The organism is Klebsiella sp. MBT K-1 (assembly GCF_002556465.1).
GTDB classification, from domain to species: Bacteria; Pseudomonadota; Gammaproteobacteria; order Enterobacterales; family Enterobacteriaceae; genus Klebsiella; species Klebsiella grimontii.
On the sequence record NZ_PDEL01000016.1, the window covers coordinates 113,802 to 156,829 of the forward strand.

The following is a 43,028-nucleotide window of genomic DNA, read 5'->3' on the forward strand; positions in this document are numbered from 1 at the left end:
GTTCGACGTGTATAACGCCACCGACTACGTGATCCCGGCGCTGGAGCTGATTGACGCCCGCTGCCACAACATCGATCCGGAAACCCAGCGTCCGCGTAAAGTTTTCGACACTATTTCCGATAACGCCGCCAACGCCGGGGTGATCCTTGGCGGTCGACCGATTAAACCCGACGAGCTGGACCTACGCTGGATCTCCGCTCTGCTCTATCGCAACGGCGTGATTGAAGAGACCGGCGTCGCTGCGGGGGTGCTGAATCACCCGGCCAACGGCGTGGCCTGGCTGGCGAACAAGCTGGCGCCGTACGACGTCCAGCTGGAAGCCGGACAGATTATTCTCGGCGGCTCCTTTACGCGTCCGGTACCGGCGCGCAAGGGCGACACCTTCCACGTCGACTACGGCAATATGGGCGCGATCAGCTGCCGGTTTGTCTAGGAGAAACATGATGAATAACGCCTTTAAAGACGCCTTAAAAGCGGGTAGACCGCAGATTGGCCTGTGGCTGGGGCTGACCAGCAGCTACAGCGCCGAGCTGCTGGCCGGGGCCGGATTCGACTGGCTGCTGATCGACGGCGAGCATGCGCCAAACAGCGTGCAGACAATACTGGCCCAGCTGCAGGCGATCGCTCCTTACCCCAGCCAGCCGGTGGTCCGTCCGTCGTGGAACGATCCGGTGCAGATCAAACAGCTGCTGGATATCGGCGCCCAAACCCTGCTGGTGCCGATGGTGCAAAACGCCGATGAAGCGCGGCTGGCGGTGAAAGCCACCCGCTATCCGCCCGCCGGCATTCGCGGCGTCGGCAGCGCGCTGGCCCGCGCCTCGCGCTGGAACCGCGTCCCGGATTATCTCCATCAGGCCAACGACGCGATGTGCGTGCTGGTGCAGATCGAAACTCGCGAAGCGCTCAGCAATCTGCCGCAGATCCTCGATGTCGAGGGCGTCGACGGCGTGTTTATCGGCCCGGCGGATCTGAGCGCCGATATGGGCTTCAGCGGCAACCCGCAGCATCCGGAAGTGCAGGCCGCCATTGAGCGCGCCATCGCGCAAATTCGCGCGGCGGGCAAAGCGCCGGGGATCCTGATGGCCAGCGAGCCGCTGGCGAAGCGCTACCTGGAGCTCGGCGCGCTGTTTGTCGCCGTCGGCGTCGATACCACCCTGCTGGCCCGCGGCGCGGAAGTGCTGGCGGCGCGATTTGGCGCGGAAAAAACCGCCCAGGGTTCGTCAGGCGTCTATTAACGCCGGGTGGCGCTGCGCTTACCCGGCAACCCGCAGTACCCTACAAAATTCCCATTAGAGGAAAATGATAATGAGCGATACATCATCTGCCATCCCGGAAAAGTTCGATCCGGCTAATCAGCACAAGCAGCTGACGGCGCAGCAGCAGTCGGTTATCAACAAGCTCTTTCGCCGCCTGATCGTGTTTTTGTTCGTGCTGTTTATCTTTTCGTTTTTAGATCGCATCAATATCGGCTTTGCCGGGCTGACCATGGGGCAGGATCTGGGCCTTAACGCCACCATGTTCGGCCTTGCCACCACCCTGTTTTACGCTACCTACGTCATTTTCGGCATTCCGAGCAACGTGATGCTCAGCATCGTCGGCGCTCGCCGCTGGATCGCCACCATCATGGTGCTGTGGGGCATCGCTTCCACCGCCACCATGTTCGCGACCGGGCCGAACAGCCTCTATATCCTGCGCATGCTGGTAGGGATCACCGAGGCCGGTTTTCTGCCCGGCATTCTGCTCTATCTAACCTACTGGTTCCCGGCCTTTTTCCGCGCCCGCGCCAACGCGCTGTTTATGATCGCGATGCCGGTCACCACCGCGCTGGGGTCAATCGTCTCCGGCTATATCTTGTCGATGGACGGCCTGCTCAACCTGCACGGCTGGCAGTGGCTGTTCCTGCTGGAAGGCTTCCCGTCGGTGCTGCTCGGCATTATGGTCTGGTTCTGGCTTGATGATTCGCCGTCGAAGGCCAAGTGGCTGACCGCGGAAGACAAAAAATGCCTGCAGGAGATGATGGATAACGACCGCCTGACGCTGGTCCAGCCGGAAGGGGCAATCAGCCATCACGCCATGCAGCAGCGCAGCCTGTGGCGGGAAGTGTTCACGCCGATCGTGCTGATGTACACCCTGGCCTATTTCTGCCTGACCAATACGCTCAGCGCGATCAGCATCTGGACGCCGCAGATCCTCAAAAGCTTTAACGAAAGCAGCAGCAATATCACCATCGGCCTGCTGGCGGCGATCCCGCAGATTTGTACCATTCTCGGGATGATCTACTGGAGCCGCCACTCCGATAAATACCAGGAGCGTAAGCACCACACCGCCCTGCCGTTCCTGTTCGCCGCCGCGGGCTGGCTGCTGGCGTCGGCCACCGATCACAGTCTGATCCAACTGCTCGGGATCGTGATGGCCTCCACCGGATCGTTTAGCGCGATGGCCATTTTCTGGACCACGCCGGATCAGTCGATCAGCCTGCGCGCCAGAGCGATCGGCATCGCGGTGATCAACGCGACCGGCAATATCGGATCGGCGCTCAGCCCCTTTATGATCGGCTGGCTGAAGGATATTACCGGCAGCTTTAGCAGCGGCCTGTGGTTCGTCGCCGCCCTGCTGGTCATCGGCGCGGTGATTATCTGGGCGATTCCGATGAAAGGATCGCGTCCGCGCGCGACGCCGTGAGGAGCCGCTATGTGCCAGAGCCCTGTTACCAATATCGATATGAATAAAGAGTACGATGAGAGTCTGGGGACGGAAGAGGTGCATTATCAATCGTTTGCCCGGATGGCGGAGTTCTTTGGCCGCGATATGCAGGCGCACCGCCACGACCAGTATTTTCAGATGCACTTTCTCGATACCGGGCAGATTGAGCTACAGCTCGACGATCATCGCTATTCGGTGCAGGCGCCGCTGTTTGTCCTGACCCCGCCCTCGGTGCCACACGCTTTTATCACCGAGTCCGATAGCGATGGTCACGTGCTGACGGTGCGCGAGGATCTGGTCTGGCCGCTGCTGGAGGTGCTGTACCCCGGCACCCGGGAGGCCTTCGGCCTGCCGGGCATCTGCCTGTCGCTGGCCGATAAGCCCGAGGAGCTGGCGGCGCTGGCGCACTACTGGCGGCTGATTGAACGAGAATCGACCTCGCAGCTGCCGGGGCGGGAACACACCCTGACGCTGCTGGCGCAGGCGGTGTTCACCCTGCTGCTGCGCAACGCGAAGCTTGACGACCATGCGGCCAGCGGGATACGCGGCGAGCTCAAGCTGTTCCAGCGGTTTAACCAGCTGATCGACAGCCACTACCACCAGCACTGGACGGTACCGGATTACGCCTGCGAGCTGCATCTGACCGAATCCCGGTTAACCGATATTTGCCGCCGCTTCGCCAACCGACCGCCCAAGCGGCTGATTTTCGACCGGCAGCTGCGCGAGGCCAGGCGATTACTGCTCTTCTCCGACAGTACGATCGGTGAGATAGCCTGGCAGTTGGGATTTAAGGATCCGGCCTATTTCGCCCGCTTTTTTAACCGCCTGACGGGCTGTTCGCCGAGCGCGTTCAGAACGCAAAAAGTACCGGTGTCTTAGGATCGTCCCGCAGGCGATGCCGCGCATCTGTTCGGCTACAAATTCAAAACCCGCGCTGACTTATCGCCCGGTTCACCGGGGAGCCAGGCCGGAAAATAGAAAAACCGACCCCGATCACATAACCCAATCCCGCCTGAAAAGTACCGACCGTTGACCTAAAAGTCTCTTCACGAAAGCCGCGTTAACCGCTTCAATTTAACAACAAAAACAAAACATAAATTTAACATCGCATTCCGATTAATACTGAAGAGGTCACCTATGAAACCTGAAAACTTCCGTGCAGATACCAAGCGCCCGTTAACCGGTGAAGAGTACCTGAAGAGCCTGCAGGACGGCCGCGAAATCTATATTTACGGTGAACGCGTTAAAGACGTGACCACCCATCCGGCGTTCCGCAACGCCGCCGCCTCCGTCGCCCAAATGTACGACGCGCTGCATAAACCCGAGCTGCAGGATACCCTGTGCTGGGGCACCGACACTGGCAGCGGCGGCTACACCCACAAGTTCTTCCGCGTGGCGAAAAGCGCCGATGACCTGCGCCAGCAGCGCGACGCTATCGCCGAATGGTCGCGCCTGAGCTACGGCTGGATGGGCCGCACCCCGGACTACAAGGCCGCGTTCGGCTGCGCGCTCGGCGCGAACCCGGGATTTTACGGCCAGTTCGAGCAGAACGCCCGCGACTGGTACACCCGCATCCAGGAAACCGGCCTGTACTTTAACCACGCCATCGTCAACCCGCCGATCGATCGCCATAAGCCCGCCGATGAAGTGAAAGATGTTTATATCAAGCTGGAGAAAGAGACCGACGCTGGGATCATCGTCAGCGGCGCGAAGGTGGTGGCCACCAACTCGGCGCTGACCCACTACAACATGATCGGCTTCGGCTCGGCGCAGGTGATGGGCGAAAACCCCGACTTCGCGCTGATGTTCGTCGCGCCGATGGATGCCGAAGGCGTTAAGCTTATCTCCCGCGCCTCCTATGAGCTGGTCGCCGGCGCCACCGGATCGCCGTACGACTATCCGCTCTCCAGCCGCTTCGACGAAAATGATGCGATCCTGGTGATGGATAACGTGCTGATCCCATGGGAAAACGTCCTGATCTATCGCGACTTCGACCGCTGCCGCCGCTGGACGATGGAAGGCGGCTTTGCCCGCATGTATCCGCTGCAGGCCTGCGTGCGCCTGGCGGTGAAGCTCGATTTCATCACCGCCCTGCTGAAACGCTCGCTGGAGTGTACCGGCACCCTTGAGTTCCGCGGCGTGCAGGCCGAGCTCGGCGAAGTGGTGGCCTGGCGCAATATGTTCTGGGCGCTGAGCGATTCAATGTGCGCCGAAGCGACGCCGTGGGTCAACGGCGCGTATCTGCCGGATCACGCCGCGCTGCAAACCTACCGCGTGATGGCGCCGATGGCCTACGCCAAAATCAAAAACATTATCGAGCGCAGCGTCACCAGCGGCCTGATCTACCTGCCGTCCAGCGCCCGCGATCTCAACAACCCGCAGATCAACGAATACCTGGCGAAATACGTGCGCGGATCGAACGGTATGGATCACGTCGAGCGTATCAAGATCCTCAAACTGATGTGGGACGCGATCGGCAGCGAATTCGGCGGCCGCCATGAGCTGTATGAAATCAACTATTCCGGTAGCCAGGATGAGATTCGCCTGCAGTGCCTGCGTCAGGCGCAAAGCTCCGGCAACATGGACAAAATGATGGCGATGGTGGATCGCTGCCTGTCCGAGTACGACCAGAACGGCTGGACGGTGCCGCATCTGCACAACAATACCGATATCAACATGCTGGATAAGCTGCTGAAGTAACCGGCAGCGGGAGGTCACAATGCAATTAGATGAACAACGTCTGCGTTTTCGCGATGCCATGGCCAGTCTGTCGGCCGCCGTTAACGTCATCACCACCGAAGGCGAGGCGGGCCGCTGCGGTATCACCGCCACCGCGGTCTGTTCGGTGACCGATACGCCGCCGTCGGTGATGGTCTGCATCAACGCCAATAGTGCGATGAATCCGGTGTTTCAGGGCAACGGCAAGCTGTGCATCAACGTGCTGAACCACGAGCAAGAGGAGATGGCCCGCCACTTCGCTGGCATGACCGGGATGACGATGGACGACCGCTTCGGCCTCAGCGGCTGGCAAAAAGGCGCGCTGGGCCAGCCGGTGCTGAAAGGCGCGCTGGCGAGCCTCGAAGGCGAAATTAGCCAGGTGCAGACCATCGGTAGCCATCTGGTCTATCTGGTGGAAATCAGGAATATTACCCTGAGCCAGCAAGGTCACGGGCTGATTTACTTTAAGCGCCGCTTCCATCCGGTGATGATGGAGATGGACGTCGTGGCGTAGTTTTGCTTCCCCTCTCTCGCGGGAGAGGGGATTGTCTGTTTTCTCCGCTCGTCACAGTGAGAATATCCCTGTGATCTCAATCACATATTTAAGCCCGCCGGGATTCCTGCCCAACCGCTTACCCCCGCAAGTGACCGCTTAACCCTACATATAACCACTCACAGATTTACCCAACTTTACGCGCGCGACGTTCTGGCAAGATGGTCCCCAGCATAGCTAATCAATGCCTCCTCAAACCCTAACTAAACCCAGACGGCTTCGGCCCATTATTCATCTTATTAAGCCAGGTTTTACTATGGATACTAAAAAGTTATTCAAGCACATACCCTGGGTGATTCTTGGAATCATCGGGGCATTTTGCCTCTCGGTCGTCGCTCTGCGCCGCGGTGAGCACGTCAGTGCGCTGTGGATCGTGGTGGCGTCGGTTTCCGTCTACCTCGTCGCCTACCGTTATTACAGCCTGTATATCGCGCAAAAGGTAATGAAGCTCGACCCTACGCGCTCCACGCCTGCGGTGATTAACAACGATGGCCTGAACTACGTTCCGACCAACCGCTACGTGCTGTTTGGCCACCACTTTGCCGCTATCGCCGGCGCCGGTCCGCTGGTGGGCCCGGTGCTCGCCGCGCAGATGGGCTACCTGCCGGGTACCCTGTGGCTACTGGCGGGCGTGGTGCTGGCCGGGGCGGTGCAGGACTTTATGGTGCTGTTTATCTCCTCGCGCCGTAACGGCGCCTCGCTGGGGGAAATGATCAAGCAGGAGATGGGGCCGGTACCGGGATCCATCGCCCTGTTCGGCTGCTTCCTGATAATGATCATCATCCTCGCGGTGCTGGCGTTGATCGTGGTGAAAGCGCTGGCGGAAAGCCCGTGGGGCGTGTTTACCGTCTGCTCGACCGTGCCGATTGCCCTGTTTATGGGGATCTATATGCGCTTCCTGCGCCCAGGCCGCGTAGGCGAAGTGTCGGTGATTGGTATCGTCCTGCTGGTGGCGTCCATTTACTTCGGCGGCATCATTGCCCACGACCCGTACTGGGGCCCGGCGCTGACCTTTAAAGACACCACTATTACCTTTACCCTGATCGGCTACGCGTTTATCTCCGCGCTGCTGCCGGTGTGGCTGATTCTGGCGCCGCGTGACTACCTGGCGACCTTCCTGAAAATCGGCGTTATCGTCGGCCTGGCGCTGGGGATCGTTATCCTCAACCCGGACCTGAAAATGCCGGCGGTGACCCAGTACATTGACGGTACCGGCCCGCTGTGGAAAGGCGCCCTGTTCCCGTTCCTGTTTATCACCATCGCCTGCGGCGCGGTCTCCGGCTTCCACGCCCTGATCGCTTCCGGCACCACGCCGAAGCTGCTGGCTAACGAAACCGACGCCCGCTTTATCGGCTACGGCGCGATGCTGATGGAGTCCTTCGTGGCGGTGATGGCGCTGGTAGCGGCCTCAATCATCGAACCGGGCCTCTACTTCGCGATGAACACCCCGCCGGCGGGCCTCGGCATCACCATGCCGAACCTGCACGAAATGGGCGGTGAAAACGCCGCGCTGATTGCCGCGCAGCTAAGGGATGTCACCGCGCACGCGGCGGCGACCGTCAGCTCCTGGGGCTTTGTGATTTCACCTGAGCAAATCCTGCAAACCGCGAAAGATATCGGCGAACCGTCGGTACTCAACCGCGCGGGCGGTGCGCCGACGCTGGCTGTGGGTATCGCTCACGTGTTCCACAAAATCATCCCGATGGCGGATATGGGCTTCTGGTACCACTTCGGTATTCTGTTTGAAGCGCTATTTATCCTCACCGCGCTGGATGCCGGTACCCGCGCAGGCCGCTTTATGCTGCAGGATCTGCTGGGCAACTTCGTACCGTTCCTCAAGAAAACCGACTCGCTGGTGGCGGGTATTATCGGCACCGCGGGCTGCGTCGGCCTATGGGGCTACCTGCTGTATCAGGGCGTGGTCGACCCGCTGGGCGGCGTGAAGAGCCTGTGGCCGCTGTTCGGTATCTCTAACCAGATGCTGGCCGCCGTGGCGCTGGTGCTCGGCACCGTGGTGCTGGTCAAAATGCAGCGCACCAAATACATCTGGGTCACCGTGATCCCGGCCGCGTGGCTGCTGCTGTGCACCACCTGGGCGCTGGGCCTGAAACTGTTCAGCACCAACCCGCAGATGGAAGGTTTCTTCTTCATGGCGCAGCAGTATAAAGAGAAGATCGCCGCCGGCGGCGAACTGACCGCGCAGCAGATTGCCAACATGAACCATATCGTGGTGAACAACTACACCAACGCGGGTCTGAGCATTCTGTTCCTGGTGGTGGTCTACAGCATCATCTTCTACGGCATCAAAACCTGGCTCAACGTGCGCAACAATAAAGTGCGTACTGACAAAGAGACGCCGTACGTGCCGGTACCGGAAGGCGGCGTGAAGACCTCTTCGCATCACTAAACCTTAATGCCGGATGGCGCTACGCTTATCCGGTCTACACAAGCGAATGTTTGTAGGCCGGATGAGGCGCTAGCCGCCATCCGGCTTTATTCGTTCTCTGGGACTCACAATGTTTGGTAACTTAGGTCAGGCAAAAAAATACCTCGGTCAGGCGGCAAAAATGCTGATCGGCATTCCGGATTACGACAACTACGTCGAGCATATGCAGACCAACCATCCGGACAAGCCGTACATGACCTATGATGAATTCTTTCGCGAACGCCAGCAGGCCCGCTACGGCGGCGATGGCAAAGGCGGCGTGCGCTGCTGTTAATGGAGGCAAACATGGCACCGATTGCAGTCACCCTGCTGACCGGTTTTCTTGGCGCGGGTAAAACCACCCTGCTGCGTCATATTCTGAACGAACGGCACGGCTTTAAAATTGCCGTTATCGAAAATGAATTTGGCGAAGTCGCCATCGATAACCAGCTTATCGGCGATCGCGCCACGCAGATTAAAACCCTGACCAACGGCTGTATCTGCTGTACCCGCTCCAACGAGCTGGAAGACGCCCTGCTCGATCTGCTCGACAGCCGCGATCGCGGAGACATCGCTTTTGACCGGCTGGTGATCGAATGCACCGGCATGGCCGACCCCGGCCCGATCATCCAGACCTTTTTCTCTCACGATGTGCTGTGTGAACGCTATCTGCTGGATGGCGTGATTGCGCTGGTTGACGCGGTGCACGCCGACCAGCAGATGAATCAGTTCACCATCGCCCAGTCGCAGGTGGGCTACGCCGATCGCATTCTGCTCACCAAAACTGACGTGGCGGGCGACAGCGACAAGCTCCGCGAACGGCTGACGCGTATTAACGCCCGCGCGCCTATTTACAACGTTACCCACGGCGATATCGATCTGAACCTGCTGTTTAACACCAGCGGCTTTATGCTGGAGGAGAACGTGGTTAGCAGCAAACCGCGCTTCCACTTTATGGCCGATAAGCAGAACGACGTGTCGTCTATCGTGGTGGAGCTGGATTATCCGGTGGATATCAGCGAGGTGTCGCGGGTGATGGAAAACCTGCTGCTCACCTTCGCAGAACAGCTAATGCGCTATAAAGGGATGCTGTGGATCGACGGCGAGCCCAACCGCCTGCTGTTCCAGGGGGTTCAGCGGCTATACAGCGCCGACTGGGATCGGCCGTGGGGCGATGAACGGCCGCACAGTACCCTGGTGTTTATTGGGATACAGCTTCCGGAAGATGAGATTCGCACCGCCTTTGAAAGCCTGCGCAGGTAGCCACGCAGCTCATCCCCCTCTTCAGGAGGGGGAATACGCGCATGAAAATGTAAAACTTTACTTTTATATGTAACAACAGAAACGTTTTTGGAAATAATTAGAAAGGCAATTATTGCGTTTATAACCGCTTTTTCTCGCCTGTTCAGCGAATATTTAGCCAAAAGATTCAACTCACGCTCAACGGCCAAAGATTACCCATTGACAGCGCCGTAAAAACAACTAACAAACAACACAAATAAATATATCTAATAACAAAATTAGCATAAAACAGTAATCGCTAGCTGATTTGCAGTCATAAAAATCGATTGTTAAGGTGCCCTCCGCGTAATGTAATGATGAGGCACAAACCATGAAAAAGCTGAATATCCTTCTCCTCACGGCCTTGACCGCCGTCTCGGGATCCGCACTGGCGATGGGCGGTACCGTTGAGCAGGGCAAGAACTTCACCAACCTGAATCTGGAAATGGGGAAATCCTCCTCTGGCCTGTATGTGGAAAGCAACTGGCTCAAAAATACCGATGACGGTACCCAGACAGGCGGCGTCGGCGCGGGTTATAACCTGGAACTCGGCCCGGTGATGCTCAATGCCGGCGCGAAAGCTATCTACCTGGGTCCCAAAAAAGGCGATAACGGCGTGGCCTTCCCTATCGGTGGCGGCGTCAACGTGGCCCTGACCGACAGCATCCATCTCTATGGTGAGGGCTATGCCGCGCCAGAGGGCCTGAACAACAGCGTCAAAAACTACGTTGAAGCCAACGGCGGCGTAAGCTGGACGCCCATCACCCCGGTCACGCTGAAAGTGGGCTATCGCCACGTCAGCGTCGACGGCAAAGATGGCCGCCCGGGCCACACGCTGATTGACGGCGCTTATGTCGGCGGTGGGGTTACCTTCTGATGAACGGCCGCTTCGCCGCGCTTTGCGCGCTGAGCCTCGCCGTGCTGCTGTCAGGCTGCGTCCAGTACAAATGGGTGAAACCGGGCGTCAGCGATACGGAGATGAATAAAAAGCTCACCGAGTGCGAAGCGCAGGCGCTGATCGATCTCCCCCCGGATAACGTCGTCACCGGTTCAAGCTCGGAAAAAACGGACAAAGAGAACAAGAAAAAGGATATTTCCACCAGCTATACGGTGGAGGACGCCAATGCTGGGCGCAGAGATACGCTTGTAGACAGCTGCATGTTTAAAAGCGGCTGGGATAAGATTGAAGTTCAGTGATCGCCAAAAAAACCTGCCGGATGGCAGGTTTTTGTCTTCACGCCGTTATTTATGCACGACGACCAGTTTCTGATTCACAAACTCTTTAATGCCAAGATCGGAAAGCTCGCGGCCAAACCCGGAGCGCTTAACGCCGCCAAACGGCAGCTCCGGCGCGGTATCGGTTAGCCAGTTGATATAGACCATCCCGGTTTCAATCCGCGAGGCCATACGTTTCGCCCTTTCAATATCCTGGCTGAATACGGCTCCGCCAAGGCCATAGTGCGAATCGTTGGCCAGCTTCACCGCCTCATCGTCATCTTTCACCACGTAGATTTGCGCGACCGGACCGAAGAACTCTTCGAAGTAGGCCGGGTTATCGCGGGTAATGCCGGTCAAAATGGTCGGTTCGAAAAAGCTGCCCTCCCGCTGCGCGGGTTTGCCGCCCAGGTGCAGCTTCGCGCCGTTTTTCAGCGCGTCATTCACCTGCCTGGTCAGCGTTTCCAGCGCATCTTTTGAGGAGAGCGGACCCAGCGTCGTACTCTCATCCAGCGGATCGCCGATTTTCACCTGACGGAAGGCCTCGGTAAACTGGCTCAGGAACGCGTCGGCAATTTTTTCATGCAGGATAAAGCGCTTCGCCGCGGTGCACACCTGGCCCGCGTTGTTGAGCCGCGCCTGTACACCGATCTTCACCGCCTTCGCCAGATCGGCATCGTCCAGGACCACAAAGACATCGTTACCGCCCAGTTCAAGCGTCGCTTTCTTAATGTGTTTAGCCGCCTGCGCCGCCACCACGCTACCGGCTTTTTCCGAGCCGGTCAGGGCCGCGCCCTGTACGCGATCGTCGGCGATAATCTTCGCCACCTGATCCTGAGAAATAAACAGGTTAGTCCACGCGCCTTCCGGCGCGCCGGCTTCGCGTACCAGGTGGGCGAAGGTTTCCGCACAATGCGGGACGATGCTGGCATGCTTGGCGATAACCGGGTTCCCCGCCGCCAGGTTCGGCGCCAGCACGCGCATAAGCTGGTAATAAGGGAAGTTCCACGGTTCTACCGCCATCAGCACGCCGATGGGATGGTGTTCGACCCAGGCTTCACCCAGCTCGGACGGATACTTTACCGGCGCCAAAAACTGTTTGGCGTTGTCGGCGTAGTAGCGGGCAATTTGCGCGCACAGTTTAACCTCACCGCGGCTCTGCGCAATAAGCTTGCCCATCTCCTGGCTGGCGATTTCGGCCAGTTCGTCAACCCGGTCATCGATCAGATCCGCCAGCTTGTGCAGCACCGATAGCCGCTGCGCTATATCGCCTTTCGACCACGACGAATGATATAGCGCATCCGCCTTCTGCAGCGCCGCCTCTACGTCCGCATCGCTGTGTGACGGGTACGCTTTGATGAGCTGATTGTTTGCAGGATTCACCGTCTGATAAGCCATATCGTATGTCTCCTTGTTATCGCTGTTAACGCAGTCATAAATACCGCACAGGATATTAAGGGTAGTCGAGATAGCTGTGGATGCGGCCAAACTCAGAGAGATACGGAATTTTCCCGAAATGGAACGGGGAACGCTATCAGCATAAACCCCTCATAAATAACGTCAATATATCAATATCTTAGTGAATAACAGCCCGGATATCTGCCTCCGACAAACCGGTAATTCTCAGCACCGTTTCCAGCGCCATCCCTTCGGCGAGCATCGTTTGAGCAATACGCAGCGCTTCGGCGCGCTGCCCCTCCTCAACGCCCTCAAGTCGACCTTCCCGCTTCCCCTGCCTGCGCCCCACTTCACGTCATCTTTCGGCGATAGTCATTAGCTTCTCCTTGTGATGCGGTACCCGCCGGGCCACTTCGCGGATAAATTTCCCCAACCGAAGCGCTTTGCCCGAGTGAACCAGATAATTAAACAGCGTTTTTAGCTGCCTATCATTAGCTTATCCGCTAAGCAAAATGGCCGTCAGATGTTCCACAATGCCCAGCAGATCGCGCTGACGAATATGTTTTTGCAGCAGTTCAAGTAAGGCTACTCGGCGATGCTGGACAATTTCATTCCTCATTTGCAAGCGAGACATTTTTGTGGAAGGCGACTCGCGGTTCTTCCGCAGGCTGAAGGCATGTTATAAACAACTATCCCTCTCAGCTAAGGAGCCCACCGTGAGCCATACGCGCAATATTCAGCAAACCTTCTGGCACGACGAACAGCTGCCCTGGCTGGAGCTGCGCAGTACCTGGAACAGCCGCCAGGCCTATAAACGTCATCGCCATCCGCAGCTCTCCATTGGGGCGATTATCGAGGGGGAAACGCGCTGTCTCTGCAATGGTCAGGAGTATCTGCTGCGGCCCGGCGATCTGATTATTATTCCCGCCCAGGCGCCCCACAGCTGTAATCCGCGCGACGGCCAGCCGCGCAGCTACCATATGCTCTATCTCGAGCTAAGCTGGTGCTGGCGACAGCTGGCAGGCGATGGGCATCATGAGCGATTGATAGCCTCCCAGCCGGTGATACGCGATGCCGAACTGTTTGCCCGGTATTTGCAGATCGTGGAATTGATGAGCCAGCAGAACACCGCCGCGTTACCCGAAAGCGTCGCCCGCTTGCTGCGCGGCCTGCCGCTGCGCCCGCTCGCGCCTGCGGCGCTAAGTCAAACCAGCGCGCGTTTGTTCAGTCGTCTGGCAACCAATCTGCAGGCGCCGCCGACGCTGGATAGCCTCGCCGAGGAGTTTGCGCTGCGTAAAGAGACGCTGATCCGCGCCTTCAAGCACGATACCGGCCTGACGCCCGCCAGTTTTATCAATATCGCGCGGATTGAGTTCGCCAAATCGCGCCTGCGCGCCGGGGATACTATCGCCGATGTAGGCTACCAGGCCGGGTTTGCCGACCAGAGCCACTTTCATAAAACCTTTGTCAGCTATACCGCCGCCACGCCGCGCCAGTATGCGCAGCGCCGATCAATAACAGACAATAATTAGCGTTCGCGCTGGCGTAGGGTGACCTCAGGTTATTACTGAGGTTGCTATGGACATACTCGCTACGCTCTTTCCCTCCGCCTTCCCCGCGCTGGCGCTCTCCCATTTTGTCGCCCTGCTGAGCCCCGGGCCGGATTTTTTTCTGCTGGTGGGCTACGCCATCCGCTATCGCCTGCGCGGCAGCGTCGGCCTGTGTCTCGGTATTGCCGCCGGAAACGGTTTATATATTATTCTGGCGATTATCGGCTGGGGGATCCTGCGCCAGGCGCCGCTGCTGTTTACGGTGATTGAGCTGCTGGGCGCGGCGTATTTGCTGTGGATTGGCAGCCTGCTGCTCAGAAGCCGCCCGGCCACGCTGGCGCTGCACGGCGCCTCGGCTTCGCGCCCGTCGCTGGTGAGACAGCTTTTTCTCGGGCTGGGTTCTTCGCTGCTGAATCCGAAAAACGCGCTCTTCTACCTCGCGCTGATGACCTCCCTATTGGGACCGAACGTCACGCTGGTGCAGCAGGCCGTCAGCGGGGCATGGATGACCAGCGTGGTGCTGCTGTGGGATCTGTTGCTGGTCACGCTGATTGCGCTACCCTCGGTGCAGCGCCGCCTTTCCGCCGTCGTCTGGCGAGTCGAGCGAGTAGCCGGCGGCGTATTGGTGGCTTTTGGTTGTTGGATTGTGTGGCAGTTTATTTTTAATTAGTATTGTCGACGACCCAATAAGGACAAAGCCTCATCATTCTCTGTACAAGAATAAACGAGGCTCTATTCTCTCTCTCTTTTAAACAATATTTATTCCGGGCTATTTGCCGTCAACATATCCATCGGCACAAATACCCACTGCTGCGCTTCCGAGCCGTTAAATTCGAAAAGAATAATCGGATTCCCCGGGTTTGTGCCGCGGTTGTAACTGTCCATAACAAAGGTCGGATTTTGTTTGCTTTTAATAAAGCGACGTGAGCTGACTAAATCCCACCGCTGCGTCGCTTTATTCCCGCGAACCTGGAGCTCAATCGCTGCGCCTGAACCCATACGATCCTCGCGGATACCCAGCAGCAGCTCCTCACTGGCGGCCAGGACGATCTCGCCGGTCCTGTCATCAACCGACCACAGAATTTTATTTAACGGTGAGGACGCTGGTAAGATAACAGCCTTAGCCCCGGTTTGCTGATCGCTAATACCTAATACCATGTCTTTTTTTGCTGTATATTTAAATATACCAATCATGATCAACTCCTTTTATAAAAGACCAGTAGCAAGAGAAATTTATTAACGTTCTCCCTGAAATAAACAATGCCTTATTTAACCTTGAGTATAATGTGATTAAGATCACTTATTAATAATTAATTTAAGAAAGAACTCATGTACAATATATATTATAAATGTATTTAACTTTAATTATTTAAAAATAGAATTTAAGCTACGTAAATTAAATTAACCCTCATCGTCTCTCTCGTCGGGAAAAGAGGAATCCGAATGACCAGGGCGTCAAATGGCGAAGATTTTACGCATTAGCCGTCAGGCTATATGCTTAAGACTATGGAAAAACTCGCTGAACTGAAACGCGCCAAGCTGCTGGCGCTCTCGCTGCTGCTGATTGCAGCCGCTATTTTTATCACTACCCTCGTGCTGCCGCCGACGCCATGGGTCGGTGCGCTAAAGGCTATTTCCGAAGCGGCGATGGTCGGTGCGCTGGCGGACTGGTTCGCGGTAGTGGCGCTGTTTCGCCGCATTCCGCTGCCGTTCGTTGCGCAGCATACGGCGATTATCCCGCGCAATAAGGACCGGATAGCCGATAATCTCGGCTATTTCGTGCAGGAAAAATTTCTTGATACACCGTCGCTGGTGGCGCTGATCCGCCGCTACGAACCGGCGCTGATGCTCGGTAACTGGTTCAGCCAGCCGGAAAACGCGCGGCGGGTCGGCCAGCATCTGCTGCAAGTGATGAGCGGGTTTCTCGAGCTCACCGACGATGCGCGCATTCAGCGCCTGCTGCGCCGGGCGGTGCATAAAGCAATTGATAAGGTCGATTTAACCCAAACCAGCGCCATGATGCTGGAGGGGCTGACGCGCGATAACCGCCACCAGAAGCTGCTCGATTCGCTGATTAGCCAGCTGATCGCCCTGCTCCAGCGCGACAGCTCGCGGGCGTTTATTGCCCGCGGCATCGTGCACTGGCTGGAGACCGAGCATCCGCTAAAGGCCAAACTGCTGCCTACCGAATGGCTCGGCGAGCACAGCGCTGAAATGGTTACCGACGCGGTTAACACGCTGCTCGACGAAGTGAGTCAGGATCGCGCCCATCAGATCCGCCAGGCCTTCGATCGCGCGGCGCTGAAGCTGATCGACAACCTGAAGTCCGATCCGCTGATGGCGGAAAAAGCAGACAATATCAAAGCGTATCTGAAAAACGATGAGACCTTTAACCGCTATCTGGGCGAAGTGTGGGCCGACCTGCGCGGCTGGGTTAAAAACGACGTTAATAGCGACGATTCACGCATCAAGCAGCGCATTGCCGAAGCCGGTCAGTGGTTTGGCGAAACGCTGCTCCACGATGAGGCGCTGCGCGAATCGCTGAACGAACACCTTGAACAGGCGGCGCACCGGGTGGCCCCGGAGTTTGCCGCCTTCCTGACGCGCCATATCAGCGATACGGTCAAAAGCTGGGACTCCCGCGATATGTCGCGACAAATCGAGCTGAACATTGGTAAGGACCTGCAGTTTATCCGCATCAACGGCACGCTGGTCGGCGGCACTATCGGCCTGCTGCTGTGGCTGTTTTCACAAATTCCGGCGCTGCTGCATTTACATATTTAATTCAACTATTTGTTTTTAATGTATTTATTACACGAATACATATTAACCCCTGAAAATATATGGATATTTAGGTTGACCCTAAATTTATTGCAGTGTGAAGTGCTGAAATAGTGCGCGCATAAACGGCTATTTATGGCGTAGAGACTCAACAAGGAGCCCACCGATGTTGCAATGGATGACCCGCTTTTTTGCCCGCCATTCCGCCACCCTGTTCTTCCCGGCAGCGCTGATCCTCTATGACTTTGCCGCCTATCTGACCACCGATCTTATCCAGCCGGGTATTATCCACGTGGTGCGCGACTTTGACGCCGACGTGGCGCTGGCGCCCGCGTCGGTCAGCCTGTATATGGCCGGCGGCATGGCGCTACAGTGGCTGCTCGGGCCGCTCTCCGATCGTATCGGCCGCCGTCCGGTACTGCTCACCGGCGCGCTGATCTTTACCCTGGCCTGCTTCGCGACCCTGTTCACCACCTCAATGGAGCAGTTCCTTGCCGCGCGCTTTGTTCAGGGCACCAGTATCTGTTTTATCGCCACCGTCGGCTACGTCACCGTGCAGGAGGCGTTCGGCCAGACAAAAGCCATTAAGCTGATGGCGATTATTACCTCGATCGTGCTGATTGCGCCGATAGTTGGCCCGCTCTCCGGCGCGGCGCTGATGCACTTCGTGCACTGGAAAGTGCTGCTCGGCATTATTGCCGTCATGGGATTTATCGCCTGGCTGGGGCTGCTGCTGAATATGCCGGAGACCGTCCGGCGCGGCGACGTCCCCTTCAGCGCCAGCGGGGTGCTGCGCGATTTCCGCGATGTTTTCCGCAACCGCATTTTTCTGTTTGGCGCCGCCACGCTCTCGCTCAGCTATATTCCACTGATGAGCTGGGTTGCGGTCTCGCCGGTTATCCTGATTGACGACGGCGGCTTAACCACCGCCGAGTTCGCCTGGACCCAGGCGCCGGTCTTCAGCGCGGTGATTATCGCCAACCTGTCGGTGGCGCGCTGGGTAAAAGATCCCACCCGCCCGCGCTTTATCTGGCGCGCGGTCCCTATCCAGATGATCGGGCTGGCGATCCTGATCCTCGGCAATCTGCTGTGGCCGCACGTCTGGCTATGGTCGGTACTCGGCACCTGCTTCTATGCTTTCGGCATCGGGCTGATTTTCCCGACGCTGTTCCGCTTTACTCTGTTTTCTAACGATCTGCCAAAGGGCACCGTTTCCGCGTCGCTGAATATCGTGATCCTCAGCGTCAGCGCGCTCTCCATCGAAGCGGCGCGCTGGCTGTGGTTTAACGGCGGTAGGCTACCTTTTCATCTGCTGGGGGTGGCGGCGGGGATCGGGGCCGCGTGCTGTCTGGCAGGCTTATTAAGCCGGATACGCCAGCGACCGGAAGCCATGCTGGCGCAGGAGTAGCGCACATTGACTACTCCACGGTCCAGGCTTCGCTAAAGCTCTCGTCGGCGAACAGCTCCGTCAGGCCGCTGATCTGTTTCAGGCGCAGCACCTCATCCGCATCCATACCGAGCTCTTCGCCGATGCGCCGATCGTCCCAGCCCTGGCGATGTAAATCGCGGACGATGTCGGACATCGCCGCGATCTGGTGTTTGCCCCTGGCGCGATTATGGCGAATGGTAGCGGCGATACGCTCTTTCTGCCCTTCGCGTTCGGCATTGATGAGCGTCACCGGAAGATAACCATGCAGACGGCGGCTCAGCTCCGGGCGACTCTTACCAATCAGATGGCGGTGAAAGCCGTCCACGACCAGGTGCCGTCGCTGCTGGCGGGCTACCACTACCGGTTGGGTAAAACCATCCAGTTCGATAGAACGCTCCAGAAGTTTTTTTTCCACCGTCGCCATCACGTTAGGGTTGTAGTCATTCGCCTCAACCGTGTTGGCTTCGACCCACAGCACGCAGTCCACCGGCTCGCGGCAGAAGGGGCTGTGCTGGTGGATCAGGCTCTTCAGCTCGTTAATCGCTTTGATTTTCAAGTCAACATCGTCAAACGACTCGAGATACTCAATCACTGTCTTAGCCACATCCGGTGACATCAAAGCGTCCTCCACTCTTTACGTTTGTTACTCACCAGCCGACAGTAACGCTCATAGTGCTTAGGCTGCGTCGGGCTGAACGACAGCATCCGGCACCAGAAATCGTTTTTCAGTAGCGTCTTGCAGATACGGCGCCATGAGGGAATATCGCGATAGCCGAGATCTTTTTCCTGCTCATCGGGGATATCGTCAGGGAAACCGCGGGTCTGGTACCAGTGCAGATAAATAGCGATTTTATTGCGGTAATGCTCGGCGGTTTTCTCCGGCATGCTATCGAGCAGAAAGAGCGCATATTCGCGCCAGCTAAAATGCGCCGGTTTGCGGATTTTGGTCTTCAGCGCAAAGTAGTCGCCGCTGGCGTTGGCGTAAATCGCGCCGCTGTGCGCGCCGCATACCCGACGGCACATCCGCTCCCAGGTCTCCGGCTCAAGTATGTGATAAAGCCACAGCCCGCGCCGCTGCTCGGGGCCGAAAGGCTCGCAGACGCGCATATTTTTCAGCGGCACGCCGGCGCGATGCATCAGGTCATAGAGCGGGTTGTAGGGGAGCCGCGACTTGTGATTAAAGATCCAGATATCGCGGGTCCGCCAGTCATAGAGGGGATAGCAGGTGTAGCTAAACCCTTCCGGCGAGGCGGTGGTCCATGGCTTATCGTCCTCAAAGCGCAGTTTGGTCGGCGAGGTAAGCGCCATGTAGCGATGCAGCGACTCGTCGGTGCGGATACCGATCAGCGAAGCGAGACTTCTCCCGGCGGCCAGCCAGTGCGAAAAAGCCGGAACAAAGGCTTCAAACGTCATTTCCGGCTGATAAAAAGGGAAAAAACCGGCATCGGTGATGGCATCATCCGGCGGTTGCCTTACCCATTCAACCCCGGCCCGCCAGGCGACCCATTCCGGCTCGTGCTGCGATACGCCGCTCACCGTGGTCATCGGCAGCGCCACCCAGTAGAAGCGGCTTACCACGTCCTGATAGCGCTCTTTCATATTTTGCACGTGCTGGATAGTTAATAAATACTGCGCTTCCCAGTCCACGAACAATACCGCAAACTTTTTCCCTTTTTTACGCGCAACGGCCGCCGCCAGATGAAATAATACCGTCGAGTCTTTACCGCCGGAAAAAGATAAACAGACCTGCTCGAAAGTATCAAATACCCAATCCAGGCGCATCAGAGCAGCGTCAAAAACATTTATATCCAGTTTTACGCGTTTCATCCTTCACCCCTGATAAATGAATCGCCGTCAGAATGTACTTATAGAAAAAATCCGTAAGCCAGATAACCTGAAAACAGGTCTATAGATTATTCATCCAGATACCGACATGCTGAAAAAAGGCGAGCGCAACTAAATGTTATTCACATCATAAAAACCATATTATCTCATTTAAATTCATGAGGTTATGAGAATCCCTCTGATTATCTTCATTTTATCGAGAATACTGTGATCTCAGTCACAATTAGCTCCTGAGCGATTTAATCAACCTACCTCGTTGTGGCCAAAAACATCACGCCATATCACAACTGACTCCCCGCGATCGGATATAATCAGCTGCCCTGATTCACCGTAACAATATTGATTAAGGAACGCTATGAGCGATATCGATCTCAGCCCGCCGCAACGCGATCTGCTGCGCGAGAAGCTGTGTAAATACTGCGAAGAGAATTTTGAGCTGGAGCTGGAGCAATTTGACGCGGAATTCTTTGTCGACTTTATCGCGAAAGAGCTGGGTCCAATGTTTTATAACGCCGGGATTGATGCGGCCATCGCCACCCACCTTGCATTGAGCGATCGGATTCAGGAAGAGATGGATCTGAAAAAAGTCTATTAGCGGGAGATCAATAAACACACACAATAAACAGGGTTATAATGCGGCCTCTTTCATCATCTCCCGTGTACGGGGAAGGAAAACCATGTCGCTTATCACCGATCTACCCGCCATCTTTGACCACTTCTCCGCAGCCCGCCAGCAGGGTTTCCTCACGGTCATGGAGCTTAAAGAGCAAAACATACCGCTGGTTGGCACCTACTGCACCTTTATGCCGCAGGAAATTCCGCTGGCCGCCGGCGCGGTGGTGGTGTCGCTGTGCTCCACCTCCGACGAGACGATTGAAGAGGCGGAAAAGGATCTGCCGCGCAACCTCTGTCCGCTGATAAAAAGCAGCTACGGTTTTGGCAAGACCGACAAATGCCCCTACTTCTACTTTTCCGACCTCGTGGTGGGCGAAACCACCTGCGACGGCAAAAAGAAAATGTACGAATACATGGCCGAATTCAAAGCCGTGCACGTGATGCAGCTGCCGAACAGCGCCAGCGATGATGCCTCGCGAGCGCTGTGGAAAGCGGAAATTTTGCGCCTGCAGAAGGCGGTGGAAGATCGCTTTGGTACGCCGATCACCGAAGCCGCCCTGCGCGAGGCGATTATCCTCAAGAACCGCGAACGGCGGGCGCTGGCGAACTTTTATCGCGTCGGGCAGCTCAACCCGCCCGCGCTCAGCGGCAGCGATATTTTAAAAGTGGTCTACGGCGCGACCTTCCGCTTCGATAAAGCGGCGCTGATCGATGAGCTCAACGACATGGCGGATCGGGTGCGCCTGCAGTGGCAAGAGGGCAAACGGCTGGAGGCGCGGCCGCGTATTCTGATCACCGGCTGCCCGATCGGCGGCGCGGCGGAAAAAGTGGTGAAGGCCATTGAGGACAACGGCGGCTGGGTGGTCGGTTTTGAAAACTGCACCGGCGCGAAAGCCACCGAGCGCTGCGTGGAGGAGACGGGTGACGTTTACGACGCCCTGACCGATAAATATCTCGCCATCGGCTGCTCCTGTATTTCGCCAAATGATCAGCGCCTGTCCCTGCTCAGTCAAATGGTAGAAGAGTACCAGGCCGACGGCGTGGTAGACGTCATTCTGCAGGCCTGCCATACCTACGCGGTGGAGTCGCTGGCGATAAAACGCCACGTGCGCCAGCAGCACGATATCCCCTATATCGCCATTGAGACCGACTATTCGATGGCGGATCTCGGCCAGCTCAGCACCCGCGTGGCGGCCTTTATTGAGATGCTTTAGGAGCGCGCGTGACCGTTACCGTAGGGATTGATTCCGGATCGACCGCCACCAAAGGCATCCTGCTCGCCGATGGCGTGATTCAGCGCCGCTTTCTCTGTCCGACGCCGTTTCGCCCCGCCGACGCCATCGTTGAGGCGTGGGAAACGCTCCGCGCTGGCTTAAGCGAACGCCCCTTTTTAACCTTAACCGGCTACGGTCGCCAGCTGGTGGATTTTGCCGATAAGCAGGTCACCGAGATCTCGTGCCACGGGCTCGGCGCGCGGCTGCTGGCCCCGCAGACCCGGACGGTCATCGATATCGGCGGCCAGGACAGCAAGGTTATCCAGCTGGACGACGCGGGTAATCTCACCGATTTTCTGATGAATGATAAATGCGCGGCGGGCACGGGGCGCTTTCTGGAGGTGATCTCGCGTACGCTGGGGGCCAGCGTCGACCAGCTCGACAGCATCACCGAAGGCGTTGAGCCCCATGCGATTACCAGTATGTGCACGGTGTTCGCCGAATCCGAGGTCATCAGCCTGCGTTCGGCCGGGGTGCCGCCGGAGGCGATCCTCGCCGGCGTGATCAACGCCATGGCCCGACGCAGCGCCAATTTTATCGGCCGCCTGTCGGCGCAGGGCCCGCTGCTGTTTACCGGCGGCGTCAGCCGCTGCGCCGCCTTCGCGCGGAGGCTGGAGGAGCACGTGGGTATGGCGGTGCAGACGCATCCCGACGCGCAGTTTGCCGGGGCGATCGGCGCGGCGCTGATCGGTTTACGTCAGAGGAGCCGCCGGTGACGGAATATCTGTTTTTATTTCACTCAACGGTGGGGGTAGTGCGGATGCGCAAAGCCCTGCAGGCGGCGGGAGCGACCTTCCGGGTGAAGGACATTCCGCGCCAGCTGCGCGGCGGCTGCGGGCTGTGCATTTATCTGCGCTGTGAGCCGGGCGAAGAGCAGAAGTGGATTCTCCCCGGCCACACGGCAACCCTGTTTCGCGTCGCCGGGGATGATTATCAGCTGCTGGCTCAGTTTCCGCAGCAGGCGTAACCCGGCGTGAAGCGAGCACAATATCCGGGTTTAGTCCCTCACCCCAGCAGCTGGCGAACGCAGGATTTAAACACCCGCACGCCATCCGCCAGCGCGGCGCGGTCGAAGCGCATCTCCGGATGATGCAGCCCCGGCAGCAGGTCGCAGCCCAGCCCCCAGAACCCGCCCTTCACCTGTGGACGCAGGCGCAGGTAGTGGAAAAAGTCCTCGCTGCCCGGCGTACTCTTCGCTGCCGTTAAGCCGGCTTCGCCAAACGTTTCGCGAATCGCCTGGCTGACGATAGCCGTAGCCTGTTCGTCGATAATCGCGGCGGGCATCTCCTTGACGATCTGGATATCGACGGTGGCGCCGTAAGCCGCCGCGCTGCTCTCTATCGCTCGCACCACCCGCTCTTTCAACGTCGCCATGCCCTCATTTTCCGCGCTGCGCAGATCCCAGCACACGTGCGCTTTCGCCGGCACCGAGTTGGTCACTCCCGCATCGCACAGAAAGCGCGTCGCTTTAGCGCTCCAGGTCAGCGAAGGCGCCAGATGAATCCCGTTTACCGCCTGCACCGCGTGCGACGCGGCGTCCAGCGCGTTAACGCCCAGATGAGGTCGGGCGGCGTGTGCGGCTTTGCCGTGGAAATCGACCATCACCGTCGCCGAGGCGGAGTAGTACATCGCCGGCACCGCCTTGCCTTTCGGACACTCCTCCAGCGGCCTGAGATGGAAGCCGAACAGCATCTCCACGTCGTCCAGCACGCCCGCTTCCGTCAGCGCGATCGCCCCGGTGCCCAGCTCTTCAGCGGGCTGAAAGAGTATTTTCAGCTTCCCGCGCTTTACCAGCCCTTCGGTGAGGATCTCTTCCGCGGCGGTCAACACCACCGAAGAGTGACCGTCATGACCGCAGGTATGGCGAGCCTCTAAGCGGCCATCGATGATATGGCCCAGCGCATCCATATCTGCCCGCAGCGCCACGACCGGCCCCGGCTTACCGCTATCCAGCAGCGCAACAATGCCGGTGGTGCCGCCGACGTTGCGCTGCACCTGAAACCCCGCGGCTTCTAATGCATCGCCGATGTATGCCGACGTTTTGTACTCTTCAAAGCCCAGCTCCGGGATTTGATGCAGATAATTGAAATGCTCTAATGTTCGCGACACGTCTTACTCCTTGCCTTCTATTATGCAATCACGCGCATGACCAGCATGGCGATGACGGCATTGATAATGCTCACCGCCATCAGCAGCGGCCAATATTTTTTCGGGACATCCGCTACGCCGAGCAGACGCCCCATGTACTGCAGCTGCGAACCCATGAGGAAAATCGCCGGGATCAGAATCGTGATATCCGCCACGTTGAGGGTACCTTTGCTCAACAGGCTCACCGCCACGCCGGTTCCCGCAGAGGCGGAAAGCCAGGAGGTCAGCAATACGGTAATGGCTTCCCCCGGCAGGCCGAACAGGCCCATCAGCGGCGCGCAGACGTGGCCGATGATCTGCATCACGCCGAGCAAATTGAGCATTTCAGCGATCACATAGGCCATTAATACATTCGGCATCAGATTGTTGATGGCGATATTAAATCCTTTGCGCGCGCCGATAACGAAAATATCGAACGGGTTACTGCCGACTTTTGCCGAATTATTCATTTTCAAAATCCCTTTTATAAGCGGTATTCAGAACCAGACGCGTGATTGCCGCGCCGACAAATTTCAGCACAAACATTAAAAGCAGCGGAATAATGATAGGAATGGTTAACGAAGCGAAAAGCGCTGAGCCAATTGAGAAGTAGTTATTAATCAGACCGGCCCCGGAATATTGCCAGGCGCCCATAATAACCAGATCCTTACGATTTATTTTGTCGCTGTCATACAGCTCTTTGGTCAGCGCCGCGCCGGCATCGGTACTCTGTAAATCGGTAATCAGCGCCAGGCCGGTATAGCCCGGGATCCCGAGCAGCGGGCGAAGCAGCGGGGTCAGCAGCTTATGCGCCGCGCGGATCGCCCCGTAGTGGGTAAATATCTCCAGCAGCCCCAGCGCCAGCATCACCGTCGGCACCAGCGACAGGGCAAACAGGAAGCCGGCCTTGGCGCTGATGCCGCCGCTACCGATAAAGGTGTTGGTTTCCGGTGTTTTCATGGTGCCGAACGCGCCGCCGAGGGTGGTAAAGTCAAACGCCCCCAGCCAGGCCATGCCTTCAACCTTAAACAATAATCCGGAGAAAACTAACAATACGATGATCAGTGAAATCCAGGCTCCGGGCCCGACTTTCCACTCATTTGTCGTTTCGTCGGAGGAACATTCCAACGTTTTATTTTCACTCATAGCCTGTCCTCTCACATAATGAAATGTTAGTGCGATTGTTTGCAATTTGAAATTTTGTCAATTTATTGTTATTCGAATTTATTATTTTCACTGATAAGCTTTTCCATATTCCCTTAATCAGCATCATCACCATTTCTTATTCTTTAACTTCCCGAGCCTTGCCACCTTAATAGCAAGCCGGGAATAAGCGATGAGAATTTTCCTCCCTGCCAGTTTTTGTCCGAATTACGATTATCTATAACTCGCCGGGATGATAAATACCTGTGAAAGGGTGTTATTGTTGACCGCAGGTCAACAAAGGAGCGAGAAACGATGTTGCATGAGAGGCCAATGAGCTATCTGTATGAAGTCGGGATTCAGGGAGGCATTCGCCGGGCCGCCGATATGCTGGGTATCAACCCGTCAGTCATCAGCCGCCAGATAGCGCAGCTGGAACGGGCGCTGGAGCTGCCGCTGCTGGAACGCCAGGGGCGAAACGTGGTGCTTACCGAAGCCGGACGTCTGCTGGCGGAGGACTACTTCGAAAGCCGTCAACGCCGGGAAAAGCTGGAAAGCCATCTGAAGGATTTACGCCACATGCGCGGCGGGACAATTTCAGTGAGGATTGGCGGCGGGCTGGTCACCACCTTTATTGAATCGGTGATGAGCACCTTTTCGCAGTCCTGGCCTAACGTGTTCGTGGATATTAGTGTCGGCAGCATGCAGGAGATGCTCAACGATATCGCCAGCGGCGAAGCGGATATGGCGGTCGCCTTCGGCCCCATCGGCAACCCGGAGCTTAAACGCCACAGCTTTCAGTGGGGCCCTATCTGCGCGGTGGTCTCGCCACAGCATCCCATCGCAGCCCAGCGCGCCGTCACCATCGATGAGCTCACGCAATATCGCCTGATCGCGCTCACCGACAGCTTTGGCCTGCAGCGCCATATGAACGCCATGTTTAAAACCGCCGGACGGCAGTTTCATCCGGCCTATCGCTGTAACCTCTTTTCCACCGCCATGAGCCTGAGCCAGGCGGGATTGGGGATCTCTTTTATGACCGCATACGCCGCCCGGGAAGCGATCGCCCACGGTATTCTGACCGCGGTCCCCATTGACCATCCTATCGCCAGCAGCGCCCAGTGCCACCTGCTACGCAACTCCGACCGCCGCTTTTCTCCGGCGGCGCATCATATGTGGCGGCTGCTGCACAACGCTTTTCGCGACGCGCAGCGGGCGCTGGCGGCCTGAGCTTATTCGGTCACCACAAACCGGGTTGGCGCAAAGCAGTTCAGCAGCCGATGCATAAGGAAGACCATGGTCAGCGTGACGATCAGCGCCACGGTGACGGAAGTGATGCGGTACAGATCGCTGAACACCAGGTCCTGGTCGGGATGCAGGTTCTGGCCGAACATGATGCCGATGGTGGTGATGCTGGCAAAGCCAACGCCGGCACCCACTTTCTCCATCACGTGCAGGCGGGCGCTAAACGCCAGGCCGAGGCCAATCAGCGGCATCATCAGCAGCATATGGTTGCTGAAGTCGTAGATAATCAGCTGCACCACCAGAATATAAAGGCAGGCCAGCACCACCCCCACCACCCGCCAGATCGAGCTGATCACCGCGCCGCGATAGTGCATCGGGAACAGAATTAAAATCCCCGCCATCAGCGCCGACAGCGAGTCGCTCAGATCGCAAACCTGGAAGATCACAAAGATCATCGTCGCCACGCTGCCGGAGAGCAGCGATTCATGACGAATACGGGCGGCGTCTTTTTCAATGCGCGGCGGCGGCTTGCGTGGTTCAACGTCCGGGATGAAGTAGTTAAGCAATGCGCTCAGCGCCACCGCCATCACGCAGGCCTCCATATTGGAGAACATCAGGGTGTGCCAGTTGCTGGTGGGATAGCTCATAAAGTTGAGCATCGTGCTTTGACACACCACGCCCATCGACCCCAGCAGAAACAGCGGCCCCTGGCTCATAAAGCGAAAGCGCATCACGTACAGACCAAACACCACCAGCGTCATCATCACCGGCCACTGCGAAAGATAGCCGACGATCAGCACCATTTCGACGCAGTTTACCGCCGCGCTGAACACAAACTGCCGCGCCACGTGACGGTTAAACACCGGCACCAGCGACAGCAGCATCAGCGGATAAACCACGAAGAAGACGCCGTACTGCACGTCGTAGAAGGTCGAAATGCTCAGCGCGATAGTGCCGGCCACGGCGATGCGCAGCGTCTGGCGAAAATCGTTGGCCGTATAGACGATGTTGCCGTGCGGGGTGAAAACCCGCGCCAGGGTATTAATAGACATAGTGCAGCATGCTCACCAGATGGATCTGCGCGCCGGCAAAGGTGCGGGCGAACGGGCCATCGCTGTTATAGAGCTGTACCGTCGCGCGGGCCCCGGTGGGAAGTGGTTTATCCAGCGGCTCATCAAGCGCGACGTGAATGCGCATGCGCTGCGCGTCGCGCACCCAGCGGGTAGACTGCTCCGGCTGCGACAGCTGGCCATTGACCTCTTCCTGTCCGGCCAGAATACCGGCATCGCTGCTGGTGACGTGCGCCCGGAAGACTTTCCCCGGCAGCGCATCAAACACCACCGCGGCATCGGTTTTGACGCCGGTGTGGCGCAGGCTCTTCTCGCGGAAATCGGCGACGATATCGGTCTGATTGCTGACCAGCGCCAGCAGCGGCGTGGCGGCGGTGGCGTACAGACCGGGGTTAAGCTGAAGGTTGCTCACCATGCCGTCGGTTTCGGCGCGCACCTTGGTCCAGCCAAGGTTAAGCTGCGCCTCTTCCAGTGCGTTGCGGTACTTCTGCAACGTGACGTTGCGCGCATCGTCGCGCTCGCCGCGCTGGATCAGCAGATTCTGGATGCTGGCGTTGAGCGCGCTGACCGACTGCTCGCTGGTCTGCCAGGTGGTGCGCACTTTATCCAGATCCGACTGGGAGACGTTCTGCATGGTGCTCAGGCGCTGGTAGCGATCGAAGGTCACCTTATCGTTGCGCGCGGTGTACTGGGCGGTGCGCAGGTTGGCGCGGGCAGAAGCGATCTGCGCGTCCAGCTGCTGGTTGCTGAGTTTCGCCTGTTCAAGGGCGATTTGCGCCGCTTCCACTTTATTGATAAACGGCGTCGGATCCAGTTCATAGAGCAGGTCGCCCTTCTTCACCTGGCTGTTGTTGTGCACATAGACATGGGAGACATAGCCGGAGACGCGCGACGAGACCGGCGTGACCACGCGCATCACGGTGGAGTCCGGCGTGAGCGGGATCCAGATATCGGCAACGATAAACCAGGCGAATATGGCCAGGAAGGCGGCAATACTCACCCTTACCCAGCGGGCAAATTTCTGTTCAGGGGTCATCATAGTGTTTTAGATCTTGTTATCTTCTTCGCGGATAGTCCGCAGATTGCAGGCGATTTGATTTAACGTGGCGCTAAAGGCGGCGAGCTGCGCTTCAGGGATAGTTTCGGTGACGCGCTGTTGATAGGTCTCAATCACGCGGTTCAGCTTCTCCAGAATAGCGCGGCCTTCCGCCGTCAGCGTCAGCAGGCGGATGCGTTTGTCATAAGGCGATGTTGAACGCAGCAGATAGCCCTGCTTTTCCAGCTGCGTGAGGGTGCGCATCAGCGGCGGCAGTTCAATGCCCTGCACCTCCGCCAGCTCGCTGACCGAGACGTTCTCACCCAGCTGGTGCAGCTGCATCAGCACCGTCCAGCTTGACTGGGTCAGACCGGTGTCGGTAATGGCAGAATCAATAATCGCGCGCCACTGGCGCACGACCATCGCCATGCGCATGCCCATCGGGCGCTGGGCAAACAGATCGTCTTCGGTCATCTTATTTTCCTCACTTAGCTGCGAAGAAAATAATACTTATCACGATAAGTATCAAGAAACGAAGAATTGATAAGCATGAATTGATAAATTCTATGAATGTATCATCCCCGGTCACGCTAGTGCTTACCGGGGCTACGGCTCTGCGCGATCTGGTAGCCCGCACAAGGCGCGTCAGGCGCCGCCTCCGGGGAAATGCCGGGTAAAAAATCGCACTTTTTAATTGATCTGATCCCGGCGCAGTCCGACATCTTTTAGCTGTTCGTCGCTCATTCGCTGCAATGTTCTGCGTGTTTGTTCGCGAAGCCACCATTTTTTGATTATCCGCGCCAGAAATACGAAGCCGATAAACGGCTGTCTTGCCCGATTCTCGTGAAATTCCATCCTCTACCTCCTCACCTTGCCAGAGGCTTTATCTTCACGGATCCGGGGCTAAACAATACAGATTCACAAAATACTTTTCTTTAACATACAGATTCGCTAAAACGTACAGCAGACCTCATTTTTACCGCCAATCTGTACTGGTTTATTGATCTGTATGGCGACGATCAAGGATACAGCATGACCCGCTATCAACATCTGGCCAGCCTGCTGGCAGAACGCATCGAACAGGGGCTGTATCGCCCCGGCGAAAAGCTGCCGTCGGTACGCAGCCTGAGCCAGGAACACGGCGTCAGCATCAGCACCGTTCAGCAGGCCTACCAGACGCTGGAACAGCAGCAGCTGATCGTGCCGCAGCCGCGATCCGGCTATTTCGTGGCCCCGCGTAAAGCTCAGCCGCCGGTGCCGCCGATGTCGCGGCCGGTCCAGCGCCCGGTAGAGATCACTCAGTGGGATCAGGTGCTGACCATGCTCGACGCCCGCCACGATAAATCGATTATCCCCTTCGGCGGCGGCTCGCCGGACGTCACTCAGCCGAGCCTGAAGCCTATCTGGCGCGAGCTGAGCCGGGCAATTCAGCACAACCTTAGCGAAGTGTTGAACTACGACGAGCTGGCCGGGCGTCGCGAACTGCGCGAACAGATCGCCCGCCTGATGCTCGACGGCGGTTCGGTGGTCACCGCCAACGATCTGGTGCTTACCAGCGGCTGCCACAGCGCGCTGTCGCTGGCGCTGCTGTCGGTGTGCCAGCCCGGCGATATCGTCGCCGTCGAATCCCCTTGCTACTACGGCACCATGCAGATGCTACGCGGATTAGGGCTAAAAACCATCGAGATCCCCACCGATCCGGAAACCGGGATCAGCATCGAGGCGTTAGAGCTGGCGCTCGATCAATGGCCGATCAAAGGGGTGATCCTGGTCCCCAACTGCAATAATCCGCTGGGATTTATCATGCCGGATGCCCGCAAGCGGGCGGTGCTATGCCTCGCCCAGCGCCACGATATCGTTATCTTTGAGGATGATATCTACGGCGAGCTGGCGACCGAATACCCGCGCCCGCGCACGATCCATTCCTGGGATATCGACGGCCGGGTGATGCTTTGCAGTTCGTTTACCAAAACCATCGCTCCCGGCCTGCGCATCGGCTGGATTGCCCCCGGCCGTTATTACGATCGTCTGCTGCAAATGAAGTATGCCGCGAGCGGCACCAACGTCCCCTCCACCCAGCTGGCGGCCTGTAACTTTATTCGCGAAGGCCACTACCACCGCCACGTACGGCGGATGCGGCAGATCTATCAGCGTAATATGGAGATCTACACCTGCTGGCTGCGGGAGTTTTTCCCCTGCGGAATCTGCGTTACCCGCCCGAAAGGCGGCTTTATGCTGTGGGTCGAGCTGCCGGAGCAGGTGGACATGGTCTGCGTCGCGAAGCAGCTGTGCCGGCTGAAGATCCAGGTCGCGCCGGGATCGCTGTTTTCAGCATCCGGGAAGTATCGCAACTGCTTAAGGATCAACTGCGCCCTGCCGCCGATTGAGAAGCATAAAGAGGTGATGGTGCAGCTGGGCATGGCGGTGAAGGTGGCGATGGAGTGATTCTTCATCTTAACTAATGGAAAATATATGGAAAGCAACTTAAAAAAATTTTCGACCAATGCATTAAAAATTATTCCAGGATATGATTTCCTCTCGGAAATGTATATATTCATTAAACACCCGGAAATATATGACGGCACCCATGAATATGCTCCCTTGGTAAATTCTGGCGCTAATTTATTAAAATCAATACTAATTGTAGGCTCATTGATGGCTGCATTCAGTTTTCTTTCAATAAAATTAGCTCCCATAACTAGCTTTAAATTAATATTCAATCAACTATATTGGTACATTCTTTTGTTAATCCAACCTATAAAGTTTGGAGTCTTTTTCTGGCTGTGCATGTCTACAGCAACTCGATTTAAAAAAAATGTGTGTCATAGTGTTTATTTTTTTCAGGTGCTTCAAACCTACGCGGTTATTAATGTAATAATATTCTTCTTGTTTTGCATAGCAATCAACAGAATTTTCCTTACTGGAGATTTTAACAGACCATCTGGCAACATTGATCTAATGATAGGTTTTATACTGGCATTACTTGTTCTTACACTTACATTCAGACTATTAATAGCTCCATCATTTCGTTACTTGTCGATGTATTACAAAAAACCATCCAGTGCAATTATCCTTCTCTTATCAATTAGCATCTCTTATTATTCAGCTAATCAAATAAAATTAGTAGACGGAAAGGGAATGGTGAACAAGAAAGAATTCTGCGAATTATTTTATGATTTAAAAATAAATCCCTCACAGATTAATAAAATCGATAAAAATCTATACCTGAATGAGTGTATAAATATCTTCTCCCGGAATTGATAATTATGTAAAATCAGAAGGTTCCTGTTCACGTAAAGAGAGAACTATGGCTGACCTGAACCTGAGTACCCTGACGGAAGCAGACATCATCACCAAACGTGTTATGCCCGCCATCCTTGATGCTGGCTGGAACGACACAACGCAAATCAGACAAGAAGTCAAACTCCGGGACGGTAAAGTCATCGTGCGCGGTAAGGTTGCGGCGCGCAGAACGGTGAAATCCGCCGATATCGTGCTCTACCACAAATTAAACATGCCCCTGGCGGTGATCGAAGCCAAAGCCAATAAACATGAAATCGGCAAAGGCATGCAGCAGGCGCTGGGCTATGCCCACCTACTGGATATTCCCTTTGCGTTTGCTTCTAACGGCGATGGCTTTATCTTCCATGATAAAACGGCAACCGGCAAGATTGAGCGAGAAATTACCCTCGATGAATTCCCAACGCCTGACGAATTGTGGCAAAAATACTGCGTCTGGAAAGGTTACACCGAAGCCCAACTTCCGGTAATTACCCAGGACTACTACGACGACGGCAGCGGCAAAGCGCCGCGTTATTACCAGTTACAGGCTATCAATAAAACGATTGAAGCCGTTTCCGCCGGGCAGAACCGCGTTCTGCTAGTGATGGCAACCGGCACCGGCAAAACCTATACCGCCTTCCAGATCATCTGGCGCTTATGGAAAGCGAAAAGTAAGAAGCGGATCCTGTTCCTGGCCGATCGCAATATTCTGGTCGATCAGACCAAAAACAACGACTTCCTGCCGTTTGGCACGGCGATGACCAAGGTCACCGGGCGCACCATCGACCCGGCCTTTGAAATCCACCTCGCGCTGTACCAGGCCATCACCGGCCCGGAAGAAGATCAAAAGGCCTTTAAACAGGTAGCGCCGGATTTCTTTGACCTGATTGTGATCGACGAATGTCATCGCGGCAGCGCTTCGGAAGATAGCGCGTGGCGCGAAATCCTCGACTATTTCAGCGCCGCCACGCAGATTGGCTTAACCGCCACGCCGAAAGAGACTCATGAAGTCTCCAGCACCGATTACTTCGGCGACCCGGTGTATATCTACTCGCTGAAAGAAGGTATCGAAGACGGCTTCCTTGCTCCCTATAAAGTGGTGCGCGTCGACATCGACGTCGATCTCCAGGGCTGGCGCCCGACCAAAGGCCAGACGGATAAAAACGGTGAGCTGATCGACGACCGTATCTACAACCAGAAAGATTTTGACCGCACGATGGTGATCGATGAGCGCACCAAACTGGTAGCGAAAACCATTACCGATTACCTCAAACGCACCAACCCGATGGATAAAACCATCATCTTCTGTAACGACATCGATCACGCGGAGCGGATGCGCCGTGCGCTGGTCAATCTCAACCCGGAACAGGTCAAAAAGAACGACAAGTACGTGATGAAAATCACCGGCGATGACGACATTGGCAAAGCCCAGCTGGATAACTTTATTAATCCCAAAAAAGAGTATCCGGTTATCGCCACCACCTCCGAGCTGATGACCACCGGCGTCGACGCCAAAACCTGCAAACTGGTGGTGCTGGACCAAAATATTCAGTCGATGACCAAATTCAAGCAGATCATCGGCCGCGGCACCCGCATCGATGAACGCTACGGCAAGCTATGGTTCACCATCCTCGACTTCAAAAAGGCCACCGAACTGTTCGCCGACGAACGCTTCGACGGCATCCCGGAAAAAGTGATGGACACCACGCCGCAAGATATCGCCGACCCGGAGTCTGATTTTGAAGAGCAGTTCGACGAACACGAAGAAGAGACCGAAGACGACATCACCGGTGTCGATGAAGATCCCGCGCCGTATACCGTCACCGGTTCTGATGATGTCGGCCCGCTGCCGGAAGATGATGAAAACAAAGTGCGTAAGTTTCACGTCAACGGCGTCGCCGTCGGCGTGATCGCCCAGCGCGTGCAGTATTACGACGCCGACGGCAAGCTGGTCACCGAATCCTTCAAAGATTACACCCGCAAAACGCTGCTCAAAGAGTACGCCTCGCTGGATGATTTCACCCGCAAATGGCAGGGCGCCGAGCGCAAAGAGGCCATCATCAAGGAACTGGAGCAGCAGGGGATTATCTGGGAAGTGCTGGCGGAAGAGGTCGGTAAAGAGCTCGACCCGTTCGACATGCTGTGCCACGTGGTGTATGGTCAGCCGCCGTTAACCCGCAAAGAGCGGGCGGAGAACGTGCGCAAGCGCAACTACTTCACCAAATATTCCGACGCCGCGCAGGCGGTGCTGAATACGCTGCTGGATAAATACGCCGACGCGGGCGTGCAGGAAATAGAGAGTATTCAGGTGCTGAAGCTCAAGCCGTTCGACAGCATGGGTACGCTGCCGGAGATCATTAAAAGCGGATTCGGCGACCGTAACGGGTATAATCAGGCCATCAGCGAGCTGGAGAGCGAAATCTACCACTTACCGCCCCGCTCCGCGTAACCACTCCCCTTTTGCGCCTTCTGCTGCCAGCACGCAGCAGAAGGCCTTATTGTTAATGAAACATGGAACACATCATGTCAATCAGCTCAGTTATCAAATCCTTACAGGACATTATGCGCAAAGACGCCGGCGTGGACGGCGATGCGCAGCGCCTCGGCCAGCTCTCCTGGCTGCTGTTTCTGAAAATCTTCGACGCCCAGGAAGAGGCGCTGGAACTGGAGCAGGATAACTATCAGTACCCGATCCCGCAGCGCTACCTGTGGCGCACCTGGGCGGCGAACGCCGAGGGCATTACCGGTGATTCCCTGCTGGAGTTCGTCAACGATGACCTGTTCCCGGCGCTGAAAAACCTCACCGCCCCCATCGACAAGAACCCGCGCGGCTTTGTGGTCAGACAGGCGTTCAGCGATGCCTATAACTACATGAAAAACGGCACCCTGCTGCGTCAGGTGATCAACAAGCTGAACGAAATCGACTTCACCAGCGCCAGCGAGCGTCACCTGTTCGGCGACATTTACGAACAGATCCTCAAAGATCTGCAATCGGCGGGCAATGCTGGTGAGTTCTACACCCCGCGCGCCGTCACCCGCTTTATGGTCGATCGCGTCGATCCGAAACTCGGCGAGTCGATTATGGACCCGGCCTGCGGCACCGGCGGCTTCCTCGCCTGCGCGTTCGATCACGTAAAAAACAACTACGTGAAGAGCGTGGCCGATCACCAGACGCTGCAACAGCAGATCCACGGCGTGGAGAAAAAACAGCTTCCTCACCTGCTGGCGACCACCAATATGCTGCTGCACGGTATCGAAGTGCCGGTGCAAATTCGTCACGACAACACCCTCAACAAGCCGCTGTCGTCGTGGGATGAACAGCTGGATGTGATCGTCACCAACCCGCCGTTCGGCGGCACCGAAGAAGACGGCATCGAGAAGAACTTCCCGGCAGAGATGCAGACCCGCGAAACGGCGGATCTGTTCCTGCAACTGATTATTGAAGTGCTGGCGAAAAACGGCCGCGCGGCGGTGGTGCTGCCGGACGGCACGCTGTTTGGCGAAGGCGTGAAAACCAAAATCAAAAAGCTGCTCACCGAGGAGTGCAACCTGCACACCATCGTGCGTCTGCCGAACGGCGTGTTTAACCCGTACACCGGGATCAAAACCAACCTGCTGTTCTTTACCAAAGGCCAGCCGACCAAAGACATCTGGTTCTACGAGCACCCGTACCCGGCGGGGGTGAAGAACTACAGCAAAACCAAGCCGATGAAGTTTGACGAGTTCCAGGCCGAGATCGACTGGTGGGGCAACGAGGCAGACGGCTTCGCCAGCCGCGTCGAGAACGAGCAGGCGTGGAAGGTCAGCATCGACGAGGTGATTGCCCGCAACTTTAACCTCGATATCAAGAACCCGCACCAGGCGGAAACCGTCAGCCACGATCCGGACGAACTGCTGGCGCAGTACGCGAAGCAGCAGCAGGAGATCCAGACCCTGCGCCACCAGCTGCGCGATATCCTCGGCGCGGCGCTCTCCGGCAAGGAGGCTAACTGATGGCGGTGGAAAAACTGATTGTTGACCATATCGACACCTGGACCACAGCGCGGCAAACCCGCTCCACGGCGGGGCGCGGCAGCTCGGGTAAGATTGACCTGTACGGCATTAAGAAGCTGCGCGAGCTGATTCTGGAGCTGGCGGTGCGCGGCAAGCTGGTGCCGCAGGATCCGAACGATGAACCGGCGTCGGTGCTGCTGGAGCGTATTGCGGCGGAAAAGGCCGAGCTGGTGAAGCAGGGGAAGATAAAAAAACAGAAGCCGCTGCCGGAGATTAGCGAGGAGGAGAAACCGTTTGAGCTACCGGTGGGGTGGGAGTGGGTAACACTGGCGACCGTAGGCGAAATAGTCGGTGGAGGTACGCCAAAGTCAGATAATCCACAATACTGGGCCAAAAATGGTATTAAGTGGCTTACTCCGGCAGACCTCTACGGGCTCAAAGGGAAGTACATTTCGTCTGGATCCCGTGATATTTCACCCGAAGGACTGTCAAACTCATCCGCTAGGTTAATGCCAAAAGGGAGTGTGCTTTTCTCTAGCCGAGCACCAATTGGATATGTCGCGATAGCCGATGCAGAACTATCAACAAACCAGGGTTTTAAATCTTGTGTTCCATATATCAAAGAGAGTGCAGAATATATATATTACTTCCTAATGGCATCCGCAAAAAAAATAGATGCAGAGGCAAGTGGAACTACATTTAAAGAAGTCTCAGGGGCAATTGTATCGAAAATATTATTTCCTTTGCCACCATTGAGTGAACAACTAAAAATTGTCTCAAGGGCAAATGAACTCATGTCCCTCTGCGACCAACTGGAACAGCACTCCCTGACCAGTCTGGACGCCCATCAACAGCTGGTTGAAACCCTGCTAACCACGCTAACCGACAGCCAGAACGCCGATGAACTGGCCGAAAACTGGGCGCATATCAGCGAGCATTTCGACACGCTGTTTTCCACCGAAGCCAGCATTGACGCCTTAAAACAGACCATTCTGCAACTGGCGGTGATGGGTAAACTGGTGCCGCAGGATCCGAACGACGAACCGGCTTCTGAACTGCTCAAACGTATTGCGCTGGAAAAAGCACAGTTGGTAAAAGACGGCAAAATGAAAAAGCAAAAACCGTTGCCACCGATTAGTGATGAGGAAAAACTGTTTGAACTGCCTGAGGGGTGGGAGTGGTGTCGCTTAGAGGAGATAGCTTATATTTTCTCCGGTAATGCCTTTAAAAGTGAAGATTTCAATGAGTCGGCTGGAACGAAATGTATAAAAATAACCAATGTGGGAGTACACGAATTCATAGAGTCACAAGATTACCTCCCTTCTGATTTTAACAAGTCATACCATAATTTCAGAGTTTATTCTGGTGACATGATTATTGCCATGACAAGACCATATATTAGCTCCGGGTTAAAAATTTGTATTTGTCCCGATAGCTACCACAATGCTCTTCTTAACCAACGAGTTTGTGCAATCCGTTTATCTCATTTCTCAGAGTATTATTATCTTTTTTTAAAGAGCTTATTCGTATTAAAGCATTACCAAGATAGATTTAATAATTCAGGTTTGCAGCCGAACTTAAAAATGGCAGATATCTCTCATTTATTAATCCCTGTTCCGCCAGAAAATGAGCAGAATAAAATACAAAATAAAATTAATGCATTATATACAATGATAGAAACTCTATTAGAGCTCACCAAATCCGCCCAACAAACCCAACTCCACCTGGCCGACGCCCTCACCGACACCGCCATAAATTAACCCGCCCCAGAAACCAATAAAGCGGCTAAATAGCCGCTTTCTTCCCATCACCAGAAATAATCTTTCCCTTTATTCCCGCCGTTATTTTCATTCATTTTCAGCTGGACTTTCCGTCTATTCCCTGATGATATGTACAGGTATTTTTCGCAAGACGCCCGTGCTGCAACACGAGCGCCTTGCTAATCACAATCACTATTTCAGGAGAATAGCCATCATGACTACCCCGCATTCTATTGCAGAATTCACCGATCCAGAAGTCTCCCCGGAAAATAACCGTAAAGGCACCGTCAGCTATGCGAGCCGCTTTGAAGATCATCAGCGGATTCCGGCGATTATCATGAAAGGCCAGTGGCTGGAAACCGCCGGTTTTGCCACCGGCACTAAAATTGATATCAAAGTAATGGAAGGCTGTATCGTGATTACCGCGAAGCAGCCAGAGCCCGAACTGGTAGAGTCTCTGCGCCAGCTGCATAAGCTGTCGGCGCGCAAGCAGAAGCAGGTGCAGGAGTTTATTGCCGTGATTGGCGACAAGCCCCGCAGGCGGAAACATTAAAACCAGTCACCCGGCAGCCTCTGCGCTGCCGGGTTGACATCGAGGCTAAACCGCCGCGCTATCCATCTGTTTTTCAAACGCCTGGCGGATCAGTCCCATCACATACGGCAGCTGAGCAATATCGCTGAAACCGACCTCCACATCACCATTGCCCCAGCGACCAAGATCCGTTACGTCTTTCGCCATTCCTTTCGGGTCAACCAGCTCATGGAACGGCATATTCAGCGACAGGCGCAGTCGGCTTTTCTGCGGTACCACGTCGACAAAATTGGTCTCCGCCTTGAAGGCAATATACAGCTTCAGCACCTCCTGGGTGATGCTTGCATCCAGCTTTAAAATTTCCGGTGCCAGCTGGTCAAACAGCATCCGGCTGTGCGAACCAACGTCCAGTTGATGGAAGTCCGACAAACTGTAGTTCATGGTTTTTTCAGGCTGCTGACGATACTGGCTCAGCACCTCTTCGCTCAGCGCAGGCGCGCCCCAGACCTGAACGGCACGCTTCGCCAGACGCTCGGCCCGCGCATCCATTGCCGCTTCATCCCATTTCTCGCACTGCCCTAACCCAGCGTTTAAATGCAGCGGGCTTTCCTTGAAACCACCAGCAATATCGCGTTTTTCCACAAAGGGTTTATCGCTGTAACGCGAGTTATAGCCGGTTAACGTCAGATTCCCCAGCGTATGCAGCCGTTCTTTATGTATCCGCTGCCAGTCGCTGCCCAATTCTTCACGCCATTTTGCCGGCAGTTTTTCATTCTGCGGCATAATGTGTTCAATCGTATATTCATCCACCGCCACGCGCTCTTTACGCTGATAATTTTCCAGGCGACGCAGCCAGTAACTGCGGCTGCGGAAGTTATACAGATCGCGCTCTTTTAATTTAAGGCTGAATTCATCATCATCCGGAAAACGTCGGTAGCTCGGCAGTTCCAGTAAATGCGCCTGAATACTTTCCAGATAGTTTTCTTTATTTAATACCTTATAAAACGTGGCGAAGGTTTTATTTAGCGAGTTAGATTCAATACCGCAAACAGCACGGCGGAAAACATACGACTCAATCAGCCTTATTGCACTCAGGAAATCGTTGGGCAATAAATCACCCTCATGATAATCGTGATACAGCGCCAGCAGGAATGGATAGGCAACATCGACCTTTAACTCGCGCAAATCCTGAAACGCAGTCGCGAGAGACTTATCGCTCTCTTTGCCCAGCGCCATCGCACAAAAATATTCCGCATAGCGTTGAATATCCGCCACCAGCGCATCAACGCCCGCTTCGGCGACAGGCAGGCTGCGCGCATGCAGCTTAAAGGCTTCATACACTTCATCGGTACGGGGAATATCCCCCGTTTTGACCGTCAGATAATGGCGCATAAAGCTGTCGAAATATTCACTGTAGCCTTTCTGCCCGAAAGCAATTTCCATCGGCCGCCAGTGGTCATCATACAGCCGCGTCTGATGCTCCGGCTCCAGCCCCATCAGAATAAAGTTGCGCACTAAATCGGCCTGGCTGAGCGCTTTCCCCGTTGAGTTCATGCTTTCAAAGATCAGCTGCGGGTTATCCTGCCCGCGATTGAGCGCCACGTCGACAATCAATAGCTTAGATAACCCACGACACAGCGAAATCAGGTCATCGCCTAATTTACTGATTTGTTCATCAAAGAATTCAAAATTAGCCGCAATACGTTGCGAACCGTTTTCAGGCAGCGGTTTTTGCTTAATCAGCGCCAGCAGGCTGTCTTTATCGGTCTCTGTCAGCAGCAGCTTATAGCCCCTCTCCCCGGACTCATAAGGGTTGAGCAAATAGTAGTTACGTAATTTCATCGCGGAGAAGCCATCAATCAGCTCTTCATCGCCAAGGTGACGGGATAGCGCTTCTAGCAGCAGCATTGCGGTGGTCAGACGCTGCTGACCATCAATAACCAGCAACGGAGAAATCCCCGACACCTGATACAGCCCCTGCTCAATATAAACAACGGAGCCGATAAAATGTGCAGAGATATCGTCGCGCTGTCCGGCACGAATAATATCGTCCCAAAGCTGAAGACACTGCTGCTTAGACCATGAATAGGTGCGTTGATAGATTGGGATAACGAATTGCTGTGAGCGTTTGAGAAAATCAAGTAAACGGGCTTCTGTGGCTTTCATTTTTAGCGTTCTCTTCCGTGAAGCATCAAGTTCACCAATAATAACCACGCCCATGAGTAAGTTAAATGTAAATACTCAATACAGCGCGGGATTGTGAACCGACGCAGTGCGTTTCAGCCGTCTGCGGGCCGGTAGCCCGGACAGGCGCATCAAGCGCCGCCTCCGGGATTTCTCTTCTCCAGGCACCTAAGACCTTACAATGCGCTCATATCACCGCATATTTTAAAATCATACTGCCGCACGCTGCAGCGTAATATGCTGGATAATAACCCCATAACAGTAAACAATTAGCGAATGACAACTAAAGACAATATAACAAAAAGTTTTTTGCTAAATAACCAGCATATAAGAAAACCCCACCAATATATCTAACCGCATGATTCACCAGCAAATATATATCATTTATTTTTGAAAAGCCTGACCTGATTGCCTTCCCATAATAATCCCGATACATTCACTCATTCCCTATACGGGAAACTCTAAATATAAAAAACACAACAATATAACCGGGATGAATGTCATGAAAATAACCAAAGATCGGGTGGTTTACGCCATGTCGCGGGATAACGCTCCTGTCGCTACCGTCAGCAGCGGAAGTGAAGTGCTGTTCGAAACCTGCGACTGCTTCTCCGACCAAATCACCTCCGCCGATGCCGTGTTCAACGAACTGGACTGGCAGCGTATTAACCCGGCGACCGGGCCGGTGTACGTCGAGGGCGCCGAGCCGGGCGATGCGCTCAAGGTCACCATCAAACGCATTACCCTAAGCAGCAATCAGGCGGTGATGGTCACCGCACCGCAGCTGGGGGTGATTGGCGACGAGCTCGATGCCCCGAAGGTCACCATCGTGCCCATTGAAAACGACCATGCCATACTGCCCGGCAACGTGCGCGTGCCGCTTAATCCGATGGTCGGCGTGATCGGCGTCGCGCCTGCCGGGGAAGCCATCTCCTGCGGCACGCCGGATAGCCACGGCGGCAATATGGACTGCAAAATGATTACCGCCGGCAGCACCCTGTGGCTGCCGGTCAACGTCCCCGGCGCGCTGTTCGGACTGGGGGATTTACACGCCGCGATGGGCGATGGCGAAGTCTCGGTCTGCGGTCTGGAAATCCCCGGCGAAGTACTGGTCGAACTGACGGTGGTTAAAAACCGCCGCCTGCCGCTGCCGATGCTCGAAAACAGCGAGACCCTGTTTACCCTCGCCTCGGCGCTGACACTCGATGATGCCGCCGCCATGGCTACCCGCAATATGGCGCATTTTATCGCCGACAATACCTCCCTGATGCTGGCAGACGCCATCAGCATCCTGAGCATTGCGGGCGACCTGCAAATCTGTCAGGTTGTCGATCCGCTGAAAACCTGCCGCTATGCGTTACCAAAGTCAGTGGCTGAACAGCTCTCCCTGAGCATCGAAGGGGAGCGGGCATGAGCGTTGAACAATTTGGCTATAAGCAGGAGCTGCATCGGGCGCTGACGTTCCGCGATCTGCTGGTCTACGGCATGATATTTATGGTACCCATCGCGCCGTTTGGCGTCTTTGGCTACGTCTGGGACGGCGCGCAGGGCATGGTGGCGCTGGCCTATCTCATCGGTATGGTGGCGATGTTCTTTACCGCCATGAGCTACTGGTCGATGTCGCGCGCGTTTCCGGTTTCCGGCTCGGTATACGCTTATGCCCAGCGCGGTATTCATCCGATTGTCGGCTTTTTTGCCGGCTGGCTGATCCTGCTGGACTATATTCTGGTGCCGTCGCTGCTCTATATCGTCAGCGCGGCGGCGCTGGCGCCCATGCTGCCGGGCGTGCCGGGCTGGCTGTGGATTGTCGGCTTTATCGCGATTAACAGCCTGATTAACCTGCGCGGCATTACCTTTACCGCACGCGCCAATAACACGATTCTGATCGCGGAGATCGTGGTGCTGTCAGTGTTCGTCGTGCTGGGGCTGATTGCGCTCTACTCCGGCGCCGGGGCGGGCCATCTGACCCTCGACCCGCTCTACAACGCCGATAAGTTCAGCCTGCCGCTGGTGATGGGCGCGGTCTCCATCGCCGTGCTCTCGTTCCTCGGCTTCGACGGGATCTCCACGCTGTCGGAGGAAACGAAAGGCGGCGTAGATACCGTGGGTAAGGCGTCGCTGGGCGCGCTGATGCTGGTGGGTTCGCTGTTTATCCTGCAGACGTGGATTGCCGCCGATCTGGCGCAGGGCATGACGTTTAGCAGCCTCGATACCGCCTTCTACGATACCGCGAATCTGGCGGGCGGCGGCTGGCTGAAGTATGTCACCATGTGGTCGACGGTGATCTCCTGGGGGATTGCCAACGCCCTGGTAGCGCAGGCCGCCGTGTCGCGTATTCTGTTTGCGATGGCGCGCGATAAGCAGCTGCCGCAGCTGCTGGCGAAAGTGCACCCGCGGCTGAAAACGCCTTACGTCAGCACCCTGTTTGTGGCGCTGATTTCGCTGGCTTCCGGCCTGTGGTTCTACGGCGATATCGATAACCTCAGCCGTCTGGTGAACTTCGGCGCGCTGATGGGCTTCCTGGTGCTGCATATCGCCGTGATAAACCATTACATCATTCGTCAGAAATCGCGCAATCTGGTGGTGCACCTGCTGTTCCCGGTGGTGGGCCTGTGCATTATCGGCTTTGTTATTTATGAAATGGACGCGCAGGCGAAGGTACTGGGGCTGAGCTGGCTGGCGGTTGGAGTGGTCTATTACCTGCTGATGCGCCTGGTGCTCAAGCGCAATGTGGAATTGAAGCTGGAAGGCTAACGCAATTTATCTATCCCGGAGGCGGCGCGTTGCGCCTGTCCGGGCTTGTATGATTAACCCGTCAGAAAGAACCGGCCAGTTCTCTCTGATGGCGGTCCGGATGCCGTGTCCGGGC

The 43,028-nt window shown here is 55.9% G+C and carries 40 protein-coding genes and 1 pseudogene (1 of these 41 only partly in view); 28 read left to right on the plus strand and 13 right to left on the minus strand.

Translation table 11 applies throughout. From position 1 onward, the window contains the following. The 11 genes from hpaH to CMQ96_RS22595 form a co-directional block, all read left to right on the plus strand. On the plus strand, window positions 1-433 hold the 3' portion of the coding sequence (gene hpaH, locus CMQ96_RS22545; protein WP_024360424.1) for a 2-oxo-hept-4-ene-1,7-dioate hydratase. The gene continues 371 nt to the left of window position 1, outside the view; 433 of the gene's 804 nt are visible here — the last part of the coding sequence; the start codon falls outside the window, past its left edge; the stop codon is at window positions 431-433. Window positions 434-443: 10 nt separating this feature from the next. Then, window positions 444-1,235, plus strand: a complete 792-nt coding sequence (gene hpaI / locus CMQ96_RS22550) for a 4-hydroxy-2-oxoheptanedioate aldolase (protein WP_098067352.1) — start codon at window positions 444-446, stop codon at window positions 1,233-1,235. Window positions 1,236-1,305: 70 nt separating this feature from the next. Further along, window positions 1,306-2,682: a 4-hydroxyphenylacetate permease gene (hpaX, locus tag CMQ96_RS22555; RefSeq protein WP_098067353.1), complete on the plus strand. Its 1,377-nt coding sequence runs from the start codon at window positions 1,306-1,308 to the stop codon at window positions 2,680-2,682. Between the two features lie 9 nt (window positions 2,683-2,691). Then, window positions 2,692-3,582, plus strand: coding sequence for a 4-hydroxyphenylacetate catabolism regulatory protein HpaA (gene hpaA / locus CMQ96_RS22560; protein ID WP_024360426.1), 891 nt, complete (start codon window positions 2,692-2,694; stop codon window positions 3,580-3,582). Between the two features lie 258 nt (window positions 3,583-3,840). Then, window positions 3,841-5,403: a 4-hydroxyphenylacetate 3-monooxygenase, oxygenase component gene (hpaB, locus tag CMQ96_RS22565; RefSeq protein WP_004133179.1), complete on the plus strand. Its 1,563-nt coding sequence runs from the start codon at window positions 3,841-3,843 to the stop codon at window positions 5,401-5,403. A 19-nt stretch (window positions 5,404-5,422) separates the two neighbouring features. Further along, window positions 5,423-5,935, plus strand: coding sequence for a 4-hydroxyphenylacetate 3-monooxygenase reductase subunit (locus CMQ96_RS22570; RefSeq protein ID WP_004098296.1), 513 nt, complete (start codon window positions 5,423-5,425; stop codon window positions 5,933-5,935). 295 nt (window positions 5,936-6,230) lie between these two features. Further along, window positions 6,231-8,381 carry a pyruvate/proton symporter BtsT gene (gene btsT, locus CMQ96_RS22575; protein ID WP_024360427.1) on the plus strand — a complete coding sequence of 717 codons (2,151 nt, stop codon included), beginning with the start codon at window positions 6,231-6,233 and terminating at the stop codon, window positions 8,379-8,381. Between the two features lie 109 nt (window positions 8,382-8,490). After that, on the plus strand, window positions 8,491-8,694 hold the full coding sequence (locus tag CMQ96_RS22580; protein WP_004098292.1) for a YbdD/YjiX family protein: 204 nt from the start codon (window positions 8,491-8,493) through the stop codon (window positions 8,692-8,694). An 11-nt stretch (window positions 8,695-8,705) separates the two neighbouring features. Then, a complete protein-coding gene (yjiA, locus tag CMQ96_RS22585) occupies window positions 8,706-9,662 on the plus strand; it encodes a GTPase (protein WP_004133181.1) in 957 nt (318 codons plus the stop codon). Window positions 9,663-10,011: 349 nt separating this feature from the next. Then, window positions 10,012-10,557 (plus strand): YfaZ family outer membrane protein, encoded by a 546-nt coding sequence (locus tag CMQ96_RS22590; RefSeq protein WP_004133182.1) that lies wholly within the window; start codon window positions 10,012-10,014, stop codon window positions 10,555-10,557. Further along, the gene (locus CMQ96_RS22595; RefSeq protein ID WP_004133183.1) at window positions 10,557-10,877 is read left to right on the plus strand and encodes a hypothetical protein; all 321 of its coding nucleotides are present in this window, start codon (window positions 10,557-10,559) and stop codon (window positions 10,875-10,877) included. Before CMQ96_RS22590 ends, CMQ96_RS22595 begins: the two co-directional genes overlap by 1 nt. Window positions 10,878-10,922: 45 nt before the next feature. Here the strand turns inward: CMQ96_RS22595 and CMQ96_RS22600 are convergent, their stop codons facing one another. Next, entirely contained in the window at window positions 10,923-12,293 is a 1,371-nt protein-coding gene (locus CMQ96_RS22600; protein WP_024360428.1) for an NAD-dependent succinate-semialdehyde dehydrogenase, read from the minus strand. Window positions 12,294-12,471: 178 nt separating this feature from the next. Beyond that, a pseudogene (locus CMQ96_RS22605) lies at window positions 12,472-12,906 on the minus strand (Rpn family recombination-promoting nuclease/putative transposase); the annotation flags it as partial. A 103-nt stretch (window positions 12,907-13,009) separates the two neighbouring features. Here CMQ96_RS22605 and CMQ96_RS22610 point away from each other — a divergent pair. Together CMQ96_RS22610 and CMQ96_RS22615 are read left to right on the plus strand one after the other, a co-directional pair. After that, window positions 13,010-13,825 (plus strand): AraC family transcriptional regulator, encoded by an 816-nt coding sequence (locus CMQ96_RS22610; protein ID WP_049088601.1) that lies wholly within the window; start codon window positions 13,010-13,012, stop codon window positions 13,823-13,825. Between the two features lie 46 nt (window positions 13,826-13,871). Then, on the plus strand, window positions 13,872-14,513 hold the full coding sequence (locus tag CMQ96_RS22615) for a LysE family translocator (protein WP_098067354.1): 642 nt from the start codon (window positions 13,872-13,874) through the stop codon (window positions 14,511-14,513). Window positions 14,514-14,602: 89 nt separating this feature from the next. Here the strand turns inward: CMQ96_RS22615 and CMQ96_RS22620 are convergent, their stop codons facing one another. Beyond that, the gene (locus tag CMQ96_RS22620; RefSeq protein ID WP_004133187.1) at window positions 14,603-15,037 is read right to left on the minus strand and encodes an RICIN domain-containing protein; all 435 of its coding nucleotides are present in this window, start codon (window positions 15,035-15,037) and stop codon (window positions 14,603-14,605) included. A gap of 300 nt (window positions 15,038-15,337) precedes the next feature. Here CMQ96_RS22620 and CMQ96_RS22625 point away from each other — a divergent pair, with 300 nt between their 5' ends. After that, window positions 15,338-16,627 carry a DUF445 domain-containing protein gene (locus CMQ96_RS22625; protein ID WP_074168711.1) on the plus strand — a complete coding sequence of 430 codons (1,290 nt, stop codon included), beginning with the start codon at window positions 15,338-15,340 and terminating at the stop codon, window positions 16,625-16,627. A gap of 163 nt (window positions 16,628-16,790) precedes the next feature. Beyond that, window positions 16,791-18,032: a multidrug efflux MFS transporter MdtM gene (gene mdtM / locus CMQ96_RS22630; protein ID WP_176519004.1), complete on the plus strand. Its 1,242-nt coding sequence runs from the start codon at window positions 16,791-16,793 to the stop codon at window positions 18,030-18,032. 10 nt (window positions 18,033-18,042) lie between these two features. Here mdtM and CMQ96_RS22635 read toward each other — a convergent pair whose 3' ends face one another. Together CMQ96_RS22635 and CMQ96_RS22640 are read right to left on the minus strand one after the other, a co-directional pair. Next, the gene (locus CMQ96_RS22635; RefSeq protein WP_004133192.1) at window positions 18,043-18,669 is read right to left on the minus strand and encodes a ParB/RepB/Spo0J family partition protein; all 627 of its coding nucleotides are present in this window, start codon (window positions 18,667-18,669) and stop codon (window positions 18,043-18,045) included. Then, window positions 18,669-19,880 (minus strand): phosphoadenosine phosphosulfate reductase, encoded by a 1,212-nt coding sequence (locus tag CMQ96_RS22640; RefSeq protein WP_098067355.1) that lies wholly within the window; start codon window positions 19,878-19,880, stop codon window positions 18,669-18,671. Before CMQ96_RS22640 ends, CMQ96_RS22635 begins: the two co-directional genes overlap by 1 nt. A 373-nt stretch (window positions 19,881-20,253) precedes the next feature. Between CMQ96_RS22640 and CMQ96_RS22645 the strand changes: the two genes are divergently transcribed. From CMQ96_RS22645 to CMQ96_RS22660, 4 genes are all read left to right on the plus strand, one after another. Beyond that, the gene (locus CMQ96_RS22645) at window positions 20,254-20,493 is read left to right on the plus strand and encodes a DUF2164 domain-containing protein (RefSeq protein WP_004133196.1); all 240 of its coding nucleotides are present in this window, start codon (window positions 20,254-20,256) and stop codon (window positions 20,491-20,493) included. A gap of 82 nt (window positions 20,494-20,575) precedes the next feature. Beyond that, window positions 20,576-21,727 carry a double-cubane-cluster-containing anaerobic reductase gene (locus CMQ96_RS22650; RefSeq protein WP_098067356.1) on the plus strand — a complete coding sequence of 384 codons (1,152 nt, stop codon included), beginning with the start codon at window positions 20,576-20,578 and terminating at the stop codon, window positions 21,725-21,727. Between the two features lie 8 nt (window positions 21,728-21,735). Then, a complete protein-coding gene (yjiL, locus tag CMQ96_RS22655; protein WP_004133200.1) occupies window positions 21,736-22,503 on the plus strand; it encodes a putative 2-hydroxyacyl-CoA dehydratase activator YjiL in 768 nt (255 codons plus the stop codon). Further along, on the plus strand, window positions 22,500-22,754 hold the full coding sequence (locus CMQ96_RS22660; protein WP_004133202.1) for a DUF3343 domain-containing protein: 255 nt from the start codon (window positions 22,500-22,502) through the stop codon (window positions 22,752-22,754). Before yjiL ends, CMQ96_RS22660 begins: the two co-directional genes overlap by 4 nt. A gap of 38 nt (window positions 22,755-22,792) precedes the next feature. On the opposite strand, the gene CMQ96_RS22665 is transcribed toward CMQ96_RS22660, so the two are convergent. The 3 genes from CMQ96_RS22665 to CMQ96_RS22675 are packed head-to-tail and all read right to left on the minus strand — an operon-like array spanning window position 22,793 to window position 25,060. Beyond that, complete coding sequence (locus CMQ96_RS22665) at window positions 22,793-23,896, minus strand: M20 peptidase aminoacylase family protein (protein ID WP_024360437.1); 1,104 nt, start codon at window positions 23,894-23,896, stop codon at window positions 22,793-22,795. A gap of 20 nt (window positions 23,897-23,916) precedes the next feature. Then, the gene (locus CMQ96_RS22670) at window positions 23,917-24,384 is read right to left on the minus strand and encodes a YjiG family protein (protein WP_004128539.1); all 468 of its coding nucleotides are present in this window, start codon (window positions 24,382-24,384) and stop codon (window positions 23,917-23,919) included. Next, window positions 24,377-25,060: a nucleoside recognition domain-containing protein gene (locus CMQ96_RS22675; protein WP_004133206.1), complete on the minus strand. Its 684-nt coding sequence runs from the start codon at window positions 25,058-25,060 to the stop codon at window positions 24,377-24,379. The genes CMQ96_RS22670 and CMQ96_RS22675 overlap by 8 nt, the downstream gene beginning before the upstream one ends. Window positions 25,061-25,372: 312 nt before the next feature. On the opposite strand from CMQ96_RS22675, the gene CMQ96_RS22680 reads away from it, so the two are divergent. Then, window positions 25,373-26,287 (plus strand): LysR substrate-binding domain-containing protein, encoded by a 915-nt coding sequence (locus CMQ96_RS22680; protein ID WP_024360438.1) that lies wholly within the window; start codon window positions 25,373-25,375, stop codon window positions 26,285-26,287. A 2-nt stretch (window positions 26,288-26,289) separates the two neighbouring features. Here CMQ96_RS22680 and CMQ96_RS22685 read toward each other — a convergent pair whose 3' ends face one another. The 4 genes from CMQ96_RS22685 to CMQ96_RS22700 all read right to left on the minus strand — a co-directional run bounded on the left by CMQ96_RS22685 (window position 26,290) and on the right by CMQ96_RS22700 (window position 29,263). After that, on the minus strand, window positions 26,290-27,354 hold the full coding sequence (locus tag CMQ96_RS22685) for a DUF2955 domain-containing protein (RefSeq protein ID WP_004133209.1): 1,065 nt from the start codon (window positions 27,352-27,354) through the stop codon (window positions 26,290-26,292). Continuing rightward, window positions 27,344-28,411, minus strand: coding sequence for an HlyD family secretion protein (locus tag CMQ96_RS22690; RefSeq protein ID WP_098067357.1), 1,068 nt, complete (start codon window positions 28,409-28,411; stop codon window positions 27,344-27,346). Before CMQ96_RS22690 ends, CMQ96_RS22685 begins: the two co-directional genes overlap by 11 nt. Before the next feature lie 6 nt (window positions 28,412-28,417). After that, window positions 28,418-28,882 (minus strand): MarR family winged helix-turn-helix transcriptional regulator, encoded by a 465-nt coding sequence (locus tag CMQ96_RS22695; protein WP_024360439.1) that lies wholly within the window; start codon window positions 28,880-28,882, stop codon window positions 28,418-28,420. A gap of 216 nt (window positions 28,883-29,098) precedes the next feature. Beyond that, entirely contained in the window at window positions 29,099-29,263 is a 165-nt protein-coding gene (locus CMQ96_RS22700) for a DUF1127 domain-containing protein (RefSeq protein ID WP_004098259.1), read from the minus strand. 177 nt (window positions 29,264-29,440) lie between these two features. Between CMQ96_RS22700 and CMQ96_RS22705 the strand changes: the two genes are divergently transcribed. From CMQ96_RS22705 to symE, 6 genes are all read left to right on the plus strand, one after another. Continuing rightward, the gene (locus tag CMQ96_RS22705; RefSeq protein WP_004137263.1) at window positions 29,441-30,853 is read left to right on the plus strand and encodes a PLP-dependent aminotransferase family protein; all 1,413 of its coding nucleotides are present in this window, start codon (window positions 29,441-29,443) and stop codon (window positions 30,851-30,853) included. A gap of 27 nt (window positions 30,854-30,880) precedes the next feature. Continuing rightward, window positions 30,881-31,669, plus strand: coding sequence for a hypothetical protein (locus CMQ96_RS28955; RefSeq protein WP_255256994.1), 789 nt, complete (start codon window positions 30,881-30,883; stop codon window positions 31,667-31,669). A 46-nt stretch (window positions 31,670-31,715) separates the two neighbouring features. After that, a complete protein-coding gene (gene hsdR / locus CMQ96_RS22715; RefSeq protein ID WP_098067358.1) occupies window positions 31,716-34,139 on the plus strand; it encodes an EcoAI/FtnUII family type I restriction enzme subunit R in 2,424 nt (807 codons plus the stop codon). A gap of 74 nt (window positions 34,140-34,213) precedes the next feature. Next, the gene (locus tag CMQ96_RS22720; protein ID WP_098067359.1) at window positions 34,214-35,683 is read left to right on the plus strand and encodes a type I restriction-modification system subunit M; all 1,470 of its coding nucleotides are present in this window, start codon (window positions 34,214-34,216) and stop codon (window positions 35,681-35,683) included. Beyond that, complete coding sequence (locus CMQ96_RS28705) at window positions 35,683-37,443, plus strand: restriction endonuclease subunit S (protein ID WP_098067360.1); 1,761 nt, start codon at window positions 35,683-35,685, stop codon at window positions 37,441-37,443. Before CMQ96_RS22720 ends, CMQ96_RS28705 begins: the two co-directional genes overlap by 1 nt. Window positions 37,444-37,657: 214 nt before the next feature. After that, window positions 37,658-37,996 carry an endoribonuclease SymE gene (gene symE, locus CMQ96_RS22730; RefSeq protein ID WP_098067361.1) on the plus strand — a complete coding sequence of 113 codons (339 nt, stop codon included), beginning with the start codon at window positions 37,658-37,660 and terminating at the stop codon, window positions 37,994-37,996. 45 nt (window positions 37,997-38,041) lie between these two features. On the opposite strand, the gene CMQ96_RS22735 is transcribed toward symE, so the two are convergent. Next, the gene (locus CMQ96_RS22735; protein ID WP_098067362.1) at window positions 38,042-40,141 is read right to left on the minus strand and encodes a DUF262 domain-containing protein; all 2,100 of its coding nucleotides are present in this window, start codon (window positions 40,139-40,141) and stop codon (window positions 38,042-38,044) included. 520 nt (window positions 40,142-40,661) lie between these two features. Between CMQ96_RS22735 and CMQ96_RS22740 the strand changes: the two genes are divergently transcribed. Both CMQ96_RS22740 and CMQ96_RS22745 read left to right on the plus strand, forming a co-directional pair. Continuing rightward, complete coding sequence (locus tag CMQ96_RS22740) at window positions 40,662-41,573, plus strand: acetamidase/formamidase family protein (protein WP_004137247.1); 912 nt, start codon at window positions 40,662-40,664, stop codon at window positions 41,571-41,573. After that, window positions 41,570-42,913 carry an APC family permease gene (locus CMQ96_RS22745; RefSeq protein ID WP_004128506.1) on the plus strand — a complete coding sequence of 448 codons (1,344 nt, stop codon included), beginning with the start codon at window positions 41,570-41,572 and terminating at the stop codon, window positions 42,911-42,913. Before CMQ96_RS22740 ends, CMQ96_RS22745 begins: the two co-directional genes overlap by 4 nt. The last annotated feature ends 115 nt before the right edge of the window (window positions 42,914-43,028 follow it).

Bases quoted from the DNA above. Each gene is read 5' to 3' on its own strand.
- CMQ96_RS22695 (WP_024360439.1), bottom strand. From the start codon at position 28,882: ATGACCGAAGACGATCTGTTTGCCCAGCGCCCGATGGGCATGCGCATG.
- CMQ96_RS22600 (WP_024360428.1), bottom strand. From the start codon at position 12,293: ATGGCTTATCAGACGGTGAATCCTGCAAACAATCAGCTCATCAAAGCG.
- CMQ96_RS22690 (WP_098067357.1), bottom strand. From the start codon at position 28,411: ATGATGACCCCTGAACAGAAATTTGCCCGCTGGGTAAGGGTGAGTATT.
- hsdR (WP_098067358.1), top strand. From the start codon at position 31,716: ATGGCTGACCTGAACCTGAGTACCCTGACGGAAGCAGACATCATCACC.
- CMQ96_RS22635 (WP_004133192.1), bottom strand. From the start codon at position 18,669: ATGTCACCGGATGTGGCTAAGACAGTGATTGAGTATCTCGAGTCGTTT.
- CMQ96_RS22670 (WP_004128539.1), bottom strand. From the start codon at position 24,384: ATGAATAATTCGGCAAAAGTCGGCAGTAACCCGTTCGATATTTTCGTT.
- symE (WP_098067361.1), top strand. From the start codon at position 37,658: ATGACTACCCCGCATTCTATTGCAGAATTCACCGATCCAGAAGTCTCC.
- CMQ96_RS22570 (WP_004098296.1), top strand. From the start codon at position 5,423: ATGCAATTAGATGAACAACGTCTGCGTTTTCGCGATGCCATGGCCAGT.
- hpaI (WP_098067352.1), top strand. From the start codon at position 444: ATGAATAACGCCTTTAAAGACGCCTTAAAAGCGGGTAGACCGCAGATT.
- CMQ96_RS22735 (WP_098067362.1), bottom strand. From the start codon at position 40,141: ATGAAAGCCACAGAAGCCCGTTTACTTGATTTTCTCAAACGCTCACAG.
- CMQ96_RS22620 (WP_004133187.1), bottom strand. From the start codon at position 15,037: ATGATTGGTATATTTAAATATACAGCAAAAAAAGACATGGTATTAGGT.
- CMQ96_RS22580 (WP_004098292.1), top strand. From the start codon at position 8,491: ATGTTTGGTAACTTAGGTCAGGCAAAAAAATACCTCGGTCAGGCGGCA.
- CMQ96_RS28955 (WP_255256994.1), top strand. From the start codon at position 30,881: ATGGAAAGCAACTTAAAAAAATTTTCGACCAATGCATTAAAAATTATT.
- CMQ96_RS22625 (WP_074168711.1), top strand. From the start codon at position 15,338: ATGCTTAAGACTATGGAAAAACTCGCTGAACTGAAACGCGCCAAGCTG.
- hpaX (WP_098067353.1), top strand. From the start codon at position 1,306: ATGAGCGATACATCATCTGCCATCCCGGAAAAGTTCGATCCGGCTAAT.
- CMQ96_RS22740 (WP_004137247.1), top strand. From the start codon at position 40,662: ATGAAAATAACCAAAGATCGGGTGGTTTACGCCATGTCGCGGGATAAC.
- CMQ96_RS22685 (WP_004133209.1), bottom strand. From the start codon at position 27,354: ATGTCTATTAATACCCTGGCGCGGGTTTTCACCCCGCACGGCAACATC.
- CMQ96_RS22590 (WP_004133182.1), top strand. From the start codon at position 10,012: ATGAAAAAGCTGAATATCCTTCTCCTCACGGCCTTGACCGCCGTCTCG.
- CMQ96_RS22645 (WP_004133196.1), top strand. From the start codon at position 20,254: ATGAGCGATATCGATCTCAGCCCGCCGCAACGCGATCTGCTGCGCGAG.
- hpaB (WP_004133179.1), top strand. From the start codon at position 3,841: ATGAAACCTGAAAACTTCCGTGCAGATACCAAGCGCCCGTTAACCGGT.
- CMQ96_RS22700 (WP_004098259.1), bottom strand. From the start codon at position 29,263: ATGGAATTTCACGAGAATCGGGCAAGACAGCCGTTTATCGGCTTCGTA.
- CMQ96_RS22640 (WP_098067355.1), bottom strand. From the start codon at position 19,880: ATGAAACGCGTAAAACTGGATATAAATGTTTTTGACGCTGCTCTGATG.
- CMQ96_RS22720 (WP_098067359.1), top strand. From the start codon at position 34,214: ATGTCAATCAGCTCAGTTATCAAATCCTTACAGGACATTATGCGCAAA.
- CMQ96_RS22745 (WP_004128506.1), top strand. From the start codon at position 41,570: ATGAGCGTTGAACAATTTGGCTATAAGCAGGAGCTGCATCGGGCGCTG.
- CMQ96_RS22705 (WP_004137263.1), top strand. From the start codon at position 29,441: ATGACCCGCTATCAACATCTGGCCAGCCTGCTGGCAGAACGCATCGAA.
- mdtM (WP_176519004.1), top strand. From the start codon at position 16,791: ATGTTGCAATGGATGACCCGCTTTTTTGCCCGCCATTCCGCCACCCTG.
- CMQ96_RS22650 (WP_098067356.1), top strand. From the start codon at position 20,576: ATGTCGCTTATCACCGATCTACCCGCCATCTTTGACCACTTCTCCGCA.
- CMQ96_RS22615 (WP_098067354.1), top strand. From the start codon at position 13,872: ATGGACATACTCGCTACGCTCTTTCCCTCCGCCTTCCCCGCGCTGGCG.
- CMQ96_RS22680 (WP_024360438.1), top strand. From the start codon at position 25,373: ATGTTGCATGAGAGGCCAATGAGCTATCTGTATGAAGTCGGGATTCAG.
- CMQ96_RS22675 (WP_004133206.1), bottom strand. From the start codon at position 25,060: ATGAGTGAAAATAAAACGTTGGAATGTTCCTCCGACGAAACGACAAAT.
- yjiA (WP_004133181.1), top strand. From the start codon at position 8,706: ATGGCACCGATTGCAGTCACCCTGCTGACCGGTTTTCTTGGCGCGGGT.
- btsT (WP_024360427.1), top strand. From the start codon at position 6,231: ATGGATACTAAAAAGTTATTCAAGCACATACCCTGGGTGATTCTTGGA.
- hpaA (WP_024360426.1), top strand. From the start codon at position 2,692: ATGTGCCAGAGCCCTGTTACCAATATCGATATGAATAAAGAGTACGAT.
- CMQ96_RS22595 (WP_004133183.1), top strand. From the start codon at position 10,557: ATGAACGGCCGCTTCGCCGCGCTTTGCGCGCTGAGCCTCGCCGTGCTG.
- CMQ96_RS28705 (WP_098067360.1), top strand. From the start codon at position 35,683: ATGGCGGTGGAAAAACTGATTGTTGACCATATCGACACCTGGACCACA.